Annotated in this window: 43 protein-coding genes and 1 pseudogene; 15 read left to right on the plus strand and 29 right to left on the minus strand. The window is 38.7% G+C overall.

Annotation, left to right across the window (positions count from 1 at the left end):
- Positions 1-665: 665 nt before the first annotated feature.
- Positions 666-1,409: a hypothetical protein gene (locus ESZ39_RS11045; protein ID WP_146879957.1), complete on the plus strand. Its 744-nt coding sequence runs from the start codon at positions 666-668 to the stop codon at positions 1,407-1,409.
- Between the two features lie 97 nt (positions 1,410-1,506).
- Here the strand turns inward: ESZ39_RS11045 and purD are convergent, their stop codons facing one another.
- The 6 genes from purD to prmA all read right to left on the minus strand — a co-directional run bounded on the left by purD (position 1,507) and on the right by prmA (position 8,065).
- Positions 1,507-2,793: a phosphoribosylamine--glycine ligase gene (gene purD / locus ESZ39_RS11050; RefSeq protein WP_146879958.1), complete on the minus strand. Its 1,287-nt coding sequence runs from the start codon at positions 2,791-2,793 to the stop codon at positions 1,507-1,509.
- Between the two features lie 69 nt (positions 2,794-2,862).
- On the minus strand, positions 2,863-3,690 hold the full coding sequence (locus ESZ39_RS11055; protein WP_146879959.1) for a class I SAM-dependent methyltransferase: 828 nt from the start codon (positions 3,688-3,690) through the stop codon (positions 2,863-2,865).
- Between the two features lie 229 nt (positions 3,691-3,919).
- Positions 3,920-5,533 carry a bifunctional phosphoribosylaminoimidazolecarboxamide formyltransferase/IMP cyclohydrolase gene (gene purH / locus ESZ39_RS11060; protein WP_146879960.1) on the minus strand — a complete coding sequence of 538 codons (1,614 nt, stop codon included), beginning with the start codon at positions 5,531-5,533 and terminating at the stop codon, positions 3,920-3,922.
- Between the two features lie 183 nt (positions 5,534-5,716).
- Positions 5,717-6,004: a DNA-binding transcriptional regulator Fis gene (fis, locus tag ESZ39_RS11065; protein WP_044832893.1), complete on the minus strand. Its 288-nt coding sequence runs from the start codon at positions 6,002-6,004 to the stop codon at positions 5,717-5,719.
- 5 nt (positions 6,005-6,009) lie between these two features.
- On the minus strand, positions 6,010-6,987 hold the full coding sequence (gene dusB, locus ESZ39_RS11070) for a tRNA dihydrouridine synthase DusB (RefSeq protein ID WP_146879961.1): 978 nt from the start codon (positions 6,985-6,987) through the stop codon (positions 6,010-6,012).
- A 196-nt stretch (positions 6,988-7,183) separates the two neighbouring features.
- Positions 7,184-8,065: a 50S ribosomal protein L11 methyltransferase gene (gene prmA / locus ESZ39_RS11075; protein WP_146879994.1), complete on the minus strand. Its 882-nt coding sequence runs from the start codon at positions 8,063-8,065 to the stop codon at positions 7,184-7,186.
- 839 nt (positions 8,066-8,904) lie between these two features.
- On the opposite strand from prmA, the gene ESZ39_RS11080 reads away from it, so the two are divergent.
- A complete protein-coding gene (locus tag ESZ39_RS11080; RefSeq protein ID WP_146879962.1) occupies positions 8,905-9,387 on the plus strand; it encodes a putative 4-hydroxy-4-methyl-2-oxoglutarate aldolase in 483 nt (160 codons plus the stop codon).
- A gap of 231 nt (positions 9,388-9,618) precedes the next feature.
- Positions 9,619-10,584: an NAD(P)-dependent oxidoreductase gene (locus tag ESZ39_RS11085; protein ID WP_146879963.1), complete on the plus strand. Its 966-nt coding sequence runs from the start codon at positions 9,619-9,621 to the stop codon at positions 10,582-10,584.
- A 64-nt stretch (positions 10,585-10,648) separates the two neighbouring features.
- Here the strand turns inward: ESZ39_RS11085 and ESZ39_RS11090 are convergent, their stop codons facing one another.
- The 4 genes and pseudogenes from ESZ39_RS11090 to ESZ39_RS18060 all read right to left on the minus strand — a co-directional run.
- Entirely contained in the window at positions 10,649-12,259 is a 1,611-nt protein-coding gene (locus ESZ39_RS11090; protein ID WP_146879964.1) for a di-heme oxidoredictase family protein, read from the minus strand.
- Between the two features lie 89 nt (positions 12,260-12,348).
- The gene (locus ESZ39_RS11095; RefSeq protein WP_146879965.1) at positions 12,349-13,494 is read right to left on the minus strand and encodes an imelysin family protein; all 1,146 of its coding nucleotides are present in this window, start codon (positions 13,492-13,494) and stop codon (positions 12,349-12,351) included.
- 34 nt (positions 13,495-13,528) lie between these two features.
- Entirely contained in the window at positions 13,529-14,893 is a 1,365-nt protein-coding gene (locus ESZ39_RS11100; RefSeq protein WP_146879966.1) for a hypothetical protein, read from the minus strand.
- A 330-nt stretch (positions 14,894-15,223) separates the two neighbouring features.
- Positions 15,224-15,468 (minus strand): annotated as a pseudogene (locus ESZ39_RS18060) (hypothetical protein); the annotation flags it as partial.
- Positions 15,469-15,549: 81 nt separating this feature from the next.
- On the opposite strand from ESZ39_RS18060, the gene ESZ39_RS18385 reads away from it, so the two are divergent.
- Both ESZ39_RS18385 and ESZ39_RS11110 read left to right on the plus strand, forming a co-directional pair.
- Positions 15,550-15,726: a hypothetical protein gene (locus tag ESZ39_RS18385; RefSeq protein ID WP_146879967.1), complete on the plus strand. Its 177-nt coding sequence runs from the start codon at positions 15,550-15,552 to the stop codon at positions 15,724-15,726.
- A gap of 7 nt (positions 15,727-15,733) precedes the next feature.
- Entirely contained in the window at positions 15,734-15,943 is a 210-nt protein-coding gene (locus ESZ39_RS11110; RefSeq protein ID WP_146879968.1) for a hypothetical protein, read from the plus strand.
- Between the two features lie 303 nt (positions 15,944-16,246).
- Here ESZ39_RS11110 and ESZ39_RS11115 read toward each other — a convergent pair whose 3' ends face one another.
- The 13 genes from ESZ39_RS11115 to ESZ39_RS11175 form a co-directional block, all read right to left on the minus strand.
- Complete coding sequence (locus ESZ39_RS11115) at positions 16,247-17,473, minus strand: SAM-dependent methyltransferase (RefSeq protein ID WP_191321766.1); 1,227 nt, start codon at positions 17,471-17,473, stop codon at positions 16,247-16,249.
- 30 nt (positions 17,474-17,503) lie between these two features.
- Positions 17,504-18,355 (minus strand): DUF1365 domain-containing protein, encoded by an 852-nt coding sequence (locus ESZ39_RS11120; RefSeq protein ID WP_191321767.1) that lies wholly within the window; start codon positions 18,353-18,355, stop codon positions 17,504-17,506.
- Complete coding sequence (locus tag ESZ39_RS11125; RefSeq protein ID WP_146879969.1) at positions 18,345-19,628, minus strand: NAD(P)/FAD-dependent oxidoreductase; 1,284 nt, start codon at positions 19,626-19,628, stop codon at positions 18,345-18,347. The genes ESZ39_RS11120 and ESZ39_RS11125 overlap by 11 nt, the downstream gene beginning before the upstream one ends.
- A complete protein-coding gene (locus tag ESZ39_RS11130) occupies positions 19,625-20,416 on the minus strand; it encodes an SDR family NAD(P)-dependent oxidoreductase (protein ID WP_146879970.1) in 792 nt (263 codons plus the stop codon). Before ESZ39_RS11130 ends, ESZ39_RS11125 begins: the two co-directional genes overlap by 4 nt.
- A 2-nt stretch (positions 20,417-20,418) precedes the next feature.
- On the minus strand, positions 20,419-20,898 hold the full coding sequence (locus ESZ39_RS11135; RefSeq protein WP_146879971.1) for a nuclear transport factor 2 family protein: 480 nt from the start codon (positions 20,896-20,898) through the stop codon (positions 20,419-20,421).
- A gap of 272 nt (positions 20,899-21,170) precedes the next feature.
- Positions 21,171-22,571: a deoxyribodipyrimidine photo-lyase gene (gene phrB, locus ESZ39_RS11140; protein WP_146879972.1), complete on the minus strand. Its 1,401-nt coding sequence runs from the start codon at positions 22,569-22,571 to the stop codon at positions 21,171-21,173.
- A gap of 26 nt (positions 22,572-22,597) precedes the next feature.
- Positions 22,598-23,557, minus strand: coding sequence for a YbgA family protein (locus tag ESZ39_RS11145; protein ID WP_146879973.1), 960 nt, complete (start codon positions 23,555-23,557; stop codon positions 22,598-22,600).
- An 11-nt stretch (positions 23,558-23,568) separates the two neighbouring features.
- On the minus strand, positions 23,569-24,255 hold the full coding sequence (locus ESZ39_RS11150; protein WP_146879974.1) for a ChrR family anti-sigma-E factor: 687 nt from the start codon (positions 24,253-24,255) through the stop codon (positions 23,569-23,571).
- Complete coding sequence (locus ESZ39_RS11155; protein WP_146879975.1) at positions 24,248-24,874, minus strand: sigma-70 family RNA polymerase sigma factor; 627 nt, start codon at positions 24,872-24,874, stop codon at positions 24,248-24,250. Before ESZ39_RS11155 ends, ESZ39_RS11150 begins: the two co-directional genes overlap by 8 nt.
- A gap of 76 nt (positions 24,875-24,950) precedes the next feature.
- Positions 24,951-25,517 carry an LON peptidase substrate-binding domain-containing protein gene (locus tag ESZ39_RS11160; protein WP_146879976.1) on the minus strand — a complete coding sequence of 189 codons (567 nt, stop codon included), beginning with the start codon at positions 25,515-25,517 and terminating at the stop codon, positions 24,951-24,953.
- Positions 25,518-26,759: 1,242 nt separating this feature from the next.
- Positions 26,760-27,311, minus strand: coding sequence for a DUF3833 domain-containing protein (locus ESZ39_RS11165; RefSeq protein ID WP_146879977.1), 552 nt, complete (start codon positions 27,309-27,311; stop codon positions 26,760-26,762).
- Complete coding sequence (locus tag ESZ39_RS11170; protein WP_146879978.1) at positions 27,308-27,943, minus strand: chalcone isomerase family protein; 636 nt, start codon at positions 27,941-27,943, stop codon at positions 27,308-27,310. Before ESZ39_RS11170 ends, ESZ39_RS11165 begins: the two co-directional genes overlap by 4 nt.
- Positions 27,933-28,445 (minus strand): DUF2878 domain-containing protein, encoded by a 513-nt coding sequence (locus tag ESZ39_RS11175; RefSeq protein ID WP_146879979.1) that lies wholly within the window; start codon positions 28,443-28,445, stop codon positions 27,933-27,935. Before ESZ39_RS11175 ends, ESZ39_RS11170 begins: the two co-directional genes overlap by 11 nt.
- Positions 28,446-28,602: 157 nt before the next feature.
- Here ESZ39_RS11175 and ESZ39_RS11180 point away from each other — a divergent pair, with 157 nt between their 5' ends.
- A complete protein-coding gene (locus ESZ39_RS11180; protein ID WP_146879980.1) occupies positions 28,603-29,019 on the plus strand; it encodes a DUF3429 domain-containing protein in 417 nt (138 codons plus the stop codon).
- A gap of 705 nt (positions 29,020-29,724) precedes the next feature.
- Here the strand turns inward: ESZ39_RS11180 and ESZ39_RS11185 are convergent.
- From ESZ39_RS11185 to ESZ39_RS11200, 4 genes are all read right to left on the minus strand, one after another.
- A complete protein-coding gene (locus ESZ39_RS11185; protein ID WP_146879981.1) occupies positions 29,725-29,940 on the minus strand; it encodes a TIGR02450 family Trp-rich protein in 216 nt (71 codons plus the stop codon).
- Positions 29,937-30,203: a DUF3081 domain-containing protein gene (locus tag ESZ39_RS11190; protein ID WP_223270355.1), complete on the minus strand. Its 267-nt coding sequence runs from the start codon at positions 30,201-30,203 to the stop codon at positions 29,937-29,939. Before ESZ39_RS11190 ends, ESZ39_RS11185 begins: the two co-directional genes overlap by 4 nt.
- A complete protein-coding gene (locus ESZ39_RS11195; protein ID WP_146879982.1) occupies positions 30,203-30,469 on the minus strand; it encodes a DUF6482 family protein in 267 nt (88 codons plus the stop codon). The genes ESZ39_RS11190 and ESZ39_RS11195 overlap by 1 nt, the downstream gene beginning before the upstream one ends.
- A 115-nt stretch (positions 30,470-30,584) precedes the next feature.
- On the minus strand, positions 30,585-31,088 hold the full coding sequence (locus ESZ39_RS11200; protein WP_146879983.1) for a lactoylglutathione lyase family protein: 504 nt from the start codon (positions 31,086-31,088) through the stop codon (positions 30,585-30,587).
- 94 nt (positions 31,089-31,182) lie between these two features.
- Between ESZ39_RS11200 and ESZ39_RS11205 the strand changes: the two genes are divergently transcribed.
- From ESZ39_RS11205 to ESZ39_RS11240, 8 genes are all read left to right on the plus strand, one after another.
- Complete coding sequence (locus ESZ39_RS11205; RefSeq protein WP_146879984.1) at positions 31,183-32,055, plus strand: LysR family transcriptional regulator; 873 nt, start codon at positions 31,183-31,185, stop codon at positions 32,053-32,055.
- Positions 32,056-32,527: 472 nt separating this feature from the next.
- Complete coding sequence (locus tag ESZ39_RS11210; protein WP_146879985.1) at positions 32,528-33,409, plus strand: kinase; 882 nt, start codon at positions 32,528-32,530, stop codon at positions 33,407-33,409.
- On the plus strand, positions 33,406-34,248 hold the full coding sequence (locus ESZ39_RS11215) for an HAD-IIB family hydrolase (RefSeq protein ID WP_146879986.1): 843 nt from the start codon (positions 33,406-33,408) through the stop codon (positions 34,246-34,248). Before ESZ39_RS11210 ends, ESZ39_RS11215 begins: the two co-directional genes overlap by 4 nt.
- Before the next feature lie 13 nt (positions 34,249-34,261).
- On the plus strand, positions 34,262-35,488 hold the full coding sequence (locus ESZ39_RS11220) for a glycosyl transferase (RefSeq protein WP_146879987.1): 1,227 nt from the start codon (positions 34,262-34,264) through the stop codon (positions 35,486-35,488).
- Between the two features lie 15 nt (positions 35,489-35,503).
- A complete protein-coding gene (locus ESZ39_RS11225) occupies positions 35,504-37,252 on the plus strand; it encodes an alpha-amylase family glycosyl hydrolase (protein WP_146879988.1) in 1,749 nt (582 codons plus the stop codon).
- 308 nt (positions 37,253-37,560) lie between these two features.
- Entirely contained in the window at positions 37,561-38,229 is a 669-nt protein-coding gene (locus tag ESZ39_RS11230; RefSeq protein ID WP_146879989.1) for a flavin reductase family protein, read from the plus strand.
- 121 nt (positions 38,230-38,350) lie between these two features.
- On the plus strand, positions 38,351-38,776 hold the full coding sequence (locus ESZ39_RS11235; protein WP_146879990.1) for a thiol-disulfide oxidoreductase DCC family protein: 426 nt from the start codon (positions 38,351-38,353) through the stop codon (positions 38,774-38,776).
- Entirely contained in the window at positions 38,739-39,485 is a 747-nt protein-coding gene (locus tag ESZ39_RS11240) for an SDR family NAD(P)-dependent oxidoreductase (RefSeq protein WP_146879991.1), read from the plus strand. Before ESZ39_RS11235 ends, ESZ39_RS11240 begins: the two co-directional genes overlap by 38 nt.
- Before the next feature lie 573 nt (positions 39,486-40,058).
- Here the strand turns inward: ESZ39_RS11240 and ESZ39_RS11245 are convergent.
- Entirely contained in the window at positions 40,059-40,670 is a 612-nt protein-coding gene (locus ESZ39_RS11245) for a CIA30 family protein (protein WP_223270356.1), read from the minus strand.
- 54 nt (positions 40,671-40,724) lie between these two features.
- Positions 40,725-41,342 carry an HAD family hydrolase gene (locus ESZ39_RS11250; RefSeq protein WP_146879992.1) on the minus strand — a complete coding sequence of 206 codons (618 nt, stop codon included), beginning with the start codon at positions 41,340-41,342 and terminating at the stop codon, positions 40,725-40,727.
- A gap of 728 nt (positions 41,343-42,070) precedes the next feature.
- On the opposite strand from ESZ39_RS11250, the gene ESZ39_RS11255 reads away from it, so the two are divergent.
- Entirely contained in the window at positions 42,071-45,094 is a 3,024-nt protein-coding gene (locus ESZ39_RS11255) for an EAL domain-containing protein (RefSeq protein WP_146879993.1), read from the plus strand.
- The last annotated feature ends 412 nt before the right edge of the window (positions 45,095-45,506 follow it).

The raw sequence follows: 45,506 nt of genomic DNA on the forward strand, positions 1-45,506 counted from the left end.
AAATGATACTTATTCTTTGTGTGACATCATATTAAGCTGTTTTTTTGTTATCCGAGGATAACTATGTAAAATCAACGTTAATGTGAGTGTCCACACAAATTGCATGATAACTAATTGTTAAAGAAAGTTAGTTTATCTCCGAGGAGGAAACTAACCGAAACAAAATCTCACTCGCTTTGTTTCGTTGCTGCAGGCCTTGCCTGAAGCGAGATGCATATTCTACGCAACTCTGTTTTAATGTCAACGCTTATTTCGTTTTATTTTAAAAGTTTTTTTAACTTCCAAACAATTCGTTTTATCACGTTAAGTTAATCAAATCAGTCTTAACTGCATGAGATAACCTATTAAAACAGCTCTTTGGGGTGACCCCTTGGAACTGGAGCGCATTCTAGCGATTTCTCGCTTCACGTCAACACTTAATTGTCCTTAAATGTTGATTAAGTGTTTGTTTGTTTTTTAATTGAACTATCCGGCTATTTTATGGACTAATGACTGCCTAGTTAGCAAAATTTGGCTAGCAGTTTGTCCAAAAAGCATATTCTTATGTACGAATAAACAGGAGATATTATGTATTTTATGCTCTATATTGTATTTGCGCATAATAATAATAACAAACTACAGATAAAGTGGGCTTCACCACGATGTTTGTACAGAGAGCATAACAAATGAAAAAACTTATCATCTTGTTAATGCTTGCTGGCATTAGTAGTACAGTTGTGGCGAAGGATATTGCCGAATATAAACATGAACGTTTGATTGCTAAGATATTAAACCAACAAGTAAAGAAACAAAGAACCATTCAAAGCAGTGTCCATGCAATACTCTCACGCTATCCGGAGAAAGTAGATGTTGTTATGGCAGTAGCTTTTGCTCGATACCCAGAAAAATATCGTGAAATAATGCTGGGTGCATTATCTGCTCAACCTGTTTTAGCCTGCGATGTTATACAAAATTCGATTAAAGCTAAAGTTGCCCCTAGTAGTGAGTTGGTTGAAATAACTATTACCGCAGAGCCAGCTTATGCTCAAGAAATAGTAAATACAGCAGTAAAATTTAATCCAAGTGAGATAGAAAATATTGTCCGCGTTGCTATAAGGACTGAACCTTACGACGTTAGTAACATTGTTAACAACACCGCATCAAATTACCCCAGCCAAATATTGAATATTTTAACCGCAGCTATTACAGCCATACCGGAGCAGGCAGGTAACATAGTTAAAGATATATTAGCTTTGTTCCCCGGTGAAGCCAACAGAGTTATTACGACCGCAGTTAATCAGAGCACTGATAACCATAATAATGCCATTGTTAAAGCCGCTATTGATTTGGGATTTGATAGGGACTCGGCAATTGCGGCTGCAATAGCCGGTGGTGCGAAAAAAGAAACCTTGGCAAAATTACATAACTGAACACAAACCTGCACCTTGAAGTGGAGCGGCTATAATGCTGCACAAAAAAGCCCAGTCATTACTGGGCTTAATATTTTATGATGGTTATTCTGCCAAGTTAGCTTTGTTCACGCTCGATCGCTCGATAAGCGATATCAGTACGGTACTCAACACCTTGCCACGAAACTTCTTGCAATAATTCATAGGCTGCTTGCTGTGCCTGAGTAACATTATTGCCTAATGCTGTTGCACATAAAACTCGGCCACCTGCGGTAACAATTGCACCATCTTTTTCAGCTGTACCGGCATGGAATATTTTTCGATCCGTGGCATTATTTGTTGCTAGACCAGAAATAACATCACCTTTGGGATAGCTAGCAGGGTAATTAGCTGCCGCCATCACCACACCTACTGCAGGCCGTGAATCAAAGTCAATGCTTGCTTTGTCTAACTCGCCACGACAAGCCATGATGCACAACTCAACAAGATCAGACTTTAATCGCATCATAATTGGCTGAGTTTCAGGGTCACCAAAACGACAATTGTACTCAATAACTTTTGGGGTACCATCAGTGTCAATCATCAAGCCTGCGTATAAAAATCCAGTATAGGGTGCGCCTTCTCTCGCCATACCTTCAACAGTTGGCATAATAACTTCATTCATAGCGCGTTGATGGATCTCTGGTGTCACAACAGGTGCTGGAGAATAAGCGCCCATACCACCAGTGTTTGGCCCTTTATCACCATTATAGGCACGCTTATGATCTTGGCTGGTGGCGAAGGCTAAAACATTTTTTCCGTCAACCATAACGATAAAGCTAGCTTCTTCACCTGCTAAGAATTCTTCAATCACCACACGATGACCCGCATCACCAAAAGCATTGCCGGCAAGCATGTCTTTAATACCGTCTTCTGCTTCTTTTAACGTCATCGCAACAATTACGCCTTTACCAGCAGCAAGGCCATCGGCTTTAACAACGATTGGCGCACCTTGTGCACGAACATACGCAAGGGCTGGCTCAATTTCAGTGAAGGTTTGATAACTACCGGTTGGAATATTATTTCTGGCTAAAAAGTCTTTAGTAAATGATTTTGAACCTTCAAGTTGTGCTGCTTTTGCACTAGGGCCAAAAATCATTAAACCTTGGGCTTGAAAAGCATCAACAATACCATCTACCAGGGGCTGTTCAGGCCCAACGATGGTTAGCACAACCTCGTTGTTTTTGGCAAAATCGACTAAGGCTGAAATATCACCAGCCGATATTGCAATATTTTCCAACTTAGCTTCTGTCGCCGTTCCTGCATTACCTGGTGCAACAAATACTTTTGTTACTGAAGATGATTGTGCAGCTTTCCACGCTAATGCGTGCTCACGACCGCCATTACCAATGACCAAAACATTCATTTACTTACATTCCTAATATTTTAGAGCCGCTATAATCTGCAAAGATCAAATTATAGCGACTCAATTATGTTATTTTACAAATTTTAATGTCATACGATCACTTTCGCCAATCGCTATATATTTTGCTTTATCTTGTTCACCTAAACGTAATACTGGTGGTAAGGTCCATACACCCTTTGGATAAATAGCCATATCTTTAGTGTTTGCGTTTATTTCACTGCTTGCTGCTAAAGTGAACCCTACCGCTTTTGCTTGTGCAATAGTTTTGCTTTGCGATACATAACCCATCGCTTTTTCAGGATCAGTACCTTCAGGTAGCCGATGTTCTACCACACCTAATACACCACCTTTTTTTAATGCTTTGTAAGCATCTTTAAAAGCTTGTTCTACACCTTCATCGCGCCAGTTATGTAAATTACGAAAAGTCAGGACCATATCGGCTGTACCTGCCGGTGCAAGTTCACTTGCTTGACGCGGAATAAAGTTAGTTAACTCTACTTCGCTAAATACCGCGTCACTGGCTAATTTTTCAACTAACTTTTTACGTGAATTACTATAATAATTATCTTCGCCAGTATCGGGGTAATGAGCACCGTAAAGTTTACCTGTACCTTTTACTGCGGGAGCTAAAATTTCAGTATACCAACCACCACCCGGGGTAATTTCGACCACAGTCATTGACGGATCAAAACCAAAAAATGCTAACGTCTGTAGCGGATGACGATATTCATCACGGGCTTTATTTTTTGCTGAGCGATGTTCTCCAGTGATAGCTTGTTCAAGCTGACTTTGCTGATGAGCATCCTGATGAGCGTTAACAAAACTAGAGCATAATAGAGTTGCAGACACGATTGACGCGGTAAAAACTTTTTTGAGAGTTTGAGTTGTTGTATGCATTGTTATCTTCCATTAACTAGTGAATTTTTATGTAGGCTAGTTATAGCAGATTTCTTTCAGATGATCAGTGCTGTTACTCTTATCTTATCAACAAAAGACAGCATTTAAGCTTGATTGAGTGTGTCTAATGATTAATTTTATTACACAGACACGACTCAGCAGTATTTCTGCAATAAAAATGCTCAAGATCATTAACCCTATCTGAGCATTTTTATTTTACCATGGTGACTTAATGACGAAAGTGACGCATACCGGTAAATACCATCGCGATATTATGCTCATCTGCGGCGGCAATAACTTCATTATCACGCATAGAACCACCCGGCTGAATTACCGCAGTAATACCTGCTTCGGCGGCGGCGTCTAATCCATCACGAAATGGGAAGAATGCATCTGATGCCATAACAGAGCCTTTAACTTCAAGATTTTCATCTGCCGCTTTAATACCCGCTACTTTTGCTGAGTATACTCGGCTCATCTGGCCTGCACCAACCCCGATAGTTGCACTGTTTTTAACGTAAACAATCGCGTTAGACTTAACAAATTTTGCGACTTTCCAACAAAATTGTAAATCACGCATCTCTTCATCGGTAGGTTGACGTTTAGTCACTACCGTTAAGTCGTCAGTTGTTACGCTGCCTTGATCGGTATCTTGTACTAATAAACCACCGTTAACACGTTTAAAATCAAAACCGGTAGTTTTACTTGTCCATTGACCACAGACTAATAGACGTAAGTTAGCTTTAGTGGCAACAATTTTTGCCGCCGCAGCTGACACGCTGGGTGCGATAATAACTTCAACAAATTGACGAGAAACGATCGCTTGTGCAGTATCTGCATCTAACTCGCGGTTAAAGGCAATAATACCGCCAAACGCTGAAGTAGGATCGGTTTTATAAGCGCCTTCATATGCCGCCAAAATATCATCACCAATAGCGACACCACATGGGTTTGCATGCTTAACGATAACGCAAGCCGGCTCATCAAATTCTTTAACACACTCTAATGCTGCATCAGTATCAGCAATATTGTTATAAGATAAGGCTTTGCCTTGCAATTGTGTCGCAGTAGAAACTGACGCTGCTTCAGGATTAGCTTCTTTATAAAAAGCGGCATCTTGATGTGAGTTTTCACCGTAACGTAAGTCTTGAGTTTTGATAAACTGGCTGTTAAACGTACGTGGAAATTTAACTTTTTCACTTACTGATGAGTTAACAGAAGCTTCAGATGCAGTTGCGCCATACGCAGGTAGCATTTTACCAAAGTAATTAGCAATCATACCGTCGTAAGCAGCAGTGTGTTCATAAGCAGCAATAGCTAAATCGAAACGTGTTTGATAAACCAAAGAACCATTGTTCGCTGCCATTTCTGTTAAAACACGTTCATAATCATGGGCATTGACCACAATGGTGACGTCTTTATGATTTTTAGCCGCAGCACGCACCATAGTTGGGCCACCAATATCGATGTTTTCAATAGCATTTTCTAATGAACAATTGTCATCAGCAACAGCATTGGCGAAGGGATAAAGATTTACCACCACTAAATCTATCGCACTGATATTGTTTTCAGCCATAACAACTTCGTCGATACCACGACGCGCTAAAATACCACCATGAACTTTCGGGTGTAAGGTTTTAACTCGACCATCCATAATTTCTGGATGTCCGGTGTAATCAGATACTTCAGTTACTTTAATGCCATTTTCAGCCAATAACTTAGCGGTACCACCCGTTGATAAAAGGTCAACACCTTGTTCTGATAACGAGCGAGCAAATTCAACAATACCGGTTTTATCTGAAACACTTAATAGTGCACGTTTGATTGGGCGTGGTGTATCCATGGTTTTCTAATTACCTATAAATTAAAAGGGTTGTCTGGCCTATGACACATATCTATTTTACGTGCTTGATATGCGGTAGTTTTTAAATGGCTAAAAGTTGACTACTTGGATAACTTTTATCTCTCTAAAAACAAAAAAGCACCCGAGGGTGCTTCTAATTGACAGGCTAACCTGTCGTACTTCTTAGTTCATGCCGTATTTTTTTAACTTTTTACGTAAAGTACCACGGTTGATGCCTAATAAGTTAGCGGCGCGGGTTTGGTTACCACGCGTGTATTGCATGACTTCTTCAAGCATTGGCGCTTCAATTTCTGAAAGTACAAGGTCGTACATATCATCAACGTCATTACCGTTTAACTGAGACAAGTAGTTTTTAATGGCTACTTTTGCTTGTGTGCGTAAAGGCGAGGCCTTTGTCTGAGTTTGTAGATCACCGGTAATAAATGGAGAGGAAATATTTTGTTCAAACATAAAGTTCAGACTCTTTCTAAAGTTAAATTATCAAAATACATAGTTAATGCGTCAAGTTGTTCAGTAACTGACTCGAGTGCATTAAAAATAGAACGAAACGATTTTCCTTGTTCATGCGTTTGCATGTACCAAGAAACATGTTTACGGGCAAAACGTAAACCCATAAATTCACCGTAAAATTTGTGTAATTCCATTACATGCCCAATCAAAATTGAGCGTACTTCATCCGTTGAAGGAGCAGGCAAATGCCTACCCGTTTTCAAAAAATAATTAATTTCTCGAAAAATCCAAGGTTTCCCTTGGGCACCGCGACCGACCATAATGGCATCAGCCCCAGTGTAATTCAGCACTTGTTCCGCTTTCTCGGCACAAGTAATATCGCCATTAGCAACAACTGGAATACTCACCGCTTGCTTGATTGCTTTAATGGTATCGTACTCTGCATTACCTTTATAAAAGTCATTACGAGTACGACCATGCACAGCAAGTGATTGTATGCCGTTATGCTCAGCAATATTGGCTATTTCAATACCATTGCGAGTGTTTTCACACCAGCCGGTTCGAATTTTTAACGTTACTGGAATATCCACCGCATTAACCACAGCTTTAATAATTTGCTCGACTAATGCAGGCTCTTTCAGTAACGCTGAACCTGCTAATTTCTTATTTACCTTTTTTGCTGGGCAGCCCATATTGATATCAATAATTTGTGCCCCGTTATCAGCATTATGCTTAGCGGCAAAAGCTAATTCTTCAGGATCCGAACCGGCAATTTGTACGGAACGAATACCTGCTTCTTCACTATGCAACATTCGGCGCTGAGATTTACCGGTATTCCACACTTTTGGATTAGATGACATCATTTCAGATACCGCTAAGCCTGCCCCCATCTGACAACATAGTTGTCTAAATGGTTGATCGGTAATACCCGCCATGGGCGCAAGCATTGTATTGCTTGCTAAAGTGTATGGACCTATCTTCACGCTGCTGTTTTTTTGAGCTACTATTCAAAAGGGCGCTAAGTTTACGTGTTTTTTTTGAGATTGAAAAGGATATAAATTGAACAAAACGCGCTTTTTTTCACGTTTTTCATATTGACATTTTCTAAAGTGTTGATGCGAGCAGTTTCTGTACAATTTGATAACAAAAGCTGCTCATTTTTAGGCCATTAATCGCCGACTAAAGACGAACACCAGATAAACGCACCCATTCGTCTTGAACAGTAATAGCGTCCATTTGACAAAATTCAGCATACTGAGTTTGTAATTGCTGCGCTTGCTCTTCTAAAACACCAGACAAAGCAAGCACACCATCGCTCGCTAGGTAGTTAATAATAACCGGAGCAAGTTCACGTAATGGTCCGGCTAAGATATTTGCTACCACCACATCGGCTTTAAACTCAGGTTGGTCTTTCGGTAAAAATAATGCTAAACGGTCTTCACATTGATTGCGTTTAGCGTTTTCTAAACTTGCTTGTAACGCTTGTGGGTCGATATCAATACCAATAACTTTTTTTGCACCTAATTTAAGCGCCGCTAATGACAAAATTCCTGAGCCACAGCCAAAGTCGACCACTGTTTTGCCGACTAAATCTAAACCGTCGAGCCAAGCTAAACATAAAGCGGTTGTTGGATGGGTGCCAGTACCAAATGCCAAGCCAGGGTCGAGCATAACGTTCACTGCACTAGGGTCGGGTACATCTCGCCAGCTTGGACAAATCCATAAACGCTGGCCAAACTTCATGGGATGGAAATTATCCATCCATTCACGCTCCCAATCTTTGTCTTCAAGCTGCTCAAGCTTATAGGCCATTTTAGCTTTATCTGGATGAATAGCTTTTAAATAATTCAACACCTTGTCCATATCATGACTGGCATCATATAAACCCATTACTACGGTATTATTCCAATAAATAACTTCATCACCAGGCAATGGCTCATATATAGGGGTATCTTTGGCATCAATGAAGGTGACGGCTTGTGCACCACAAGCACTCAACCAATCGCTATATTTTTCAGCTGTCTCTTCATTGGCACTTAATCTAAGCTGGATCCAAGGCATGTTTTTTCTCATTAAAATTTTTTGCTAGTTTATCACCCTCTAGCGCGACAAAGTAACTACTTTGTCCATATACTCTAGCAATAGCTGCAGATGGTCTGGCTATTAATAGCCTTGGGTCATTGCTAAAGTAAACAGAAAATGAACGCTACAAAATAATAGCCATAGGATCATCACTCTTGAAGTTTATACCTGTATTAGCTTTCTCTTAGCCACTCAGCATTGTCAGTAAAGAAGCTGCTGCGTAACAAATGCTTGATAGAAAAAATCAGCCTAGCAGCATGATGCTTGACATAGTGTAAGTAATACGAATAGCCGCGCAGCAAATGGCCAATATAAAATTCTCTCCTTGGCCTTGTTCTTAACTCAATGTAACTCAACTCAGTGTAACTCAACTTGCAAATACCTAACTTTGCCAGTGATTTATATATAGCAGCAAGATTAACAAATCTAAAAAGCTATTATGGTCGTATGAACAAAGGCCTTATACCAGTTCCATTAAGTTTGTGATCTTGTTGTGCGCAGGAAAAATAATTCAAGGTAAGGCGCTCGATTGAGCAATAACTGGCTATTGGGAGTGAGAGCAACACAGCCTTGAGCTATGTTAACTAGTACAAGTGAGCAATAACTTAATGGGATTGGTATTAGATAATGTGAAAGCCGATGGACGTTATTTGGTTACTTTAAGTCAATGTAAAAATGAATAGAGTTTTCCAGTCTACGAAAATAGATTAGCTTTATACTCAATATTCCCTACGCTGTGCAGATATAAATTGAGTGTTCTGGTAAAATAAAGCTTCATTGATGCTCAATACACTAGAGTGCAAACCTTAGGGATAAAAATGTTAGATCTACTACCCGACTTATTTGATGATCATAGCGAGCAGCTTTCCTTAGCTCAGCCGATTTTTAATGACTATGGTGGCCACACTATATTCTCTGGCGAAATAGTTACCGTCAGCTGTTATAACGACAATTCCAAAGTCAAGGAACTGGTGGCCACTGATGGTACCAACAAAGTGATGGTGGTTGATGGCAAAGCGAGTATGACTAACGCCTTACTCGGCGACATGCTAGCTGAACTAGCAGTAAAAAATGGCTGGCAAGCCATTGTTATTAATGGCTGTATTCGTGACGCGGGTACTATTGCCACTTTACCTATTGCGGTAAAAGCCCTCGGCTGCTGCCCAATAAAAACCGAGAAACTCGGTAAAGGTGAAATTAACCACGTTATTCACTTTGCCGACTTAAGCTTTAATCCGGGCCAATATATTTATGGTGATAGTAATGGTTTAGCGATTAGCAAAGTATTAATACCAATTTGATTAATTAAGTGATCTACTTTTTCATGAGGAAAAATGGATAAATACAAGGCATAAAATTTAGTCAGTAGTTATTCACCTTATAAATTTTATAACGCTGTAGTTATTCATTTTAACCATTAAAAATGAGCAGGTAATTAATCAACTTGGTATTAATACCCTTTTAATGATTATAAGCTTAGTGACCGCAGTGTCGCTAAGCTGGTAAATAAAGCCAAAAAGTAGAGTGAGATAATGAAGTACTTTCCTATATATCTAGATGCCAAACATATTAATGCCATGATTATAGGTGGTGGCGAAGTAGCAGCACGTAAAATAGAGCTGTTATTAAAATCGACAACTAACATTTCTATTATGTCTGAAACACTTAATAGCAGCGTTGAGCGCTTGGTCAATTTGCACCAATTGAATTGGCTCAAGCATAATTATCAGCCCGGCCACCTGAGCAACAGTAATATTGTCATTGCTGCTACCGATAGTGTTGAAGTTAATAGCGCGGTGGCAACAGAGAGCACTCAGTTAAAACTACTGACCAATGTTGTTGACCAACCTGAACTGTGCACCTATATAACCCCAGCTATTATTGATCGAAGCCCGATAATAATTTCCATGTCGAGTTCTGGAAGCGCACCTATTTTACTGCGTATGTTACGCGAGCAAATTGAAAAAACCTTACCTAATGGCTATGGAAAATTAGCTGACTTTTCTTTTAAATTTAGAGACCATGTTAAAGCGCGCGTGAAAAGTTTACGCGAGCGTCGAACTTTTTGGGAGCGAACTTTACGCGGCAGTATCGGACAAGCCATTTTAGATGGTAGAACCACCTCAGCTGAGCAACAATTAATTGCCAGTTTACAAACTCAAACACCGCCACCCAGTGGTGAAATTGTTTTTATCCATACTAAAGAAGGTAATCCAGACAACTTAACATTAAGCGCCCATCGCGCTATGCAGTTTGCTGATGCTCTTTTTTATGATGGTGAGGTTAATGTTGACCTTATTGAATATGTCCGTCGTGATGCAGAAAAATTCCCCCAAGCCATTAACTCAAGTATATTAATTAATTATCAACATGCTATAGAGTTAGCCGAGCAAGGACAAAAAGTAATTTACTTTTTGGCTGGTTATCGAGCATTGCCACACAATAAAGCATTAAAAATTAGCCATGTCGCCACTAAAGAAATTATCAGTGGCGATTAATAACGTTTAAGCGCTATCGTTTTATACAATCTGACAATAGCGCTTTATATTAATGCTGCTTTCATTACAGCGACATAACAAAATTAATTAATGACTTACGCTCAACTTCTGCCAAGGCCATATAATCACGTTTACTTTGTTCAGCTTCGCCACCATGCCATAGAATAGCCTCTTCAACGGTGGCGGCTCTACCGTCATGTAGAAAACCTGCCGCAGGATTAACGGTTTTCGTTAAGCCTACTCCCCACAAAGGTCTAGTTTTCCATTCTTGACCCGTTGCCGTAGAATCACGACGATTATCGGCTAATCCCGCACCTAAATCATGCAGTAACATATCGGTAAATGGATAAATATGCTGGCCTTTAAGTGCTTCTGGCGCAGTTAAACCACCAAGCAACGGCTCGCCAACTAAAGTCGTAAAGTCAGGTTGATGACAGCCCGTGCAGTTTACTTGGGCAAATAATTGCGCACCAGCAATGACTAATTCATCAGCAATGTTACGCCGAGCAGGTACCGCTAATGTTTCAACATAAAATACCACCTCATCGGAAAACTGTTGAGTCGCTTCAGTATTACCCTGCTGGTCAAGACCTGTGTCCACAAATCCCGTCCGCGTAAGATAACTTTCATGCAATGCTGTATTAACAATACTTTCTTCAGGAAATAAAGGATTAGTTATGCCCATGTCACCATGCAGTGCGCCAAGCGCTTGTACACGCACGCTAGGAGTATTCGCTTTCCAACCAAAACGCCCTAATGAAACAGGAGTATCATCGCCATTTTTAGCTTTTATAGCATCAAACACCCAATTAGGGCGTCCAGAAATACCATCGCCATCAGCATCGTTTTCATCTGCAAGTGCTAAGATGTCAGCGTCACTGATAAGTTCAAGCAAACCTAAACCAAACACCGGCATCCCATTTCTAGGACTATAACGAACATCGGCTTGTAAAATAGCACTGTTGATATAATTTTCATCGCTGACGTCATAAGGTTGTTCAATACTAAACACGGGTTTTTTAAGTTCAACTGAGCTGCCATCAGCATAGCTCACAGTTGAATACTCATAAGAAAGATAAACATTGGCTTGGCCTATAAAAGGTTTACTTTGCCAGTCACTCCGGGCCTTTAATACGCCTCGATGAAAAAGTTGCGTACCAAAACCATCTACAGCAACATTTTTACAATAATTATTATCTTTTGACGGATTTAAGCATTGACCATCGTCGATACTTACTCGCAAAAAAATACCAGCATTTTGCCCTAACAATACCCGCTTTTGCCCTTTTGCTAAGGTAATTGTTGAAGGCCGTCCATCTCGTTGATGACACGAATTACAGTCTTGATTATTAAATACCGGCCCTAAGCCATCTAAGTCAGGGTGTTCATTATTTGGCGCAGTGGTGAAGGCCGTTTCAAAGTTAACATCACCCGCTAAGTGTTGCTCTAGCTCTTGGTCAGTTAAATTAAGCATAGGCGTGGAAAAGCCATGACCTGAATCACTAGCGTCAATGGCGGTTGCATCTCCCCCTAACTTACTAACGTGGGTATAAGCAACTTGACTTATTTCATTGGTTTTTTCATCTGAGCTACTTGAGTCACAGCCTGAAATCATAATCAAACTGGCAATAACCATGAACAAATTTGATAATTTTGCTCTACTTAAATTTTTCATTGGTATTATTTCCAGAGCACGCGGTTAAATAAATGTGCGTCCTTGCACAATATTTCTCCTTGAGAATTGATCACTAGCATTTAACTATGTTATTGCTGCCATTGTTTTAACTTCGTTAAAACATCATTTTCAAGTGATGTTTGCAGTATTGATAAAGCCTCAATGGCTGCTTGAATTTTCACACGCGCATCAGCATCGTTAATGGCTTGTCTAAAAGGTAAGTCAGTAGTGCCCGCAATAGCTTTAATTGCTGCAATTGCTGTAACAATTTCAGTATCTACGCGTGTCGCCAAATCTGCGTCAGCTGCTTTTACAAAATCAATAATGCCTGTTTTATCTGCTTGCTCTGGAAATTCACCACGGTAAATATTCTGCACACCAATAATATTATCTGTAAAATCGGCTAATGAATTCCAACTATATTGTGATTCCACTTTTGAGGTGTCAATGTTAGCGATACTACTACCAAAAGGTTCCGCTATTTTTCCGTTACCTACTTCGTCAACAATTGCGATCATGCCATTAATCAGTTCTTCTACTACGCCTAACTGAGAAGCATAAACATCATTATTTGCTGTTAGTAATAAATCTTTGTAAGCAGAAGAATTGGCATCATTAGCGTCATTGGCTACCGTCCAGGCATCAAACAACATTTGGGTATAAGTTTTGAACACTTCTGCTGCCGCGGATAAATATTCGCGCTCAAGCGTGGTCATTTCTGCAATGTTTTTTTCGTTATCGGCAACACCATCACCAAATAATAAAAACTCCATGGTATGAAAACCTTGAACATCGTCATTAAAGGTTTTTAATTCTTCCGCGCTAAAACCGCCCTGAGAGTCTAATAGTTCCTGTAAATCAAGAGTATTGAGTGGCCAAGTATCTAAATGTGGGTCAATAGAAAGCGCATCAACTGGACCAAAAATATGTGACTCACTTTGCTCCCACGGTATACGAGCATCTTTCCAAGCTTGCTGCGCTGCTGCTAAGTTTTCTTCAGTAGGCGTGTTGACTAAATTTTGTGTGGCTAAGACAAAGTCATTAGCTTCAACGTTAAGGTTTTTATAGCCTGCAACAATCACGTCATTGGTTATGTTAGTAATCATTTCCGTTGCGGTAAAAGTAAATCCTGTTGGCTCAATTTTAGGTTCTGGTGACGAACTACCGCCACCACCACAAGCAGTAAGTAACAAAGCGAAGCTAGAAAGTGCCAGTAAAGATTTTTTAAATATCATGTTGTATACCTTAAAATAAATTTAATTAATTGTGTTATATAGAAAAGAAATAGCCCATCGATAAACTGAAGCTGGTGGTATCGTCCAAAATATTTTGCTCAGACATTTGCTGACCAACTTGTGCTTTTAGGACTATATTTTTTATTGGTAAATAATTTATACCAATGGCAATTGATTGCTTATTGAAACGATCAGTAGCTATACCTTGATCAACCTTTTTGATTGGGTTGGCATATTCATAGGTTGCATATAAATAAAGTGGTTTATTCAAATTAAACAGTGCTTGACTGTTATACGATAGCTCTACAAATGACGACTCTGCCTCGCTACCTAATTGTGAAAAGTTTCCTGGTTTCAAACCTGGCGTGGTTTTATTCGCATTGGTTATTGCTTGGCTATCATCTAAAGTGCCAAATAAATATTGACCACGAACTAACCAGTTTTCGTAATTATAAACACCATGGAGTCCGTAAATAGTAAGGTTGCCATCGCCATCAACTTTAGTGTTGTTGTTACGGTTACCTGAGGTATTACCTGTGTAGTAACTGACACCAATGCCTTTACCCGCTTTAATATCACCATAATCTAGGCGGAAGGTGAATGCTAAGTCATCAGCATTTACAGTTTCAAAGCGTTTTTGATGCCCCGTACCGACCCAATTATAGGTGCGAAAAAATTCTGAATTAAGTCCGGTCGTTATTAAGGTTTGTGCCGTGAAGTTTTGCCATTTGCTAATTAAGTTCACACCGGTTTCATGCCAGACTTGTGGAATAAGTGTTGCTTCGCTCCAATAACGTTGCGTTGAAAAATATTGCGAGGGTTTATGTAAGTCAGTGCCCAAGCCAACAGGCACAAAAATATGGCCCAATTTTACGGTGAAATACTCATTAGCAATATATTTTGCCTGCATTTTTTCAACAACAACTTCGCCACCAGCTTCAACCTCAGTTTCAAATTCACCGAATTCTTCAAAACCATCATATTCTAGCGTTGCACCTGTACCACCATGTTCATATTCAAGCTCAACTTCCATTTGCCACTGGCTATCAAAGTCATAAATAAACTCTAATACTACGCGCTCTAAATCTGTAGTATTTCGGCGCTCAGGCTTGGTATCTTGAATATTACTATAAACTTCTTCGCTATTATAAAGTACACTCCCATAGGAGTTAATTTGCCAGTTTTTTTCGCCAACATGACTTTGCTTGGCAACCAGCGGTTCATTTTTAGCTATCTCAACAGCTACTGCTCTCAAGTCAGCTAATTCTTTTTGAATGACTTGTAACTGCTTTTGCTGTTTTTCTAGTGATAACTCCAACTCTGACTGCGTCGCCGCAAAACTATAATTATTGACAGAAAAAAACCCGTAAACCACGAGAGATATTAAACATTTTTTCATGGACCAACCAAATACAAATGAGAACGATTATTATTTAACTGCATAATAAGCGCACTTCCAATCAATTGCAAGTGATAATCATTATCATTATCGTATGGCGGTTTTTGTGCTACTTTCAGACTTATCTAAGCTTTTATCAATAGCTCAAAAATAGGCTCTACGCAGTTTTTCTGCAGGCTTTATTTGATGCTATTTTCGATGCCATATTTAAATTTATAACCCTTAAATTTTTTTAGTGACCTAGTTATTAAGTGGTTAAGTGAATTACTTTTTATACGGGGAAATGGCTAAATAAAAAACATGAGTTTAATCCGACATTCCGCAACAGTTTTAGGAATAAATCTTCATATTTTCAAGCATGTTTTTTTGATATATTGGCCCTAAACAATCAATAATGATGCTATTCCTCTTTTTTAAATTCACCAACAGTTCCCGATGTGGTGAGATAGTTAATACATGTAATCCTTGAAAAAAAATATCCAGCGTGCCGTAAAATTTTGTGTTGGCTTATATTTTAAGTCAGGAAAATAATCTGACTGTGTTGTAAGCTGCTCATTTATTTTATGCTCTAATGCGGGTATATACCCCAGCTATTATTGACCTAAGTCCAATAATAATCGCCATGTCGAGTTCTGGTAGCGCACCAATTTCTACGCATGTTACGCGAGCAAATTGAAAAAACTTTACCTAATGGCTATGGAAAATTAGCTGACTTTTCGTTTAAATTTAGAGATCATGTTAAAACGCGAGTAAGAAGTATGCGTGACCGTCGCACTTTTTGGGAACGCACATTAAGGGGGGGGGAGTATAGTACAAGCGATTTTAGCGGGTAACACAACCATGGCTGAGCAACAATTAATTGCCAGTTTACAAACTCAAACACCGTCACCCAGTGGTGAAATTGTTTTTATCCATACCCGTGACAGTAATCCCGACCATTTAACACTTAATGCTCATCGAGAAATGCAATTTGCCGATGCTGTTTTTTACGACCAAGCGGTTAATACCGACCTAATTGAATATATTATACCAGTTCCATTAAGTTTGTGATCTTGTTGTGCGCAGGTAAAATAACTCAAGGTAAGGCGCTCGATTGAGCAATAGCTGGCTATTGGGATTGAGAGCAACACAGCCTTGAGCTATTTTAACTAGTACAAGTGAGCAATAACTTAATGGGATTGGTATAATACCAAGTTGATTAATTACCTGCTCATTTTTAATGGTTAAAATGAATAACTACAGCGTTATAAAATTTATAAGGTGAATAACTACTGACTAAATTTTATGTCTTGTATCTATCTATTTTTCCTCATGAAAAAGGTGATCACTTAATTAATCAAATTGGTATAACTGCTATTTTCTCGCCACTAAATGCACAGTACTGGTTGCGCGCTCAAGAAAAGCGCCTTCACAGTAAGCGAAGTAATAAAGCCAAAGGCGCTTAAATTCTTCATCATAGCCAAAAGGTTTAAGCTCAGGCCAAGACTTTAAAAAAGCTTCACGCCAGTGCGCTAGGGTTTTTGCATAATCTAAACCTATATCATTAATCGACTCAGTGACTAAGCCAGTATATTCCGTCAGGTGCCCGGTAAGCACAGTAATAGAAGGTAAAAAACCACCAGGAAAGATATAGCGCTGAATAAAATCAACATTTTGTTTGTAATGATCGAACCGCTGATCGGCAATAGTAATAGACTGTATCAATAATTTACCGCCCGGCTTTAACCTGGCATTGCACTGCTTAAAAAAGCTTGGTAAATATTCAAAACCAACCGCTTCTATCATCTCGATTGAAACCAGTTTGTCGTATTCACCAGTTAAGTCGCGGTAGTCTTCTTTTAACAAGGTTATTTTGTCTGCTAACCCTAGCTGTTCAATACGCTCTTTAGCATATTCATGCTGGGCATCAGAAATTGTTGTCGTAGTAACCTTACAACCGTATTGCTGCGCAGCGTAAATAGCTAAACCGCCCCAACCTGTACCTATCTCTAGTAAATGATCATCAGCTGTTAACTCTAAGCGCTGGCAAATAGTCGACATTTTATGTAATTGTGCCTGCGCTAAGCTTGCTTGCTCATCGGGATAAATTGCTGATGAATACATCATTTCAGGATCGAGAAATCGTGAATAAAGTTCATTACCTAAATCATAATGAGCCAAAATATTCTTTTTTGAACCTGCCTGGCTGTTACCATTACTTCGATGCAGCAAAGCGTCTTTAAGCTTTGTTAACCAAGGTCTTTGCTTTTCAAGTGCATCAGTTTCTTGCTGAGCGCGGGCAAATATACGCACGATGGTGGTTAAATCTGGGCTAGTCCATTTACCAGCAATATAAGCTTCGGCTACACCAATAGAGCCGCCTTTAACAAAATCACGATAAGCACTGCTGTCATGTATATTCATACGCCCTACTAGGGCGTTACTTTGAGCAATTTCTGGGAAAAGAAAATGCTCATCATTATCAACTAATTCAATTTGGTCAGATTTAAGTTTTGCAAAAACCGAGTGCACTAAACTACGACAGCGTTTATCTAACCAGTTCGCTGACTTTTTAATTTTCAATCCTGAGACTTGTTCCACCACTAAACTCCTGCTTTAAGTTTTTTTGGTTTACCTTTTCGGCTTACCTTGTTGGTAACCAATAAATGGTATACGTTTCCAGAAGAGCTTTATGGCTTGCCAATATATGCCCAACACTATTTTTAAGGTCATCACGGGCATATTAAACCAGAGTTGCCATAACGAAGCCCTCGAAAATGGCGCTTTGGTTAATTTCATGGTGACATCAAATATTTTTTCGTCAGTTCTTATCTCACTGCCATCATCATTAACAGTGTTACGGTGATTTTCTATATGCACTAATAAGTTTGAACTATCTACCATTGGCGGTTTAATAAACCATTTATAGCACATATTTAAATCCATAAAGGGCGATACATGGAAATTTTTATCAGTAACATGTGGCGTTAAATCTGGCTCATTAGTATCATTACTCGTTAATGGTACTAAATAATAATGCCGTTCGTTCCATGGCGTATTACTAACCTCAACCAACACTTGCGTACAAATTTCATTGGCGTTATAACAGAAATAAAAATTAGCTGGACTAAAATACAGCCCTAAACACCTAACCTGAACTAACATGGTGATGCGACTTATATCTGCAGCATCCAATTTTTCAGCACAAGATTCTCCGCGACAAGACAAGGCCTGTATCTTATTTTTTATACGTTGTTTAAGACCTTCTGGTTCACCTTTAAGGTAATCATTTTCTTTAAAGCGCAAAAAATTGAACCAAGCAAAACCAAAAATACCTTTTGGACTTTGCTTAGCTTGCATTTCATCAACATCTAGCGCCAACATATATAACTGATAACTAAAGCTATGCGATTTTGGCGTGAATCGTCGATGAGTTATTTGGCCACAATAAATATGACTATGCGCTGAAGGCTCAACCATCATTTTGATTCAATGAGTTTGTTTGCAAATAACAATCAAATCGCTGCGCAACATCTACCGCACTTCTCACCCCGTCTTCATGAAAACCGCTATACCAATAGGCGCCAACAAAATGAGTATTCTGCTTACCACATATTGCTGAGCGTTGACCTTGGGCACTGATAGAACTGGTTGAGAACACCGGATGATGATAAGTAAATTCGCGTAAAATTTTACTTGGGTCAATATCTTCGCGCTGATTTAACGTTACGCAAAATGTGTGCTTGGCGTTTAAGCCCTGCAAAATATTCATATTGTAGGTAACACTAGCGGGTTTAGTTCTGTTAGCGCTCAATTGGTAGTTCCAACTCGCCCAGGCTTTTTTTCTTTTTGGTAATAAATTAATATCGGTATGTAGCACCACTGAGTTTTCGCTATAAGGTATCGCACCTAATATTTCTTGCTCTTGCTGACTAGCGTCAGCCAGTAATGCCAAGGCTTGATCTGAATGACATGCCAAAACCACTTCGTCAAAGGTCTGGCTTTCGCCATTGGCAAAACATAACTGCACTGCATTGTTTTCGCGAGTAATAGCACTTATATCGGCATTAAGATAAATGTTATCCGCAAAGGGCTTGCACAGCGGAGCTAAATAACTTCTTGAGCCTTTTGGCACCACATACCACTGTGGACGATCAGCGATATTCAATAAGCCATGATTATGAAAAAACTTAACAAAGAAATGAAATTGCAGTACTTGCATCTGTTCCAACGAGCTAGACCAAATAGCCGCTCCCATTGGTAGCACATAGTGTTCAGCAAAGTGATCACTGAATTTATTTTCTTGTAAGAACTCACCTAAAGTTAGGCTGTCGTGATAGTTTTTCGCTTGATAACTTTGCTTACAAAGCTTATTAAATCGAAGAATTTCTTTTACCAACCACCAAAACTTAGGCTTAAATATATTACGGCGTTGAGCAAATAAGGTATCGAGGTTATGGCCGTTATATTCCATGCCTGTATCTGAGTTATGCACTGAAAAACTCATTTGTGTTTCTTGCTTACCGACACCAATTTCATCTAATAACGCTAAGTAATTGGGATAGGTTTTATTGTTAAAAACAATGAAACCGGTATCAATGGCGTAAGACTGACCTTCTAATTCAACATCAACTGTCGCAGTATGCCCACCAATATGAGCAGACTTTTCAAAAACACAGACTTGATACTTTTTTGATAACAAATAGGCGGCAGTTAAACCTGATACACCAGCACCTATAATGGCAATACGTTTCATTTCTTGTTATTCCTTAACTCTTCTTCTTTTTTTAAGGCTTTTTCATTGTTTAAAGATTTTTCATTTTTTAAAGCAACACTTTGCCAAATAAAGTCTGGCAGCAGTGCGAATAATTTCATGATCAGGGTCAGTCTTTTAGGAAAGTGTAGGTAGTGTTTTCGAGCACTTACACCTTGGTAAATACGACTAGCCGCTTGCTCACTGGTCAATAAAAATGGCATAGCAAAGTCATTTTTATCAGTTAATGGCGTTTTAATAAATCCAGGATGAACTAGGGTAACCGCTATATTTTCAGCTTTTAAATCGAGCCGTAAGCTTTTTGCTAAATAATCGATGCCAGCTTTAGAAGCACCATAGGCCTCGGCCCTTGGAAACGGTAGTAAAGTTGCACTAGAACTAACAAATACTACGTGCCCTCCAGCGGTAACTTTTGGCAAGAAATACTCAAGTAAATAGCCCAAAGACTGTAAATTTGTCGCGATGACACTAGCAAACAATTCACCATCAAAAGCTTTAGCATTATCAATATAGCGACAATCACCAGCATTAAGCATTAAAATATCAATGCGCTCTATGGCGCTGATTTTATTTGCCGCGGCACGGATCTGTTCTTTATCGGTGATATCAAAAGCGATAGGAACAACATTGGTATTATCAGTGGCTAATTGTTTAAGCTTTTCTTGATTACGGCCACAAGCAATAACTTGATAGTCATTGGCTAAATAGTGATGCAACAATGACTCACCTATACCAGAGGTAGCGCCTGTGATGAGAATAGTACCTTTCATATTCATTCCTTTGCTGCTCTATTTTTAAGCGTGCGAATAACCCGACCCAACAAAGGTAATTGCTCGTAAAGCATGGCACCTAAATCTAAGTAATCTCGATGATAAACAACTTTATCGCCAACACCTTTAAGATGTGAGCTACCTTGCACAATAACAGTTTTACCTGAGTTTAAGCGCGGATGTTGATAACTCATTTGCCAGTAAATAGCCGCTTCAGAGTCATGGGCTATTACGTGTTCAATTTTAAAATCACAATAACTAAGCTTTTTATAAAGTTGATTAAAGTAGTTTTTTAACTGTTCAAAACCCGTCAGTTGGTGCATCGGGTCAATAAATACGATGTCTTGGTGGTAAACGTCAGCTAGCAACTGCAAATTATCAGTTGAGAGCTTTTGGTAGGTCTCAATAAACTTAGCTAACCACAATGCATCTTGAGGTTGAGCACTAAATTTAGCTGTTTGTGGAACATTTTGGTCTAACATGAGTACTCTTTATTTTATCATCGCATTAAATCTTTATGCGAAAAATTATCGCCATAAGATCACTTATGCTGAGTTAATGCTTTAGCTTTATTTCAGCATAAATAATAAGGATAAACTTTTAAGAATACATTTTTGTTGCTCCAAACTAAAAATAGACAGCTATATCTGTGTAAGTAAGGCGCTTAATTCAGCCATGTTATTCGATATTTAAACCTTTAAAATAGCTTACCTAGTTAGCTTGATAGGTATTATACCAATTAATCAACTTGATATTACACTCTGTAAAATTCAAGGGCTGCTAACCTAGCTTGCTTGTGATCTACTATTGCTGGCCAATAAGATGATAATTTTTCTTTCGCCATATATTGGTGTGGAAAATGGATCTCTTTATCAGGTAATTTCGCCAGCTCTGGTATGTATTTACGAATAAACGTACCTTTTGGATCAAACCTTTCGCTTTGTCTAATCGGGTTAAATACACGAAAATAAGGCTGGGCATCACAACCGGTACTTGCCGCCCATTGCCAACCACCGTTATTAGACGCAAGATCGCCATCAATAAGCTGCTGCATAAAATATTTCTCTCCCCAGCGCCAATCAATCAGTAAATGCTTAGTTAGAAAGCTCGCTACCACCATACGCAATCGGTTATGCATCCAGCCAGTTTGATTAAGTTGCCTCATGGCAGCATCAACTAATGGGTAGCCGGTTTTACCTTGGCACCATGCCTCGAACAACTCAGGGTTATTAGGCCAAGTCATCGCACGATACTTAGGATTAAAGCATTGATGTTTTGATAAACTCTGTTGATGGAATACTAAATTTCGATAAAATTCGCGCCAGATCAGCTCATTTAGCCACGTAAATTCCTCACTGTCTGATGCGACTAAAATATCAGGAAAACGTTGAATGAATAACAACAGTAAATAGCGCGGACTAATAGCACCTATCGCTAAATAAGGTGACAAACCCGAAGTTGCTTTAATGGCAGGAAAATCACGTTTTTGTCCGTAACCCGCCACTTTATATCGGTAAAAGTCTGGAATAACTTGTTGTTCAACTTGTTCAGCCAAAGGCCATGCCGCGGATTCATTAGAACAGTGTAAAGGTGTGTTTAATGTTAGCTGTACTTGGCTGTTGGGCGTTGTTGCATCTTTAGGAGTAGGCTTGCCGAGGTAAGGGAAACTGTGCTGTTTGACATAAGTTAACCAAGCCCGCTTAAAAGGAGTAAAAACCTTATACATCTCACTACTTTTGTTTAACACTTTACCTTTTTCAACGATAACATCACTTTCAAACATCTGTAATGGAACACCTTGCTCAAGACAAGACTTATCCCGTTGGTTTTCATTAACTTCTAACTCTTTATTAGCCACTACTTCGCTAACATTATGCTGCTGGCAATAATTTTTTAAAAATGAAATTTGCTCAGAAAAATCATCACAATGAACAACCTGCAAACTAACATTTAAGGGTAACAGTTGCTCGGCGAGTGCGTTGACATGACGTTTTATAAAATCAATTTTTATTGTCGACCAGTCGTGAGCCAACCATTGTTTTTCACTAACAAAAAAAATCGCTTGAGCTGTTTCTGAGCCTTTATGTTGTTCAAGAAAATAATCTAAGGCAGGATTATCGTGAATTCTTATATCGTTGCGAAACCAAAGTAACAAGGACGTTCCTTAATAATTAACTATGTTTAATAACCGTATCTCAGTTTTAACGACTCAGGATAAGGATTCAAATATGATTGTTGAGCTAAATAAGACTTAGGGTGCGCTAATAAATAATGCTTAATCAAGGTCAGTGGCACCACTAACGGCATTAATCCCGTGCGGTAAGCGTCAATTTGTTCAGATAACTCTTTGCGTTGCATTTTATCTAAGTGCTTAGAAAAATAGCCTTGAATATGCGATAACGTATTAGCATGATTTTTACGTGTTGCTTTAAGTGTTAATGCGGCCATTAAACCAGAGATATACTGTTCAGCCATTTGCTCAACGGCAATATCAGTACTAGCTAATAACCGCCCTAATTGCTTGTGAGCAACAAGATCATGACTCATTAAAGTATACTTATATTGCGCATGAAAACTGGTTAATTTATGTCTACTAACCCCTGACTCAATCAAGGCTAACCAATGGCGATAGGCAAAGACGCGGGCAACAAAGTTTTCTCTTATGATGGGATCATTCAAACGGCCATTTTCTTCACAAGGTAGTAGCGGGTTAGCTTTCATAATTTCTCGTGAAAACATCCCTATACCTTGCGCCGGTAATTGACCTCCGCTCGGGGAATATACTTTAACGCGCTCCATGCCGCAAGTTGGACTTTTAGCACAAAACACATAGCCACTGAGGTTTTTAGACATGGCGGCTATTTTTTTACCGTAGGCTTTTATCGCGCTCGTTACATCACCGGAGCCATCTGGACGCGATACTTTTATCATTTGATCATCTTTAATCAAACGTATAGTGGGCCTAGGTATGGGTAAGCCAACAGCTACTTCAGGGCAGTAGCCTTTAAAAGTAACATGTTGTCCTAGTTCTTTTATACAAAAATTCGATGGTTTGTTACTGGCATCAAACCTAACTTTTTCACCTATTAAACAAGCACTAATGCCAATAACAACATCTGCTTTGTCGAATTTTTTATACATAACCAACTCAATTAGTAAATGAAAGCACCAATAGGGTTTAGTAACTTATTTATACCTTGAGTAAAATGCAATGCGTCATTAGCAACAGTATAACAAAGGCAACCACGCTCAGTAGCTGGCTGATGCTGATCGCGTTTATCAAGCATAATAAAGTCGCCGGCCACATATTGACCTTGTGCATCAGCAAAGGTACCCGCAAGTAATAGTGTTAGCTCAAAACCTTTATGGGTGTGTTCGGGTATCGAACCACCAGGTCCTATATGCAATAAATTAGTATGAATTTCACCTTCGCCTAAATTTAAACGTGCGCGTGATAATTTACCTATTTGAGCAGTTTTCCCTAACTCAATATTGCGCAGGACATTGGGTAAAGTGTATTGCATACCTTTAAAATTAATTGAACGCTCATCATAGAACGCTTTTGTTGACTCAACATCATCAGAGGCGGTTATCTGATTGATCATATCATCAAAGTCCATTTCGGCGATTTCCGTTAGGTGTTCATCATCAACAATAGATTTATGATGAAAACTTTGCTCAAAACTGGCCTCTGCAACTTGTTCTGTTAGTTGGCCTACTTTCTGTTGGCAAGAGACACACATGTCGGCATGTATCGCTATACCTGCAGCAAGTGAAGCGGGTAAGTCACCATCCACAAAACCTTGTAACAACTCAAATTTAGGGTGGTGTTTAATCATGGTGGTCTCCTATTTTTAACTTAAGTTTGCCAAGTGCAAGCCGAAGTCGTGATTTTATTGTGCCGAGTGGTAAATTAAGATGAACAGCAAGCTGCTCTTGTGACATCTCCATAAAGTAGAAACCTTTTACCACCTGTTGTTGGTTTTCAGGCAGCGTGGCAATTATGCCTTGCAAATTACGACTTTGAATATGGTCTGTAAACACCTCTTCTTCGGTATTTGCTAATTCAGCAAGTGGCCATATATCGTCACTGAGGTTGTCTTCTTTATTAGCTTTCATTTTGCGTAACAGATCAAATGTAACATTACGCATAATAGTGTAAACCCAAGTGGTGGCTGCACCTTTGCTGTCATCAAACAGATGTGCCTTACGCCAGACATTGCTCATGGTGTCTTGCACAACTTCAGCAGCAAGTGCTTCACTATTAATTTTACTTTGCGCAATACGCTGTATTTTAGGCGCAAAAAATTTAAACACTTCAGTAAATGCTTGTTTGTCTCTATCAATGGCAATTGATTTCAGCCATTGACAAAGTTCAGGATGATTGATTTTATTAGTCATGTTACTAGATGTAGCATTTGCCTTGTGACTTGGCAACATTGAATGCGCTGACAGCATAATTCTTACCCACTTTTTTACATATATTTGCTATACGCGACAGAAATGAGTCTAGATCACATTATTTTTATCTTTTCTACTCGGATAAAATAATCCGTTGTAACAATTCTTTCGCTTGGCTAAACGAATCTTTATCGACAAACAAACTTTTCTCAGCAAGTTTAACCGGTATAAGTTCTAACCAGCGCGCGACCACCCAATCACCTTTATCAAAATGTTGCTTGGGATATAAGGCATTTAATTCAGCATTTTCGATAAACACTTTACTTAATGACTTAGCGAGTTTATCGGTGGTTTGATCTAGGCTAATATCAGGCCAATGAGTTTTAGCTGCGACATCACCGTGATGCAGTTTATCGGTATCTTGGGTAATAGCGTTAATATCTACTAAACACTTACAGCGAACATCAATCAGTAATATCCCGTCTTCGCCCTGATCAAAGTTAATGATTTCGACCCAGCTACCGATTGACATAGGTGTGGATTTTTCATCTCTGTCATGCGAAAAAATAACAAAGCCTTGTCTTTTCATTGCTAGAGAGACCATTTTTAAATAGCGCGCTTCAAAAATACGCAGTCGTGTTACCCCTTGAGGTAACAGAAATATCGGCAATGGGAAAATAGGCAAATTAATAGTTGGCATAAGTTTACAGTAACTAATCTTTATGGATTGATGCTAGTTATACGTTATAAAAGCAAACTACGATCAAAGAAATAAGCAAAAACGATCAAAGTAAGAAATAAAAAAAAGCCCCATCAAGAGTCAGAGGGGCAAAGAGTCAAAAGGGAAATATAACCAGCAATAATATTTTTCAATGTCGCTTAGTTATACGTTGTAAAAACAAAAAATGATCAAAGTAATAAGTAAAAAAAGCCCCATCAAGAGTCAGAGGGGCAAAGAGTCAAAAGGGAGATATAACCAGCAATAATGTTTTTCAATATCGCTTAGTTATACGCTGTAAAAACAAAAAACGATCAAAGTAATAAGTAAAAAAAAGCCCCATCAAGAGTCAGAGGGGCAAAGAGTCAAAAGGGAGATATAATACCAGTTCCATTAAGTTTGTGATCTTGTTGTGCGCAGGAAAAATAATTCAAGGTAAGGCGCTTGATTGAGCAATAGCTGGCTATTGGGAGTGAGAGCAACACAGCCTTGAGCTATTTTAACTAGTACAAGTGAGCAATAACTTAATGTAATTGGTATAACCAGCAATAATGTTTTCAATGTCGTTTAGTTATACGTTGTAAAAAAAAACGATCAAAGTAGTAAGTAAAAAAAAGCCCCATCAAGAGTCAGAGGGGCAAAGAGTCAAAAGGGAAATATAACCAGCAATAATGTTTTTCAATATCACTTAGTTATACGCTGTAAAAACAAAAAACGATCAAAGTAATAAATAAAAAAAAGCCCCATCAAGAGTCAGAGGGGCAAAGAGTCAAAAGGGAGATATAACCAGCAATAATGTTTTTCAATATCGCTTAGTTATACGCTGTAAAAACAAAAAAAGATCAAAGTAATAAATAAAAAAAAGCCCCATCAAGAGTCAGAGGGGCAAAGAGTCAAAAGGGAGATATAACCAGCAATAATGTTTTTCAATATCGCTTAGTTATACCAGTTCCATTAAGTTTGTGATCTTGTTGTGCGCAGGAAAAATAACTCAAGGTAAGGCGCTCGATTGAGCAATAGCTGGCTATTGGGAGTGAGAGCAACACAGCATTGAGCTATTTTAACTAGTACAAGTGAGCAATAACTTAATGTAATTGGTATTATACGTTGTAAAAGCAAAAAATGATCAAAGTAATGAGCAAAAAAAGCCCCATCAAGGGGCAAAGGTTTACACAGTAATTTATCCAGATGGTCAACGCCAGCTACAACAATGAATCCAAGGCTTTATTGACAGCTTTTTACGGGCAATTCTTTATCAAAAAACAAAGTAATTTCAGCAACAGTAACACCAAACTTCTTCATTTTTGTTCGATTAAAAACACGGTGTTCATCAATTTGATACATCCAATCGTCAAGTGACAATTGTATTTCTTCACCGTCTATTGGTACCAATAAGTCATATTGCCATTGAAAGGCAAAACCCATTTGTTGACCGACTGCTTTGCCAACAACATCTCCAGCACTACCTAGGTATTTACCCTGCTTTAGTTTTGTTAGCTGCCAGTTACGATAAGTGACTTCACCATCAGCAAAGTAAAATACTTCTTTCAACACGCCTTCATCACCTTGCCATTGGCCATCAAGCTCAACACAAAAACGCCGAGTCACTTTACTAGTGTAGTCTTGTACCATACCCCAGGCTATCGACTTGCCAGAAAAATATTGCTGTATATCTAATTTAGGAGCCGTTGCTTGGTAATCGTCTAATGGTGTTGTACAACTTGAAAGTACAAAGGCTAAGCAAAAAATTGCCGCTGATTTAGCATGTTTATTCATATACTATTCCCTAATAGCTGTTGTCGTAGTTTAGGCTCACTGGTGTTTTCATCTAACCAAATGCTAAGAAATATTTTAGCAAAAGTTAAACTTTCAATTTCACCTATTTTTTGTCTATTTAAATAGAATACGCTCGTCCCCCTTTGGCTTAACATTGACAAGCGATCGCCCGCATTAATATCTGACCATATATTTTCTAACAAAGGCAGAAAAGCTCGATACTCATTTTCATTAAGTGCTAAATGTTGCCATTGTGAAACGGTGTTATCTATTAATTCTTTTTTACTTATATCGCGTAGGTAATGTATTTCAAACAATGCATGCTGGCACACATTACTAAAAGGTTGTTGACCGTCAGTAGTTAATAGTGAACTTTCATAAATGTCCCAAAACAAAACTGAAAATTTGGCTTTACCCAACAATGTAAAATGCTGTTCAGTAGTTAACTTGGTTAAGTCGCCAGCTATGATAGTGGCTTGTTCAGTAACTTGACACTTCATCAAACCTTCATCACTAACGGCTTCAACTTCATGGTTAGTAACACTTTCAGTCGGGTTATCGGCTAACGCATTTAAGGAAAACAAACAAAATAGTACTGTAAGCGTAGGCATAACATTGATATTAACCAACATAACTTTTTTCCTTCACAAGTAACCAACGACTTAGCGCAAAAATAAATACCATTAACGGGCCCCACAAACAGGCCAGTAATAAATAACTAGACCCTACTGATAGCCCTAAGTCAACCACTGACAATTTTGCTCCGGCAAGATAACTTAGCGGGGCTGATATTGCGCCAACAGAAAGTTGCAGTAATTTGGAATTAGCTAGAAAAGCTAAACTATGGCGTATGGTACTGGCAAAAATGATCCACAAGGTAATCAGCCAAAAAGGAATACCGTCAGTGCCTGGAAAAATAAAAACACCTGAATTAACTAAAGCAAAATCTAACCAAATACCAAGCGTTGCCACTAAGCAGATTAGTAGTATTTCGTTTTTAGTGCTTTTAAAATACCAAAGCTGTGCGCCAAATAAAACAGCAACAATGGGAATAAATAAATCGCCAATAAAAACTAAGCCAAACCAAGCAACATTGAACGCGACTAAATTATATAATGGAGACTTTATTTTCATAGTTTTATTCTCATCACTTTATTTTCGTGGCTTTATTCACATAGCTTTGCAATTATACGTTATAAACTGCAAACGGGATTAGTCTACTCAGGTTTTTTATGATCTATGTTCCGAAAAATTTCGTATGTTGAAAAATAAATATTAGAAAGAGCTTACTATGCAAACGCAAGAAACCTTAGGTTATTTAGGATTAACTCCCTTTGTACTAGCACTGGTTTTTGATAAATTCAGTTCAGCATTATTTAATGTCCCAGCCGAACAAGTATTTATATTTTACAGCGCTATTATTCTCAGCTTTATCGCCGGCACACTGTGGCGTAAACACAACGATAAGTTAAGTATTAAACTGCAGCTTTGTAGTAACTTGTTTAGTCTGCTCGCTTTTTTCGCCCTGCTATTGCCTAATTATGCGGCACTTGTGGTATTGGCTATAGTTTATCCCGCTATTTTACTGTGTGAGTACTACTTTGAGCCAGCTAAAACTAAGAATAAGCCTTACTTACGCATGCGATTGAATTTAACTACGCTAGTGGTAGTGATGCATATCGTTGCTGTTGTGTTGTGGTGCACTTAATCAGTTCAGACCTGTTGACTCAGACCTGTTGACTCAGACTTATAGACTCGAATATTAAAATAAAAGTTAATACCGTTATAAAATTGACCACATATTTAAATTTAGAGCGCATCATTGATAACTTACACAAATAATAAGTTCAAAAAGTAATAAGGCCAAAAAGTAATAAGTGGCCAAAGACTACAATAAAGTAGTGGTGGCTATTATCTTGAAAAACACCATTAGTAGTCAGCCTAATTGCTGTACTCAAGAATAAAATGGTTGGCTAAATGTAGGGTTTATTTAGCAAAGTGGTAAATACATAGTAATACCAATCAAATTAATTAATGGTGCAAATTTTAATGAGGGTAAATTTTCAAGAACAAGGCGCTTGATTGAGCAATAGCTGGCTATTGGGATTGAAAGCAACGATGTTATTGGATATTTAGACCATTTAAAAAGATCACTTAGTTAGTTTGATTGGTATAATACCAATCCCATTAAGTTATTGCTCACTTGTACTAGTTAAAATAGCTCAAGGCTGTGTTGCTCTCAATCCCAATAGCCAGCTATTGCTCAATCGAGCGCCTTACCTTGAATTATTTTTCCTGCGCACAACAAGATCACAAATTTAATGGAACTGGTATAAGTACGCGATGAGACAATAAAGTAATTTATCGATAAACTTTATTACCGCAACTTGCTAAAAAAGCATGCTACCAAAGCTTACTGCCAGCCAAAGCGCCACAACGTAGGCTGTTTTAAATCTCGCCAGTTTATGGAGTATTCACTGTTATTAATGACTGCGGTTATAAGACATGCGATAACATTTTTATCTTCATCAAATTCCACTTCAGTGATCACAAAGTGTTTCTCTCGGTTTTCAACACTCAGTTTAGTCCACTTACTATGTAACAATACTTTCGGATTTACTCTGTTCATGCTTTTGCAATCAATAACTTATTTACCTTAGATAAGAATACATCTAAAGTTTCTTGTTGCTCGAAATCAAAAGTATAACGACCATGAAACAACAAGGTTAAGGTCAAGTCTTTATAACCTAAAAAACAGGTATAACCATCAAAATCATGCCAAGCGGTTATACCTTGATACTCATAGTTGCCCTCAGTTTTGCTACCTTGGGTGGTGACTAGATTAAACACCTGTAATAAATCACTTAAGGCGACAGTATTATTTTTCATCATTAGCACAAGATCCTCTGACGATAACGGCTACTCTTTGATTGGCCACACATTTCATCAAAAGCACTGTCCATTTCAAGCAGTGCAGAAAATATATTGTTACCTCGTAAATACGCTTTTGCTTCGACGATAGAATTGACAACTGCTGCAGAACTTTGTCTTAAACCAACAAAGTTATCACTTGAATCGATTACGCCCACTAAATAATGGTTAGAACCTGCAACAGCAATAATCATTGGCTGTGAAGAAGGTGTTGAACTTAATTGCATAATAAACCTCCATTGGTCTATTTCTCGTATTAATCGCTCACGTTTATTAACCACACATACGAGTTAAATAGCAATAAAGTTCAATGTTATTTACCTTAAACATTCAAAACGCTTGTTATTGATAAGCGCCTTGAGCGTAAGTTAATTCATAACTATGGCTATAAATTTCAAGGATATTACCAAAGGGGTCTTCCATATAAATCATACGGTAAGGTTTTTCACCTGGATAATAGTAACGTGGCTCTGCCATACGTTTTTTACCACCAGCGGCGACAATTTTCTCAACTAACTCTTCAAGATTTGGATCTTGCACGCAAAAATGAAAAATACCAGTTTTCCAATATTCAAAGTTATTTTCTGGATTTTGCTGATTTTTAAATTCAAATAACTCCACGCCGATACGATCGCCGGTCGACATATGGGCAATTTTGAATTTATCCCAATTAGCTCCGAAAACATCAGTACACATCACGCCAATGGCGCTGTCGTCTTCAACAACCACGGTTGGCTCCATAATTAAATACCAACCTAAAACTTCAGTATAAAACTTAACTGCTTTTTCTACGCTCGGCACTGAAATACCAATATGTGAAAATGTTCTTGGATATGCTTTGCTCATCTTAATAACCTCTTTTAATTTGATGGACAAAGTATAGACAGTATTATAAATTATAAAAAATTATCATTAATTATTATATTGAGTACGTTTTGTTATGATTAATCTTGTTTGGTTAAAAACTTTTTGCACACTGGTTGATGTTGGCCACTTTACTAAAACTGCTGATCGGCTTTTTATGACACAGTCAGGGGTTAGTCAACAAGTTAAAAAGCTAGAGCAGCAGCTAAACACCCTATTAATAATGCGCGAAGGCAAGTCTTTTTCCCTTACCGACGCCGGCATAAAATTACACCAACAAGGACAAAGCTTATTACAGAGCTCCGCAGAGTTAGAAAAATCAATCCAACAAGATGATCCTTACATCGGCGCAGTAAAAATTGCCTCACCGGGCAGTATTGGCTTAAAGTTATATCCTTATATGCTCGAAATTCAACAACAGCACAGGCAATTAGCCATCGACTACAAATTTGCGCCAAATAAAAATATTGAGCAAGACTTAACTGCGCGTAAAATCGATATTGGTTTAGTAACCGAGCTGAGTAAGGCAGCTACTATTATCAGCCAAAAAGTCGCTGTTGAGCCACTGGTACTAGTCACGGCAAATACGGTAGATACCATCACTTGGCAAACACTGATCACGCTAGGCTTTATTGACCATCCTGATGGTGAGCATCATGCACAAGCGCTGCTCAGTAAAAACTATGCTGAATTTGAACACATTAGCCAATTTGAGCATCAAGGATTTTCCAATCAAATTAGCTTAATTCTTGAACCCGTTTGCCGTGGGCTTGGCTTTACCGTTTTACCCTTATACGCTGCTAAGGCTTTTAATAAACCAGAAAAGATAAGGGTACATTTATTAGCACAGTCGGTAAATGAAACACTATACTTGTGTCAGAACCGACACTCGCTTAAAAACAACCGCAGCAAATATATCAAAAGCGTTATTGCCGACTTCATCGCTTAGTTATACCAGTTCCATTAAGTTTGTGATCTTGTTGTGCGCAGGAAAAATGACTGAAGGTAAGGCGCTCGATTGAGCAATAGCTGGCTATTGGGATTGAGAGCAACACAGCCTTGAGCTATTTTAACTAGTACAAGTGAGCAATAACTTAATGGGATTGGTATTATTCAGATAAAACCGCTATCAATGATTCAATGCTAACTGATGAAATGAAGGCATTAAACATGATCATATTTAATGCCGTGCTTGATAATTACTCGCTAGCAGCAATTATTAAGCACAGTGACTGATTGCACCAAAATAAAGCAAATTGTTTATTTACTGCCCTTTAGCCACTTTGTCATTTTTTAACCTCCAGCGCTAAAAATAAAATAACCTTAATTACTCAACAAGTTACAACCTAACCTCAGTAGCTAAAATAATGGCATAAGAGTTGAAAGTATAATCATATTAATATCCGACTAAGGTGAAAATCATGCTCTCAACTTTTATTAAACAACATAAGCTGCCTGAAAAATTTAAACTAACGGCACAAGAGCACTACCAACCGCTTGCGGAGCGAATATTCAGTCAGTTTACAAAAAGTCATGGCGCTTATTTTGTTGGTATTAACGGCTGTCAGGGTAGCGGTAAATCAACACTGACTGATTTCATCGCTGAATATTTAGCAGCGACCTATCAATTAACCATTGTAGTGATGTCGTTAGATGACTTCTATTTCACCGGTGAAAAACGTCAGCAGCTTGCTGATAACATTCACCCGTTATTAGCGACTCGTGGTGTGCCTGGCACGCACGATGTCGCGATGTTAGAAACTACCTTAACAAAATTAAAAACTCAACAAACAGGGTTTGCTATCCCAAGGTTTAATAAGGCAACGGACGAACCATATCCAAAAGAGCAGTGGCCGATAGTTAAAAAACCTGCAGACATTATTTTATTAGAAGGCTGGTGTTGGGGTGTAAAGCCACAAACTGACGAACAATTAAAAGCCCCCGTCAATGAACTTGAGCTCAAACATGACAGCAAAGGTGACTGGCGCCATTATGTTAATCAACAACTTAAAAGTCGTTATCAACCTTTGTATAGAACCATGGACTTCTGGTTAGCACTGCAAGCCCCCTCGTTTGATTGCGTTTACCAATGGCGCTTAGAACAAGAGCAAAAATTGCAAGACAACAATATCGGTTTACCAAATTCAAAAGTCATGAAATCTGCCGGGATATTGAATTTCACGCAATATTTTCAACGACTGAGTGTGCAAGCATGCCTGAGCATTGCAAAGTCTGCAGACACTATTTTTTACTTAGATTACGCAAGGAATATTTCAAAAACGCCCTTTATGGCAGAGCTATGAGTACTACGAAAACCATTATCTTTAGTGATCTTGACGGTACCCTGCTTGACCACTATAGCTATCAGTCAACGCCGGCCAGTCAAACCCTGCAACAGTTGAGCAAGGCCAATATTCCAGTAATTTTAAATAGCAGTAAAACCCTGGCTGAATTAAACATTATTCGCGCTGAACTCAAGCTTGATACCCCCTTTATTATCGAAAATGGCGCCGCTGTTTATATCCCTATTAATACCTTTAAAGTACAACCGGCGGATACTGAAGTCAGCGGTGACTATTGGGTTAAATCGTTCTGTTTACCAAGACAACATTGGCTAAAGTTACTTAACGAGCATAGTAAAAAATTCCAGCCATATTTCCAAGGTTTTTCAACCCTATCAGCAGCAGCTTTATGCCAAATAACTGGCTTAAACTTAGCACAAGCTGAACGGGCAAAACAAAGACACTATGGTGAACCTGTAAAATGGTTAGGGGATAACGTCACTAAAAGTGCCTTTATCGAACATTTAGTGGCATTAGGCGCTAGCGTTGTTCAGGGAGGACGCTTTATTCACGTCGGTGGTTACTGTGATAAAGGCCAAGCACTTATCTGGTTAACCCAACAATATCGCGAATATTTCAACCACTACACGGTTTACACCATCGCGCTAGGTGACGGTGAAAATGACACACCAATGTTAGAAGCCGCAGATATTGCCGTGCAAATACGCTCACCAGTGCACAACTTTCCACCACTGTATCGACAGTATAAAACCAGTCAAAGCCAATTATATGGCCCCGAAGGCTGGGCAGAAGCGATTCAACAACTCTTAGCAAAGCAACTGGATTCACAAGCAACTTAATCTGAGGTAAATCATGGCTGACTTCTATCAAAATGGTACGGTTACAACATTACATAACTTGGCCCAGCGCGAGCCAGAAAACATGGCCGCAGAGTTACTAGAATTTTCAAAAAAACGTTCATTAGGGCTTATTTTACCTTCACTATTTTCCGAGTTAGAGGGTAAAGCTTTACCTGATATTATTAATAAAATAAAAGACGTAAAATATTTATCTGAAATTGTTATCGGCTTAGACCGAGCAGATTTAGCGCAATACCAACAGGCGTTATCATTTTTTTCTCAGCTACCTCAGCACCATCGAGTGCTATGGAATGATGGACCTAGGCTACAAGCAATAGATGCAAAATTACAGGCCTTAGGTTTAGCACCAAAAGAGCTTGGCAAGGGCCGCAATGTTTGGTATTGCATGGGCTATATTTTATCGTCAGGTAAAGCCGAGTCGATTGCGCTACATGATTGCGACATTTTAACTTATGAAAAAGAGTTACTCGACCGACTACTTTACCCCGTCGCCAACCCATTATTTAGCTATGAATTTGCCAAGGGATTTTATGCCCGAGTTGCTGGCGGAAAAATAAACGGTCGGGTTTCTCGCTTGTTGGTGACCCCATTAATCAAAGCACTGAAAAAAACCGTTGGCCATTGCGACTATCTCGAATATATGGACAGTTTTTTATATCCCTTAGCCGGTGAATTCTCCTTTCGCCGAGACGTATTAAGTGACATTCGCATTCCAAGTGATTGGGGTTTAGAGATTGGCGTATTATCTGAAATGTATCGCAATTATTCACCGAACCGGTTATGCCAAGTGGATATTGCCGCCACTTATGATCATAAACATCAGGACTTATCCTTAGATAATACCGCTGGTGGTCTGTCAAAAATGTCGATTGATATTAGCAAAGCCTTTATTCGTAAACTTGCCACTCAAGGTGAAACCTTCAGCGCTGAAAAGTTTAGAACCTTAAAAGCGACTTACTATCGTATTGCTTTAGATTATGTTGAAACTTACCGCAATGACGCGATGATGAATGGACTGGAACTTGATATTCATCATGAAGAGAAAGCAGTAGAAATGTTCGCACAAAATATTTTAACTGCCGGTAACACTTTCTTAGAGAAGCCAATGGAAACGCCTTTTATTCCCTCTTGGAACCGTGTGGTTAGTGCTATTCCCGATATTTTATCGCAATTAAACACCGCCGTAGAGCTAGACAACGAAGAATTTAATCAAAGATAAAGGAAGATGTCGACGATGCCAGCACACATTGAACTGTTAAAAAACAAGTTAACTCAACAGCTTTCGACCATTTATCATCAGGTAGTACTTGAACAATCATCGGATGATATTGCTGATGAACTGATTAAAATTATGCGCTTACCAAATGAGATGGTTACGCCAAAACCTTTTACCAATCATTGGTCAGAAGCCGACATTGTCTTGATCACCTATGGTGATAGCATCATAAAACCAGCTCAGCCACCGTTACACACTTTAAAAGTGTTTTTAGATAATCATCTAAAAAGCACCATTAACAGTGTGCACATTTTGCCCTTTTTTCCGTATAGCTCTGACGATGGTTTTTCGGTCATTAACTACTCCTGTGTCAATGAGTCACTCGGAACATGGCAAGATATCACAGAGATAAGTCAAGATTATCAGCTAATGTCAGATCTTGTGATTAATCATTGCTCAAGCCGCAGTATTTGGTTTGATAACTTCATCAAAGGCGAAGGACCTGGGCATGATTTTTTCTTCACCGCGCAGTTAGACGACGATTTGTCTGCGGTGGTGCGACCAAGAACATCACCTTTATTAAAAGCAGTGGTGACTGGCAAAGGGCAGAAATTCGTCTGGTGCACCTTTAGTCACGACCAAGTGGACTTTGACTTTCGTAACCCCGAAGTATTAAAAGCATTTGCTGCAATTATTCGACAATACCTTGATAGTGGAGTAAAAATATTTAGGTTTGATGCCATTGCCTTTATATGGAAAATTGTTGGCCGCGATAGTATCAACTTAACTCAAACTCATGAAATTGTGCGCTTATTGCGCACCTTAATTGAATCTGCAGAGCCACAAGCGATCATTATTACTGAAACCAATATTCCTAACACCCAAAACCTTACCTATTTTGGTAACGCCAATGAAGCGCACGGCATCTATAATTTCTCACTGCCGCCATTACTGATAAACACTTTACTGACCGGTAACTGTTTATATTTAAAACGCTGGCTAATGAGCATGCCACCTTCACAAGACGGCACCATGTATTTCAACTTTATTGCCTCGCATGACGGTATTGGTCTACGCCCAGCTGAAGGCTTATTAAGTGACACTGAGCTTGATAGTTTAATTCATACTGTTGAGAACTTTGGCGGTAAAATTTCATGGCGAACATCAGACACTGGCGAACAAAAAGCTTATGAAATGAATATTGCCCTTTATGATGCTCTACAAGGTACGGTTGCAGGTAAAGACCAATGGAACTTTGAACGTTTTATTTGTGCACATGCGGTTATGTTTGCCCTTGAAGGTATACCAGGAATTTATATTCACAGCATGCTAGGAACACAAAACGACTATACAAAATTGGCCAACACGCATAATAACCGCTCAATCAATCGTCATCGTTGGCATGAAGAAGCACTAGAGGCAGCACTGGCTAATAGTAGTTTACATCACAAAAAAGTACTTTCAACCTTAAAAGCATTGTTAAACATTCGTATTAAACAACCGGCGTTTCATCCCAACGCCACGCAATTTACTTTACATTTAGGCTTACAATTATTTGGTTTTTGGCGACAAAGTCAAAGCAGAAAACAAAGTATTTTTTGTGTCAGTAACGTCTCAGACCAAGCTATTATATTACCACTAAGCGAACTTAATTTAATCATTACTGAGGCTTGGATAGAATTAATCACGGCTGTAAAAATTACCGAGTTAAGCCAAGAGATAACATTATCTCCCTATCAAACCGTATGGATAGCTAATAAAACATAGTAGGTATTTCTGTGTTTTATTATAGCTCTGTACTATGGTTCTGTACTATGGTTCTGTACTATGGCCTTGTACTATGGCCTTGTACTATGGCCTTGTACTATGGCCTTGTACTATGGCCTTGTACTATGTCATCAAACTGTTGATAGATTTTTACACACAAGTAAAGATTATAGCCGCAAATAAACCTAGCGATTAACCGACAAAAGTTGATAAGTCGAAGCCTGATAAGTTTAGCTGCATTGAGTGATCGCAAACGCAGTTAATTACGTATAATAGTGATATGACACAACTTATACGATAGCAGTTAAATGCAATATAATATCAATCACGACGAACTGGTTAATATGGAACCGCGCTACAGGGCGCAGGTTATCAACAGCTTATCTGGTTTTAAAAGTGCTAATCTTATTGGCACCCGCGACCAGAAAAATATCAATAACTTGGCTATGTTTAGCTCGGTATTTCACCTTGGTGCTTCACCAGCTTTAGTGGGTTTTATTTCACGTCCAGACAGTGTTGACCGCCATACCTTAGGAAATATTCAGCAAACTAAGCAATTTACTATCAACCAAGTAAATGAAAGCTTTTGGCAAGCGGCTCATCAAACCTCTGCACGCTACGGTGATGATGAATGTGAATTTAAACAAACCGGCTTAACACCGCATTTTATCGACGGAGTTAATGCGCCATTTGTTGAAGAAAGCCGACTTAAATACGCCTTAACCCTGAAAGAAATAGTACCAATACAACTCAATAACACAGTATTAGTAATTGGCGAAATAACCGATATTCTCTGTGAACAAGCGGCGATAAAAAATGACGGCTACATTGATATTGAGTCATTAAATACCGTCATGGTTTCAGGGCTCGACAGCTATCACACCAGTAAACGATTATCGCGTTTAAGTTATGCAAAACCAGAAGAATTACAGAAAAAACTTTCAGTTGATGGCGAAACAGAAAAACCATTGAACTAAACATTAATCTGACATTAAGCGCATCGATGGTAATGTCAGATCACCCCGCTATACCGGCTTAATTTTTTGGTATTTTTTTGAGGTTTAATTCACACGTCTAATAATTTTTAGGGCTAATTTAATGTTAACAATATTTTATGATGGTAACTGTCCATTGTGTGCAACAGAGATGGCTCAGTTAAAAAAGCATGATCCAAACAATCTAATAAGCTTGCAGGATATTCACCAAGATAATTTTGCCACACTCCACCCTAGCGTTAGTTTTGATGGCGCAATGAAAATATTACATGGCCATTACAACGGGCAAGTATTACTTGGACTAGCCGTTACACACCGAGCTTGGACTTTAGTTGGCAAAGGCTTTTGGGTTGCGCCACTTAATTGGCCGATCATTAAAACTGTTAGTCATTGGGTCTATTTAGGCTTAGCCAAATATCGTCACCAAATTTCAGCACTACTCGCAAAGCTGTTTAATATTAAAACCACTAACTGCAATTCAGGAACTTGTCATGATAACCGAACAAACACTGATCATCGGCGCAAATAGCGATATTGGCAAAGCCATTGCTGCGCAAATACAAGCTTCAGAAAACACGGGCTTAATACTTATTAGTCGAGACTTAACACCCCCTAATTCTGTCCCTAGTGACTTGATAGCGGCTAATGTGACAAAGATTAGTGTTAAGGACTATCAAGCAGAATCAATCGACCAAGCGGTCGCAGAATTAGCCCAGCATAAGCATGCGCCAATAACCCGCGTATTTGTTTGTAACGGCATACTGCATAATGACCATATTAAACCAGAAAAACGTTTAGAAGATTTTGATTCACAAGCGTTTATGGAAATTATGACCTCAAATTCTCTAACACCAATGTTGTGGATACAAAAATTAACCCCTTTATTGACAGGGAAGTCACCCTGCAAATTCGTGCTATTTAGTGCCCGAGTAGGCAGTATTAGTGAGAATCGTTTAGGGGGTTGGTATAGTTATCGAGCGTCGAAGGCGGCATTAAACATGATAGTTAAAACCGCATCAATAGAGTTAGCCCGTCGAGCCAAAAACATAAAGCTAATCGCTTTTCATCCAGGTACTACCGACACGCCATTATCAAAACCGTTTCAAAAAAATGTGCCGGCTAATAAGCTTTTCAGCCCAGAGTTTGTTGCTAAACAGCTACTAGACATTGTTGAGAACACCCCGTTAGATCAAACAGCAAGTTATCTTGATTGGCAGGGAGAAGCCATCAACTGGTAGTTTTAAATAAACACGCTAACAATGCCTGTTCAATAGCGTTACTGCTAGGGCATTGTTTTATGATGAAATATGATGAGATGAGTACTGGTCACTGCTGTCATAAAGTTTCTAATACCAGTTCCATTAAATTTGTGAGCTTGTTGTGCGCAGAAAAAATAACTCAAGGTAAGGCACTCGATTGAGCAATAGCTGGCTATTGGGATTGAGAGCAACACAGCCTTGAGCTATTTTAACTAGTACAAGTGAGCAATAACTTAATGGGATTGGTATAACAAGCTTTCTTTGTTAAAATCAACAGAGCGGCGTTTATTAAGTGATTGATAAATAATTAATTGGTAATTAATCATAAAACAATTATCTATAATTTTGTACATAGTTTTGTGTATAGTTTTGTTTAGCTGATTGTCTTCAAAGTTCTCAAACCATAGTGTTTACACACCTAATCGTTTAGCCAGTACACACGGTAAATTAAGCTTTAGTGGGTAAAGCTCAATTTAAAAAACCTATTTAGCCGTGGTAATATACCAACAATTAATCTATAAACCAGTCTATAAATAAATGCCATAGGCTAGTTTATTTAAAAGACACGTTAGCAATAACTAAAGAAAATACGCCAGCAACTTTTCTGGTCACTAAAAACCCCACTTCACGAATATTTTCAGATTGTAGTACCGGCGCATTGGGAATATCACGGCCTCGAAATGATGCTTGAAAGTCAGCCAGTGTAAAACTTAGTTGTGCTTGTTGTCCTAGCACCGTATCAAAACTCTGTTTATAAGCCATACGATAACCGTCAAGGTTAACAATCATTCTTAATTGATAAGTCAGCCCGTCACCTTCAATAGCTATTGTTACCGTTTCAAGCGCTTTAACTAAGGGCTCTATCGGGCGAAATACTGAGCTGAAACCACCGTTATTAGCTAGTGATATATTACCTGAAAATATCGCTTTGTCTGCTTGTAATAAAATCGTACCTTGAGATTTACCTCCCATGACACCGTCATTAGTAATGCGCCAACTATCAAGGCTTTGTTGCTCAGTAAAATTAATCATAAGTACAGACTCTTTTTTAGCCATAGCAGGAAGCTGTTTATCTTGCTTGGCCCGTATTTGAAGATCAGTGCTAGCAAGGCTATAACCAGCAAAAACGGTAGATAATAAGAGTGCGTAAACAGTCACTCGCATCAAACTTGCACTCCTACTCTTGACTGCTGAATGTTGACTGCTGACTGATAAACTTTAGCCAGGCACATCAGTGGCCTCACGAGCAAAAATCTGCCTAATAACCTCACTTAACTCGGTAAGCTCGTTTACTACAATATTCGCTAAGTTAGCATAATCAGGCGTTTCGCCATGCGTAACTAGGCACGACATAGTATTGGCATTTTGTGCGGCTTGTAGATCATATAAATAATCACCAACATATAATAAATTTTCAGCAGGCGCTTGCCATAATTGTGCTAGATGCAATAAAGCATCGGGAGCAGGTTTAGCTTTATGATCGGCCCGAGTTAATAGCATGGTAATAGCAATATTATTATTTTTCATTTTTATCAAAGCCGCCTGACGACAGTTTCGCGTAACAATGGCACAAGGTATATCTAACTCAGATAATAACGCTATAAGTTGCTCAGTGCCGAGCAGATTTTTCGCATTAAGCGCATCATTAACTTCAAACTCAACTAACAATTTATTGGCATGAGCTTGCTGCTCTGTTGGCAAAGCATCAACAAAATCTAATAAATCAATATCTTTTGCACAACCTAAGCACGCTCTTATTTCTTCAAAATTTAAAGATGAAGAAACTAAAGTATTATCTAAATCAAATATAACGCCTAACAATTTCTGTGCTAACAATGTTCAATCACTCCTATTTTTCTTATCGCTCCATTAATCATGAAGGTGAATTAAGACCAATTTGATTAATTAAGTGGTCTACTTTTTCATAAGGAAAAATGAGCAGATAATTAATCAACTTGCGATAAGAGCCCACCCCTAATTAACTAGCATTTATTCAATTAATAGTTAACTACGCAACAAGGTGAAATTAAGATCAAAATCTCCCTGTTTTAGGCCAAAAAATCAAGCTGTAAAATTATTAAACCATGGTTTAATAAAAAAGATTTAAATGTGTTTTAACTAACTTATATACCGCTGCAAAAATAAGGTCTGTATTTAAATTAAAATCAAAGAAAACTCCTTAGCTGTAGCGAACGTCCCTTGTGATAGAACGCACAAGAATAACCTTTGGCGTATTCATAGCTGTCCATTGTTCAACTTACTTGCTTGTTAGCTATTAAAACAAGTCCATTATTTTACCAGTGGTTAATATTTATATAAACTATTGAATATATAACTAAAAATTAATATTACGGGAGAAGTCCTAAGGATTATAAATAACCGAGTTCGGGTTAAAAAGTAATTTAAAGCCCCTTAATACTATCATCAAAGAATCGGCTACCAATGAATTGATACCGGTAATCCGGCACAAAAGTAAGCTGAAACAAAGTTTGTTTGCCCACAACAAATAAAGCCCACATCAAAAGTATTAACCTCTGTATCAAATACTGTGTAGACCGTGTATATTGCAAAAAAAAATTGCTAAATATTCACATTATGCTTGGGGCTTAATATCAATGAATTACGACTATAGCGCTATAACCGTTGCCGCGCTCACAACCACTTATGATCTCAGATTAGTCGCTCTATCAATGCTAATTGCCATGTTAGCCTCATTCAGTGCTTTTGGCATAGTTGAACGAAGTATTTCCACTAGCCAAATAAGTCAAAAAATATCATGGAATTTATTCGGTGCTTTAACAATGAGTATTGGTATTTGGACGATGCATTTTATTGCCATGTTATCGTTAACCTTTCCAATACCCGTTACTTATGATGTACAAACAACAATTTTGTCTATTCTGCCGGTTATTTTTGCCTCTAGTGTTGTCATGTGGTTGATGACACTAAAAACATTTAGCTATTATCGATTATTAATTGGTGGGCTATTGTTAGGTCCAAGTATCGGCCTTATGCATTACATAAGCATGGCCGCCATGAGATTAAACGCCGTGATGGTGCATGATGCGACGTTAGTTTATTTGTCTATCTTAATTGCGGTGATATTGGCCATGGTGGCACTAAAGATACAGTACAGCGCAATTAATCAAAGCCAATACCAATTTATAACTAAAAAACATCTAGTTAGTGCGGTGGTTATGGGACTGGCATCTTCAAGTATGCACTATACCGCGATGACAGCGGTGCACTTTATTCCGCAAACTACAGACCAAGTTATTGATGGAGTCTCTCCAACCACGCTAGCCTTAATTATCACTGTGGTGATTTTGGTGCTATTGCTGCTCACTATGCTCATTCCACATTCATTAAGATACAAACAGCTAGTTAGCAGTTTAAGCGCAGAAGTACTGGTTAAAGCTGGGGTTTTACATGAGCTTCATCATCGTTCTAAAGCACAAATAGAGCAAGATACTCAGGCTATCAAAACGGCTCAGGCAGCATTATTAGCACAAAAATCAGCCATGGATGAACATTCATTAGTCTCGATTACTGATGTTAAAGGCACAATTAACTATGCCAATACCAAATTTTGTACGGTCAGTGGTTACAGTCAAGAAGAACTCATTGGCGCCAATCACCGCCTGCTTAACTCTAAGCAGCAACCGAAAAGTTATTGGCGTGAAATGTATTTAATTATCTCTAAAGGCGGTTTCTGGAATGATGATATTTGTAATGTTGCCAAAGATGGACAAGAGTATTGGGTTAACACCACGATTATACCCTTGTATGTAAACGAAAAGCTCAGTGGTTATACCTCAATTCGTACCGATATTACTGAACATAAAAAGAGTGAGAAAAAACTTAAACTTGCCAACGAAGAGAAAGATAAACGTGCAGCTGAGCTAGCGCTTGCCGCTATTGTGTTTTCTCACACCCGTGAAGGTATCATCATCACGGATGCAAACGCCAACATAATAGAAGTCAACGACACCTTTACCGAAGTCACCGGTTACTCACGTCAAGAGGCGGTTGGTCAAAACCTACACTTCTTCCAATCAGACAGAGAATCAGCTGAGTTCTATGCTTCAATGTGGCAAGCCGTTAGCACCAAAGGCTATTGGGTTGGTACCATCTGGAATCGTCGTAAAAATGGTGAAGTATGCCCAGAAAATTTGACGCTAAGTGCCGTAAAAAATGCAGCTAGCGAAATCAGCCATTATGTTGCCCTCTATTCTGATATTACCCAGCTCAATAAAGCCCATCAAAGTCAATTAGAACGGATGGCTCATTATGATGACTTAACCAATTTACCTAATCGCACTTTACTCGCTGACCGGCTAAAACAAGCCATCTTACAAAGCAGTCGCCATCATGATGCGCTTGCTGTGGCATTTCTAGATTTAGATGGCTTTAAAACCGTCAATGATACCCATGGCCATCATGTCGGTGATGAACTATTAATTATCATCTCGTTGCGCATAAAAGCGGCATTACGTGAAGGGGATACACTTGCTCGTATTGGCGGTGATGAATTTGTCTTAATATTAACTGATTTATCAAAAAATGAAGAGTGTAATAAAGTATTAGAGCGTTTACTGCTGACGGTTTCAGAGCCAGTCACAGTTGATAATGTGGTGCTAAATGTATCTGCTAGTATTGGAGTTACGCTTTATCCTCAAGATGATGTCGATGCAGATATACTTATCCGTCATGCCGACCAAGCGATGTATATCGCAAAGCAAGCGGGTAAAAATTGTTATCACTTGTTTGATAGTGCCCTTGATGACGCGGTTAACATTAAACAGGAAAACATTGGCAATATCAGTGCAGCACTCAGTAAACGTGAGTTTGTATTGTACTATCAACCTAAAGTGAATATGTCCACGGGTGCAGTGGTGGGCGTAGAAGCGTTGATCCGCTGGCAACATCCTGTACGCGGTTTAGTGCCACCATTAGATTTTTTACCTATGATAGAGAACCATGCTCTTAGCCTTGACGTAGGTGAGTGGGTTATCGGTTCGGCGCTGAGCCAAATAAGCCAATGGCAAAGTATTGGGCTTACGTTTCCTATTAGTGTCAACATCAGTGCTTATCAACTCCAGCAAACTGGTTTTGTAGAACGCTTGGCGGCATTATTGGCCACACATCCTGATGTATCGCCTCATTTATTGGAATTAGAAGTATTAGAAACCAGCGCATTTAATGACATCAACTACATTATAGCGACTATGAATGCTTGCATTGAGCTTGGCGTAAAGTTTGCGCTCGATGATTTTGGCACCGGCTATTCCTCTCTGACTTATCTCAGACGCCTACCCGCCAGCTTGATTAAAATAGACCAAACTTTTATACGAGACATGCTCACGGATGCGGATGACTTAGCCATTGTTTTGGGCGTTGTTAGTTTAGCGAAAGCCTTTCAGCTTGAGGTGATTGCTGAAGGGGTAGAAACTATTGAACATGGTACGGCCTTATTAAAATTGGGTTGTAAATTAGCACAAGGTTATGGTATTGCAAGGCCGATGCCCGCCGGTGAGGTACTGACGTGGCTGGACAGTTGGCAGCCTGATAGCGCTTGGCTGTGCTAAATAATTTGATTTAACTTATACCAATTTTATTAATGAGGTAGTCTACTTTATACGCAGGAAAACGACCCAATATAAGGTGTTTATTTTAATAACTCATTGTTCAGGACAATAGGCGCCTGCATTATCTAATACCAATTTGATTAATTAAGTGATCACCTTTTTCATGAGGAAAAATGGACAAATACAAGGCATAAAATTTAGTCAGTAGTTATTCACCTTATAAATTTTATAACGCAGTAGTTATTCATTTTAACCCTTAAAAATGAGCAGGTAATTAATCAACTGGGTATAATACCAATCCCATTAAGTTATTGCTCACTTGTACTAGTTAAAATAGCTCAAGGCTGTGTTGCTCTCAATCCCAATAGCCAGCTATTGCTCAATCGAGCGCCTTACCTTGAATTATTTTTCC

This window comes from Colwellia sp. C1TZA3 (assembly GCF_007954265.1).
Classification (GTDB): Bacteria; Pseudomonadota; Gammaproteobacteria; order Enterobacterales; family Alteromonadaceae; genus Cognaticolwellia.

Excerpts from the sequence above, each read along its gene's own strand:
- ESZ39_RS11235 (WP_146879990.1), top strand. The coding sequence starts at position 38,351 with ATGTTAACAATATTTTATGATGGTAACTGTCCATTGTGTGCAACAGAG.
- ESZ39_RS11195 (WP_146879982.1), bottom strand. The coding sequence starts at position 30,469 with ATGCAATTAAGTTCAACACCTTCTTCACAGCCAATGATTATTGCTGTT.
- ESZ39_RS11175 (WP_146879979.1), bottom strand. The coding sequence starts at position 28,445 with ATGAAAATAAAGTCTCCATTATATAATTTAGTCGCGTTCAATGTTGCT.
- ESZ39_RS11100 (WP_146879966.1), bottom strand. The coding sequence starts at position 14,893 with ATGAAAAAATGTTTAATATCTCTCGTGGTTTACGGGTTTTTTTCTGTC.
- ESZ39_RS11145 (WP_146879973.1), bottom strand. The coding sequence starts at position 23,557 with ATGTATAAAAAATTCGACAAAGCAGATGTTGTTATTGGCATTAGTGCT.
- ESZ39_RS11230 (WP_146879989.1), top strand. The coding sequence starts at position 37,561 with ATGCAATATAATATCAATCACGACGAACTGGTTAATATGGAACCGCGC.
- ESZ39_RS11125 (WP_146879969.1), bottom strand. The coding sequence starts at position 19,628 with ATGAAACGTATTGCCATTATAGGTGCTGGTGTATCAGGTTTAACTGCC.
- ESZ39_RS18385 (WP_146879967.1), top strand. The coding sequence starts at position 15,550 with ATGTTACGCGAGCAAATTGAAAAAACTTTACCTAATGGCTATGGAAAA.
- ESZ39_RS11150 (WP_146879974.1), bottom strand. The coding sequence starts at position 24,255 with ATGATTAAACACCACCCTAAATTTGAGTTGTTACAAGGTTTTGTGGAT.
- ESZ39_RS11165 (WP_146879977.1), bottom strand. The coding sequence starts at position 27,311 with ATGAATAAACATGCTAAATCAGCGGCAATTTTTTGCTTAGCCTTTGTA.
- prmA (WP_146879994.1), bottom strand. The coding sequence starts at position 8,065 with ATGCCTTGGATCCAGCTTAGATTAAGTGCCAATGAAGAGACAGCTGAA.
- ESZ39_RS11110 (WP_146879968.1), top strand. The coding sequence starts at position 15,734 with ATGGCTGAGCAACAATTAATTGCCAGTTTACAAACTCAAACACCGTCA.
- ESZ39_RS11180 (WP_146879980.1), top strand. The coding sequence starts at position 28,603 with ATGCAAACGCAAGAAACCTTAGGTTATTTAGGATTAACTCCCTTTGTA.
- ESZ39_RS11190 (WP_223270355.1), bottom strand. The coding sequence starts at position 30,203 with ATGATGAAAAATAATACTGTCGCCTTAAGTGATTTATTACAGGTGTTT.
- ESZ39_RS11120 (WP_191321767.1), bottom strand. The coding sequence starts at position 18,355 with ATGATGGTTGAGCCTTCAGCGCATAGTCATATTTATTGTGGCCAAATA.
- ESZ39_RS11045 (WP_146879957.1), top strand. The coding sequence starts at position 666 with ATGAAAAAACTTATCATCTTGTTAATGCTTGCTGGCATTAGTAGTACA.
- ESZ39_RS11225 (WP_146879988.1), top strand. The coding sequence starts at position 35,504 with ATGCCAGCACACATTGAACTGTTAAAAAACAAGTTAACTCAACAGCTT.
- ESZ39_RS11170 (WP_146879978.1), bottom strand. The coding sequence starts at position 27,943 with ATGTTGGTTAATATCAATGTTATGCCTACGCTTACAGTACTATTTTGT.
- ESZ39_RS11200 (WP_146879983.1), bottom strand. The coding sequence starts at position 31,088 with ATGAGCAAAGCATATCCAAGAACATTTTCACATATTGGTATTTCAGTG.
- ESZ39_RS11095 (WP_146879965.1), bottom strand. The coding sequence starts at position 13,494 with ATGATATTTAAAAAATCTTTACTGGCACTTTCTAGCTTCGCTTTGTTA.
- ESZ39_RS11080 (WP_146879962.1), top strand. The coding sequence starts at position 8,905 with ATGTTAGATCTACTACCCGACTTATTTGATGATCATAGCGAGCAGCTT.
- ESZ39_RS11210 (WP_146879985.1), top strand. The coding sequence starts at position 32,528 with ATGCTCTCAACTTTTATTAAACAACATAAGCTGCCTGAAAAATTTAAA.
- ESZ39_RS11240 (WP_146879991.1), top strand. The coding sequence starts at position 38,739 with ATGATAACCGAACAAACACTGATCATCGGCGCAAATAGCGATATTGGC.
- purH (WP_146879960.1), bottom strand. The coding sequence starts at position 5,533 with ATGGATACACCACGCCCAATCAAACGTGCACTATTAAGTGTTTCAGAT.
- ESZ39_RS11185 (WP_146879981.1), bottom strand. The coding sequence starts at position 29,940 with ATGAACAGAGTAAATCCGAAAGTATTGTTACATAGTAAGTGGACTAAA.
- ESZ39_RS11130 (WP_146879970.1), bottom strand. The coding sequence starts at position 20,416 with ATGAAAGGTACTATTCTCATCACAGGCGCTACCTCTGGTATAGGTGAG.
- purD (WP_146879958.1), bottom strand. The coding sequence starts at position 2,793 with ATGAATGTTTTGGTCATTGGTAATGGCGGTCGTGAGCACGCATTAGCG.
- ESZ39_RS11205 (WP_146879984.1), top strand. The coding sequence starts at position 31,183 with ATGATTAATCTTGTTTGGTTAAAAACTTTTTGCACACTGGTTGATGTT.
- ESZ39_RS11055 (WP_146879959.1), bottom strand. The coding sequence starts at position 3,690 with ATGCATACAACAACTCAAACTCTCAAAAAAGTTTTTACCGCGTCAATC.
- ESZ39_RS11090 (WP_146879964.1), bottom strand. The coding sequence starts at position 12,259 with ATGAAAAATTTAAGTAGAGCAAAATTATCAAATTTGTTCATGGTTATT.
- ESZ39_RS11160 (WP_146879976.1), bottom strand. The coding sequence starts at position 25,517 with ATGCCAACTATTAATTTGCCTATTTTCCCATTGCCGATATTTCTGTTA.
- ESZ39_RS11155 (WP_146879975.1), bottom strand. The coding sequence starts at position 24,874 with ATGCTGTCAGCGCATTCAATGTTGCCAAGTCACAAGGCAAATGCTACA.
- ESZ39_RS11245 (WP_223270356.1), bottom strand. The coding sequence starts at position 40,670 with ATGCGAGTGACTGTTTACGCACTCTTATTATCTACCGTTTTTGCTGGT.
- ESZ39_RS11215 (WP_146879986.1), top strand. The coding sequence starts at position 33,406 with ATGAGTACTACGAAAACCATTATCTTTAGTGATCTTGACGGTACCCTG.
- ESZ39_RS11220 (WP_146879987.1), top strand. The coding sequence starts at position 34,262 with ATGGCTGACTTCTATCAAAATGGTACGGTTACAACATTACATAACTTG.
- fis (WP_044832893.1), bottom strand. The coding sequence starts at position 6,004 with ATGTTTGAACAAAATATTTCCTCTCCATTTATTACCGGTGATCTACAA.
- ESZ39_RS11135 (WP_146879971.1), bottom strand. The coding sequence starts at position 20,898 with ATGTTAGACCAAAATGTTCCACAAACAGCTAAATTTAGTGCTCAACCT.
- ESZ39_RS11085 (WP_146879963.1), top strand. The coding sequence starts at position 9,619 with ATGAAGTACTTTCCTATATATCTAGATGCCAAACATATTAATGCCATG.